Source organism: Parasphingorhabdus halotolerans, assembly GCF_012516475.1.
Taxonomy (GTDB): Bacteria; Pseudomonadota; Alphaproteobacteria; order Sphingomonadales; family Sphingomonadaceae; genus Parasphingorhabdus; species Parasphingorhabdus halotolerans.
This window is the reverse complement of record NZ_CP051217.1, coordinates 2,170,972-2,228,077: the sequence shown is the minus strand read 5'-3', so window position 1 is coordinate 2,228,077 and position 57,106 is coordinate 2,170,972. Positions and strand designations below refer to the sequence as shown.

Below are 57,106 nucleotides of genomic sequence, written 5' to 3'. Positions count from 1 at the left end.
CAAGGGTTCTGACGCAACGGGGGAATTTGGATCATGAGCCAGCGGGGATTTTTTGATTTGGAGCATCGCTATGAGGGGCTGGACGCGAAGTCTGATCCTTTGGTGGCGATATTGGCGGCGGTTCCCTTTGAGCTGTTCCGGGTCAAGCTGAAGTCAGCTCTGGTGAAGGGCGGGTTGCAGCGTGCAGACGCTGACCGTAAGAGTTTGGCGGGCCGCAAGCCTTGGGATGAGGTGCTGATCTTCAAGGCATTGGTGCTTCAGGCGCTCTACAATCTGTCGGACGACGCGATGGAATATCAGTTGCGCGACCGGCTGTCGTTCATGCGGTTCGTCGGGTTGGGACTGGAAGATGCGGTGCCAGATGCCAAAACGCTGTGGCTATATCGGGAAGCGCTCGGCAAAGCCGGGGCGGTTGAGGGGCTGTTCAATCAGTTTGACAGCTACCTCAAAGCAAAGGGCTATCTTGCGATGGGCGGTCAGATCATCGATGCGACCATCGTTCCGGCCCCGCGCCAGCGCAACACGCGCGATGATAATATGACGGTCAAAGCCGGGAGAACGCCAGCAGACTGGGAGGCACACCCCGCCAAGAACCGCCAGAAAGACAAGGATGCGCGCTGGACGAAGAAGCATGGGAAGTCGCACTTCGGCTACAAGAATCACATCAACATCGACCGTCGGCACAAGCTGGTGCGGCGTTACGCGGTCAGCACGGCCTCGGTGCATGACAGCCAGAAGCTAGAGGATGTGCTTGACCCTGATAACACCGCCAGCGGCGTGTCGGCCGATAGCGCCTATCGCAGCAAAGAGAGTGAGGAGATGCTCGCCGAGCGCGCGATGAAGAGCCATATCCACCGGCGCGGCAATCGGGGCAAGCCGCTCACGCCGCGCCAGGAAGCCGCCAACAAGACCCGCTCAAAAGTCCGTGCACGGGTCGAGCATGTGTTTGGCAACCAGCACAACAGCATGGGCGGAAAGTTTGTCCGCACCATCGGCATCATCCGGGCAGGCGTGAAGATCGGGATGCAGAACCTAGCCTATAACATGCGCCGTCTGGTGGTGCTGGAAAGGGCGGCAGCCGTCGCCACATGAGGCCAGAGGCCAGAGACCCCACAGAAGGCCTGAACCACACCAAAACGGGCCGGCGCGTCCCGTAAATAATCGGGCTTCTTGGCCAGTGCGGGAACCAAATCGCTACTTCAGCCCGAAATCGCCATTGTTCGAGGTGGCCTTAACAATGTCTGGCGTGACCCCTTAAAATTCCTCCGGAATTGGTGAAGATCCGTCTTATGAAAGGGCGGGCTGATGAAGCGGATACGGTTTACAGAAGACCAGATAGTCGGTGTTTTTAGGCGGCGCCGAAGCAGGCGTAGAGGATTATAGCGCCGACTTGACGACGATATGTTGTTGCTCGCGGCGTAGTGATGAATTCGCGCTGCGTGCCAAGCTGCACGAACTGGCACAGGAGCAGCGTCCGTTCGGCTATCGACGTTTGCACATCTTCCTAAGCCGTGATGGTAGAATCATCAATCGCAAAAGACGCAACGGCTAGATAGTGACGAAGGCTTGACGGTACATCGACGTCTGCCTGCTCCAATCGTATACCGATCAACCCTAAACTCTAATCGCAACTAGATGAACGTGGGAAGGGCACGTGACAGAACCGTTAATTTCAGGCGATTTTCTCAATCGTAACAGAAGCATATATCTCATCACCTGTGCTGTTACCTGTTGCGGCGCCCAAGCCGGTCGCAGCAACGCCAACCTCGGTGTAATGCTGCAATTCAATTGTTTTTGTGCCAGTCAGCACTAAAATGTCCGAAAGAACAGAGTTACTGCGTCCAATATCAGCATTGGCTGTGTAAGCCGCTTCGCCAACTGACAAAGCACTACTGTCAGTGACATTATACAACCGGGCCTTATGACGATTTGATCGGAAAGCTAGGCTGTAACCATCTATTTTATAAGTCCCAGCAGGTAATGTGAATTGACTGGACGCAACAGAAGCGCCGGTAATTCCGTTAAACCGTTCAACAGTTGGACGCGTGACCCACGATGCAGTGACCGTATCACCGCCATTTGTTCCGCTACTAACTCGGTGCTGGACGATCATAAATCCACTACCAGCGCCAACCTCTTTGATTTCTCCCGTTGCAGGGTCGATGCGAAGATTGGCCGTTGCAGTCGTTTCCGTCGCGAGGTTAGGCGCAAAGACACTACCAGCATTAAAATGATGCGCGGTGATGTTTGCATCACCATAACTTACGGTGTTGGAGCCACGCCCCTCGGCGCTGAATCCAAATACGTTTTCGTTATAAACGGTATTGCTAGAACTTTTTGTGCGTGCTCCGATGTAAACGCTACATCTGCCACCTGTCTTTTCAGTATTCTCGCCACCGTTGATAAACCGTCCTGCCATATCGCCAAAAGCTGAGAGTTGGTGACCATCGCCTGCGGCAAAATCACCGGGACCGCTCCCAAATTTGCCCGAGCCGACTACAGCACGGAGTGAAGCATGGCCAAATGCCGCATTTTCGCTTGCAGCCTGTAGAGACTGCATTGTGTTAATACCGAATAGGCAGTTATCCATGCCGGTCGTCAGGTTGAGGCCAGCTTGAGTTCCTACTAATGTATTGTCGAGGGCACCGTTGGCAGTCGCTCCACAAAAGAAACCGACAAAAGTATTGCCATGGTTACCGATTGGCGAGCTGGGAGGGTAAGTCGTTACAACATCAATGGCTGTGAGATTTTTACCCGCCGAATAACCCAATAAAGTGTTATATCGGCCTGTTGTCAGATTGAGCCCCGCGTCGAAGCCGATAGCCGTATTAAATTGTCCGAAATCAGCAGACGTGTTTGCCAAATTGCGAAGGCCATTGCCAACTGCAACCGATCCAACTGGAATTTCTTCTGAAGCGCTTATTAATATTTGCGTCAAGGTAATTTCCTTTGATTTCGAATAAATGATCTGATGAGCGGGATTGAATGGAAATCATTGAAGCACAAAACACCGAAAGTGCAAGTTATATTCGCTAATATATTTGTCCATACAGCGCGTGTTTCAGAGAGTGGAGCTGCAGTCGCATGAAACCAAAGGAGGGACGCCATAAAGTATCGGAGTATGGCTATTGTACGATACACGATGATTACCGCAAAACAACTCGAAGTGAGTGAGGACTCTACGATAGAGATTTAGGGTCCGTACTCATTTGAGCCACCAGATGACGGTAGCCGCTATGGCGATGGTGGCCATGAAGTTTTTGATATTTCGGTCGAAGCGTGTGGCAACCCTACGCCAGTCTTTGAAGCGGCAGAACATGCGTTCAATGACGTTGCGCTGTCTGTAGATGGCAGGATCACAGTCGAGCTTGACCTTGCGGTGACGCTTGGGCGGGATGACCGCCATAGTGCCTCTTGATGCCAGCCAGGCTCTGAGTTCATCGCTGTCATAGCCTTTATCGCCAACCAGTTCAGCAGATGGCGGCATGGCCGCAATGCACTGTTTGGCAACCCGCATATCGTGTGCGTTGCCGGGTGTCAGCAGCAGGACAAGGGGCCTGCCTTTCACATCGCAGATAGCGTGGAGTTTGGTGTTCCGACCCCCGCGCGTTTGGCCGATACCATTGGCCAAGGCCCCCCTTTTGCGCCTCCGGCTGTCCGGTGGACCTTGATGCAGCTACTGTCGATAAACAGCCGGTCAGGTGCATCTTCGGCCCCAGCCAATGCGCTGAAGATGTCTTCCCATATCCCGCGCTCGGCCCAGCGCACAAAGCGGTTGTAGAGCGTCTTCTTTGGACCATAGACCGGCGGGCAATCACCCCAGCGACCACCGCTTTGCAGCGCATGGACAATCCCTGAGAGCACCCGGCGATCATCCACCCGCCTTGCGCCCTTGCCGTTCACTGGCAACAATGGCGCAATCCGTGCCCACTGCTCATCCGAAAACCAAAAGAAATCCGCCATATCCAATGCCTCCTCGATGAAAGCATTGAATCACATTCACGCCGCCTTGGGAATCCCCTTATTGGGTCCGGACCCTAGAATGATGGGGAACCGACGTTTTCAACTACTGCGCCCATTTCTGCTTTGCTCAGGCCGCGTCTGCCAGCTGTAATATTTACTACACCATGAATGATGATTTTTGCGCCTGCGGTCGATGCATGGAGGGCGTAGTCCGCCGGCAGCCCCGAAATGACCGGATCATATATTTCCAAACGACTGCCATTCGCAGCGGAAATGATTGCCGATTGATGTGGCACGGAATAACCAGTATTTCGAAGCGTCGGTTTAATGCGTATATTTTTGGTATTTGGCGCTGTGCAAACAATGCCGTGCTGCCCCGATCCGTCCAGAATGATACTTAGGTCAAGATCGCGGATTGGTGAGGCGCCTTGGATCACTATACCATGGGCTGTTGCATTCTTAATTACCAGATCGGCCCGAACTGCGCTCACTTTGCCAACAATTGCTATTCCAACCCCGGTATCATTCACGGCTCCCTGCATTGTAACATCTGAAATTGATCCTTTGCCGGAAATCACGGCGATTTCGACAAAATTGGAGGCAATCGAACGTCCGTTAACTCCATTCACCACGATATTGGATATATCGATACTATTATTATCTATTGTCGATTGAATTTTAATTCCTGACAGATTTATGTTCTCTAGGCGGGGGTTGGAAATAACCAGATTTCCGCTTTGCAGATAAAATGCGTGCTGTCCTTCAATGTCATGAATATACGGCTCGCTGACGGTGATTCCACGATCTGGCTGATCATCGTTCGCACTTTCATTCAAAATGCCATGCGCCACGTTGCTGATTTCGGGGCGTTCGATTGTGACATTCTCGCAATTTCCGGCCGGGCTATGATGAAGATAGATACCGATTTGAAAATTGGCCCAATAATAGGGCGCATCATTTATAATCGGTGTTGAAATTCGATGTGTTCCAGAAATTTTTGAATTTTGAATTTTGACATCAGTGCAGTCAAACAACGCAATGCCCGAATGTCCGCAGTTTTCGATCACCGGATCGATGATTTTGATGTTTGAACACCGATGAAAGTCTATTGCCCGATCATTGCGCCCACTGTTTCCGGTCCAGAAAACAGGGGTGTCGTAAATGCGGGTTCCAACATGTTCCCAAAATACGGAGCCGTCTTTATTTGTAGCACCAAACCCTGTTGGTTTGCGCCTCCGTGAGCTGATACCAGTGGCAGTGCAGCGATAAACCTGATTGTTTCCATTGTGACAGAATTCGCCAACTGCATATCGTGTCGAAGCTGTCCAGCGTGGTGCATTATGTCGGTTGTAAATCAGATAATGGTCACCCCCGCCATAATAACTGCCCTCTCCCGCTAATCTGCCACCAGCAAAATCTAGCGTCAAATTTTGCACCGAATTGGCAAAAAAAATCTGACAGTTTTCGGTTTTCTGGACAATTTTGACGCCGGGGGCAAAATGAATCACCTGGTTAGTGCGAAGGACTAGTTTATCGGATATCGCATAAGTTCCATTTGGAAAAAATACTACGCGATTTACCTCAATAGCAGCCTGAATCGCCAATGTATCGTCAGCAATACCATCTCCAAATGCTCCAAATTGCTGCGGTGATATGCTGTTGGCCGATTTTTGTAATATCGCTGCGTCGGTTCGAATAAGCGTTGCTTGCAAAGCCACCATCGGCCCGATCATCGCCGTAGTTAATGTTTGACTAAGAAACCTTCTCCTGCTGGCCTGAATAAGTGGTGCCGTTTCAAATCTGGTAATACCTTCAGTTGAATGGACATTTCGAATTTTCATCATTTTAAGATTTTAGTACCCGATACCTGAAAACGGCAAATTTTCTGTTTATTGAAGACAGCTTTGTACGATAAGAAGGTTAAATGACTGGTTCATTAACCGCAAGATTTAAGGGATTAGCTTATCGGCGATGTTTTTGAGACAGATTAAAATGTCGGCGATTGCGCATTTTGGACATTCAACTTCTAGGCTCAGGACTCATTGATCACAACCATTAGCAGACGGTTGCTGCGATACAGATAGCAGAGAAGAAGGTGTGGGCGCATCTGTCGTATCTGGTGGCGACGCGTCTCCAGTCCTTGATCCGGCCAAAGATATTCTCGATCTTGTGGCGCTGTTTGTAGAGGCTTTTGTCATAATGGTGCTGTACCTTTCGGTTGGAGCGTGGTGGAATGCACGCCGTAATACCACGTTCGGCCAGAGCGGACCGGAACCAGTCACTGTCATATCCCTTGTCCCCCAGCAGTTTCCTTGCCTGTGGTAGCGATGAAAGCAGCAGGGCAGCACCCTTGTGATCGCTCATCTGCCCCTCGGTCAGCAGCAGGATGATGGGGCGACCTTCGCCGTCGCAGACGGCATGGAGTTTTGAGTTCAACCCACCTTTGGTGCGCCCGATACGTCTGGGTAAAGCCCCCCTTTTAGGAGGCTGGCGGCGGTCCGGTGCGCTTTGAGATGGGTCGCATCGATCATGATCCGGTCAGGCTCGCCCGCCTTGCCCGCCAGCTCGGCAAAAATGCGGTTGAACACGCCAAGCCTGCTCCAGCGGATAAAGCGGTTGTAGATGGTCTTATGCGGACCATAAGCCTTCGGTGCATCACGCCACATCAGTCCATGCTTGATCACATAAATGATACCCGACACGATCCGGCGGTCATCCACTCTCGGTATCGCGTGGGACAAAGGAAAATATGGCTCTATCCGGCGCATCTGCGCCTCACTCAGCAAAAACAGATCATCCATGACAACACCTCCTTCGATGTCGTCATTGAATCATAAAAACCTAACGTTGGGAATCCCTTTAATACGTCCTGAGCCTAGCTAATTGAAATGCACTGCATCAAAAAAAAGCTCGAGATCATATACAGGCCACCTCGAACAATGGCGATTTCGGGCTGAAGTAGCGATTTGGTTCCCGCACTGGCCAAGAAGCCCGATTATTTACGGGACGCGCCGGCCCGTTTTGGTGTGGTTCAGGCCTTCTGTGGGGTCTCTGGCCTCTGGCCTCATGTGGCGACGGCTGCCGCCCTTTCCAGCACCACCAGACGGCGCATGTTATAGGCTAGGTTCTGCATCCCGATCTTCACGCCTGCCCGGATGATGCCGATGGTGCGGACAAACTTTCCGCCCATGCTGTTGTGCTGGTTGCCAAACACATGCTCGACCCGTGCACGGACTTTTGAGCGGGTCTTGTTGGCGGCTTCCTGGCGCGGCGTGAGCGGCTTGCCCCGATTGCCGCGCCGGTGGATATGGCTCTTCATCGCGCGCTCGGCGAGCATCTCCTCACTCTCTTTGCTGCGATAGGCGCTATCGGCCGACACGCCGCTGGCGGTGTTATCAGGGTCAAGCACATCCTCTAGCTTCTGGCTGTCATGCACCGAGGCCGTGCTGACCGCGTAACGCCGCACCAGCTTGTGCCGACGGTCGATGTTGATGTGATTCTTGTAGCCGAAGTGCGACTTCCCATGCTTCTTCGTCCAGCGCGCATCCTTGTCTTTCTGGCGGTTCTTGGCGGGGTGTGCCTCCCAGTCTGCTGGCGTTCTCCCGGCTTTGACCGTCATATTATCATCGCGCGTGTTGCGCTGGCGCGGGGCCGGAACGATGGTCGCATCGATGATCTGACCGCCCATCGCAAGATAGCCCTTTGCTTTGAGGTAGCTGTCAAACTGATTGAACAGCCCCTCAACCGCCCCGGCTTTGCCGAGCGCTTCCCGATATAGCCACAGCGTTTTGGCATCTGGCACCGCATCTTCCAGTCCCAACCCGACGAACCGCATGAACGACAGCCGGTCGCGCAACTGATATTCCATCGCGTCGTCCGACAGATTGTAGAGCGCCTGAAGCACCAATGCCTTGAAGATCAACACCTCATCCCAAGGCTTGCGGCCCGCCAAACTCTTACGGTCAGCGTCTGCACGCTGCAACCCGCCCTTCACCAGAGCTGACTTCAGCTTGACCCGGAACAGCTCAAAGGGAACCGCCGCCAATATCGCCACCAAAGGATCAGACTTCGCGTCCAGCCCCTCATAGCGATGCTCCAAATCAAAAAATCCCCGCTGGCTCATGATCCAAATTCCCCCGTTGCGTCAGAACCCTTGAATCGGATTTTGATCGCTCTGGGAAGGACTATATTTCGAGGTGGCCTTCAGCTAGCGACAATTGCAAAGACTATCCGGAACCCGAGAAGGACGATGTTTCTGTTAGGAACTGAGGGGGGAACTCAATCGCTTAGTGACTGACCGAAAACTAAGTTGAGTGGTATCAGCGGTTTAGCTTGACGCCGTCCCAAGTCATTGATTCAACGCAAGTGACAAAACTTCGCAAAGGACCGATGGGGAATGGACGGTGTTGGAACCGTTCTTCCCCCGGCCCAGCCATGTCGGTCGTCCGCGCAATTGGCCGATGCGGCGGATCGTTGAGGCAATGCTGTATATGCTGCGCGGTGGCCTGCCTTGGCGGATGATGCCACCGGGCTTTCCCCCAGCAACCACGGTGCAGCACTATTTTTACCTCTGGCGCGACGATGGCACATGGGCGCGGATCAACCATTACCTGATCCAGGATGCGCGAATAGCGCAAGGCAGTGAAGCCTCGCCCAGCGCTGGTGTCATCGATAGCCAGTCGGTCAAAACGACAGAAAGCGGCGGGATACGCGGCTATGACGCGGGCAAGAAGACCAAAGGCAGAAAGCGCCATATCATTACCGATACCAATGGCTTTCTGGTTCATGCCGTCATCCACAGCGCCGACATACAAGACCGCGATGGCGCGCCGCTTGTGCTCGCCAACATCCGTTCCACCTTCCCGTGGCTGCGTCATGTCTTCGCCGATGGCGGCTATGCAGGCGACAAGCTCAGAAAGGCACTGACAAAAATCGGCGACTGGACGGTTCAGATCATCAAACGCTCTGATCGCCTCAAGGGCTTGGTTATCCTGCCCCGCTGATGGGTCGTCGAACGCACTTTCGCATGGTTGAACCGCAACCGCCGTCTTGCCAAGGACTTCGAGCAATCTATCGCTTCGGCAACCGCATGGACCTTCATGGCATCCGTCCAACTCCTGACGCGGCGCATCGCAAAACCATGATATTAAACAGCATAATTATCGGTCAGACTCTAAGGCTCCGGAGATGTGGAAAATATCAGTGCGCACTGTCCGCACGGATGATAAACAATTTTCTGCGGTGCGAGATAGTGATTCGCTATCGCTCGCGGCAAGGATTTTCAGATTGCTGAAATTTAGCCGGTCGATAAGAGTGCGGATCGCACGCATTCTTAATACGGCGTCTACTACGAGCTTGCAATATTCGCCCAGGACATTTTGTTTTTAGTGTCCATTATCGGCACAAGCCCCATTTCGGGAAAAATACCCAATAAAATCAATGGTAAATGGAGGACACGGAGGGATTCGAACCCTCGAAGCCCGTAAAGGCTTGTCTCCTTAGCAAGGAGGTGGTTTCAGCCGCTCACCCACGTGTCCTCACGTTTGGCGTACCAATTGTTGGCCAAGATCGAGGCGTATAACGTCTCGCATCGGTGGTTGCAACGGGTAAAGTTCGCAATCAATCAATTGAAATGTCACCGGGAAACTGCATCCTGGACGAAGTCAAATTCATGGAAAACCGCCAAAACCGCTCAATACATCGCAAAATCGACTCAACTCGTCGTCCGTTCATTGCGCAGTCATATGTGGGAGGCGAAGTCTGCAGGTGGCTGGTGATGGGAAGGAGTTTACCCATGACGAAGTCGTGCCCGAAGGAAATCTCTGTGATGAAAACGTCTCCAATGACGGCCGCGGGCAAGAAATTGCTCAGCTTTTTTGCTGTATTCGCGCTGGCTGCAACACCTGTATTTGCGCCCGCGATGGCTCAGGTCCAAACCATTGATCCCAATGATGCGATTGACGCGGATCTGGCGACGCCCGATTATGATGGCACGCTGGAAGCGCCTGTTTCCAGACCGGAAATGTCCAAAGAAGCGCCGATGAGCGGCGGACTTGATCTGGATCTGGGTCAACCCGAGCAATCAGGCGCGGTTGATGGGACCGCATCCGACGCCGGCAACAGCAACGCAATCGCAAATGTCGATGATGAGACCACCTATCAGGATGACGACTTGATCGGCGCTGCAGAAGGCGTGTTCGGCAAGGGTGCCAAGGGCCTAGCCGGTGTGATTGAAGATATCCTCAAGAAACAGGGCCGCCCCAATGCCTATATCACCGGGCGCGAGGCGAGCGGTGCATTTGTTGTCGGGCTGCGTTACGGTTCAGGCAAATTATTCCACAAAATCGAAGGCGAACGTCCGGTCTACTGGACCGGACCTTCCATCGGATTTGATGTCGGGGGAAATGCAGCAAACAGCTTTGTCCTCGTCTATAATCTGTATGACTCGGAAGATCTGTACCAGCGTTTTCCTGCTGGTGAGGGCGCGGCCTATTTCGTAGGCGGTTTCCATGTCAGCTACTTGCGCAGCGGCGACAAGGTACTCATTCCGGTTCGTCTGGGTGCCGGCCTCAGACTGGGCGCAAACATCGGTTATATGAAGTTTAGCAAGAAGCAGAAGTGGCTGCCTTTCTAGGGCTGGCCTTCTGACACGAATTTCCGGTCGGCGGGCCCTGTAAACGGGCCACGGGTCACGCCGCCGACCGGATCTTTTCCATCCGGAATAAATAGCGCGCCAATATATCTATCTCCAGATTAACCGCGCGGCCCGCTTCCAGTTCACCCAAAGTCGTGACTGCGGCGGTATGCGGAATGATGTTCAGATCAAACACCGTCCCGGCATCGCTATCTTCCACCGCATTTACGGTGAGCGATACCCCGTTCACGGTGATTGATCCCTTCGGCGCGACGTAGCCCGCCAGTTCGCTCGGTACTTTAATCCGGGCCGTATGCGAATCTCCGGTTTCTGTCCAGGAAACCACTTCTCCAACGCCGTCGATATGGCCGGTCACAATATGTCCGCCCAGTTCTTCACCCACCTTGAGCGCGCGTTCGAGATTGATTTTGCGCCCTTCGGAAAACTGGCCTTGCTCGGTGCAGGAAATCGTTTCCGCGGAAATATCAACCGCAAACCAGTTCGAGCCTTTCTCCACCACCGTCAGGCAGATGCCAGCACAGCAAATGGACGCACCGATATCGACGGCAGACATATCATAGCTGCAGGATATTTTCGCGCGCAGATCGCCGCGCTGCTGCAACTCCGCAATGGTGCCGATATCCGAAACTATGCCTGTGAACATGCTATTTCCTGTCTGTTACAGCGCAATGCCTAAGCTGCGCGCTCGTATATCTCAAGCACATCTTGCGCAAATTCCCGCCGGTCGGTGCGGCGCCAGTTGCCATGGGCGCTGGCCAGATCAGAGAGGCCGATATCGCGAATGGACGGCAATCCTCCACCAATGATAATCGGTGCACGGTAGAGGAGCAGCCGATCCACCAGATTTGCTTCGAGAAATGATGCTGCCGTGGTGGCACCGCCCTCCACCATCAACCAGTTAACACCTTCGAGATCGGCAATTGCAGTTGGCACCGGAATGCGGTGCCAATTTTCGGGCGCTTCCGATTCGCCAAGCATCACGGTAATAGGGGACCGATCTTCCAAACCGTCAATCCGAACGTCCAGAGCCGGATTATCGGCCAGCACGGTTCCCGAGCCGACCAAAATCGCATCGGACGTAGCGCGCTCCAGGTGGCCGTGCATCCGCGCCCGTTCTCCGGTGATCCATTTGCTCTTACCGTCAGCCATTGCGATACAGCCATCCAGCGACATCGCGAGTTTCAGGGTTACAAACGGCCTGCCTTTTTCCATACGCATGAAAAAACCGGCCATCGCCCGTCTCGCCTGCTCTTCCAGCACGCCCACTTCAACCGCAATTCCCGCCTTACCCAGCGCATCTATGCCGCGTCTATGGGTGCGTTTATCAGCGTCCAGGCTCGCAACAATCACACGCGCAGGCTTGGCCTTGATCACTGCATTGCAGCACGCCGGGCCGCGCGCGCTTTCATGCACACAGGGTTCAAGCGTTACATATATGTCCGCGCCATTTGCTTGCGCGCCCGCTGCAGCCAGCGCCATCTCTTCGGCATGGGGCCTGCCACCAGGCTGGGTCCATCCGCGCGAAATGATGATACCATTTTTGACGACCACGCATCCGACATTGGGATTGGCGCCGGTACGTCCGCGACCACGATGCGTCAGCGCGATCGCAGCTGCCATGAAGCGCGCATCTGCGGTATTAGGCAATATTCAAGCCCGCTAGCATTTCAAACCAGCTGGCCGTGGGTCTTCCACATCACCACGCGCCAGTTTCCTGGCTTTGGCTTCCCGTTCGATTTTTTCGACGTCCATGCCGGACATGCGTCCGAGTTCTTTCATGCTTTGACGCCGCCTTTCCATAGCCTCATCTTTGAGGCACTGGATAGCCCAGCGATCCTTGAGTATTTCCTCGTCCGTCCGGCTAAGCGGCCAGCTTTCAAAATAAATCACTTTCGGGCCGGGCGGCGGGGCGGTGTTTACTTTCGAATCGATAATGAAGATAAACACAATGATACCGGGAATCAGCAACGCCAATATGCCCGGGAGAATCCGCTCTCTGGGTGTCTGGTCCAGAAAAAACCGGAAATCCCGGCCCTCACCGGTCATTGCTGCCTTGTCGAAAAACTTCATTGGTCTCAAATAGTGGTTTGTAGCGCGCCTGACCAGCCCCGCATTTCAGATAAGTGACTTCGGGGCTGGCGTTGGCGGGTGGCCGCTAGCTTTTGATCTCGAATTTCACCTTTAGCGTGATCCAGCTTTCAAAGGGTTTTCCATCTTTCGTCGCCGGCTTGAAACGCCACTTCTTCAGTGCGTGACTCTCGGTAGCGGCCCAGAAACTCGGCCGTGGACTGCTGATGAGTTGCACCTTTTTGGCGCGGCCATCGGTGTCCACCAGCACCCGGACGCTGACAGTGCCTTCATTGCCCAATCGGAGTTCGCCGGACGGATAAGGTGGCAGAAAAGAGCTGGCAAACCGCTGGTTCAATTGCGCTTCTGCAATAACCGGGTCCGGCACCGGGGTGATAGTTTCCAGCGGCGTTAGCGGAATATCTATGGCCGATCCCGAACCACCCAGCGCAAGACCATCATTGACATCAGCAAAGGGTGTTGGCGAGCTGTCCGCCGCTTGAGGCAGATTATCGACGCGTGGCTTTGGTGCTTTTACAACCGATTCTCGCGGTATCTGCACCTCCGGCTTTAGCGGTTCGATCACCGGGTCCGGTTTTTTCTCGTCCGGAACATTAAAGGTCTCGAGTATTGTTGGAATTCTGTCTGGCAATTCAATCCCCGGGATCATCATAACCCCGGCAACGACAATCACATGCACCCCGATGGTCATGCCGATGCCCTTCGCGTTGGGCGGTTTATTCGCGTAAGTGGAAGTATAGCTCATAAGACGGTCCTTTCATCCTTCATCCCAGAATGACGGCGCAGCCTCCGCATATTTATGAGACGCTGTATAACTGCATCGTCAATATGTTATGTTATACTATTACATTCATGCAGTCAAGGTCGACGCCAGGCAGCTTGCAGTCGCAGGTTTTGAGATCAGGAAGCGGCGGTTTTCAGCCGTTGCAGCGCTTCTTCGCGGCCAATCAGCGGCAGCAAAGCCCCATATCCGGCCCGTGATCCAGTCCGGTCAGCGCTTGGCGCAACGGCATGAACAGCGGCTTGCCCTTGCGACCGCTGCTCTCCTTAAGCGCCTCGGTCAGCTTTTTCCAGATACCCTCGGAAGCCTCCATCTCCTCCATCGCATTGCGCGCCTGACCGATAAATTCCTGATCTTCTGCGCTGAACTCCAGCTTCGCGATGGGGCCGGTGACAACCTGCCACCATTGGCTGACTTCGCTCATGTCATGCAGATTGGGACGGATGACTTCCCATGCTTCAGCAGGCATGGCCTCGGGCAACCGGTCTTTCACGTCATCATAATCCAGCAGATGGACAATTTTCTGGTTGAGCTGCGCCAGTTCCGCATCATCGAACCGCGCTGGTGCTCTGCCGAAACGGCCAAAATCAAAGGTCTCAATGAGTTTTGCAACATCGGCAATCGGTTCAACCGGGTCGCTGGTGCCAATCCTCGCCAGCAGCGCGACAATCGCCTGCGGCTCGATGTGTCGCTCACGAAATCCGCTTACACCTAACGAGCCCAGCCTCTTGGAAAGCTTGCCTTCAGTACCAACGAGTAAAGCTTCATGGGCGAATTGCGGTATATCCGCACCAAAGGCCTGAAACATCTGGATTTGAACCGCCGTATTAGCGACATGATCTTCACCGCGCACGACGTGGGTGATTGCCATATCAATATCATCAATCGTCGAAGGCAGCATATAGAGCCAGCTGCCATCTTCGCGCCGGATTACCGGGTCCGACAGTAAAGCAGCGTCAAAATGCTGGTCGCCGCGCACCAGATCGGTCCATTCTATCGGTGTCTCATGGTCGAGCTTAAACCGCCAATGGGACGTGCGCCCCTCCGCCTCAAAAGCCGCGATCTGATCAGCCGTTAGATTCAGCGCGCCGCGATCATAAATCGGCGGTTTGCCGCGCCCGAGCTGTATTTTGCGCTTGAGATCAAGCTCCTGCGCCGTCTCATAGGCCGGATACACCCGGCCCGCTGCCTTCAACTCTTCAAACCGCGCCTGATAACGATCGAACCGCGCCGATTGCCGCTCTTCGCTATCCGGATTGATACCCAGCCAAGCCAGATCAGCGCGGATCGCATCGACATATTCTTCTTTCGAGCGCTCCGCGTCGGTATCATCCAGCCGCAGCAAAAACGCGCCGCCGTTTTTCTGCGCAAACATCCAGTTATGGAGCGCGGTGCGGATATTGCCGACATGAAGGTGGCCCGTTGGAGAGGGCGCAAAGCGGGTTTTAATTTTCATAATGTCGCGGCCTTAGACCGTTCTGAAGGCATTGGTAATAGGATAACGCCGGTCCCGGCCAAAATTTCTTGTGCCGAGCTTTACGCCAGGAGGAGCCTGCCGGCGTTTATATTCAGCAATATAGAGCAATCGCTCGATTCGGATCACGGTTTCGCGATCAAACCCGCGCGCAACCAGATCGGAAACAGAGAGTTCCTCCTCGATCAGGCCATGCAATAGCGGGTCGAGCACTTCATAATCCGGTAAGCTGTCACTGTCTTTCTGGTCTTCCCGCAATTCCGCGCTCGGCGGCTTGGTGATAACCGTTTGCGGCATCACCGGACCATCCGGACCCATCCCAAGCGAAGGCTTGTTGCGATTGCGCCATTCGCTGAGCTTGAATACAGTCAGCTTGTAGGCATCCTTAAGCACCGAATAGCCGCCTGCCATATCGCCGTAAATCGTCGCATAGCCAACGCTCATCTCGCTTTTGTTGCCGGTGGTGAGTAGCATATGGCCGAATTTGTTGGAGAGCGCCATCAACGTAACACCGCGAATCCGCGACTGGATATTCTCTTCGGTAATATCGACATTGCGGTCGGCAAAACTGTCCTCGAGCATCGCATCAAAGCCTTCGACCGCCGGCATGATAGGGATAGTATCGAGAACGGTTCCCAGCATTTCCGCGCAGCCTTTCGCATCATCAAGGCTCTCCTGCGATGTGAAGCGAGAAGGCATCATGATGCACCAAACTCGCTCCGCCCCCAGCGCATCCACCGCAACCGCTGCTGACAGCGCGCTATCTATGCCGCCCGAAAGACCAAGCAAAACGCCGGGAAAATGGTTGCGGTTCACATAATCACGCAGGCCAACAATCATTGCGTTATAAATATCTGCGGGGTGGTCATCAAGCCTGTGAAGCTCTCCCTGTTCGCAAGTCCAACCAGCTTCGCCCTTGGTCCAATGCGTGTCCACGATCGCTTCGTCCCAATCGGGCAGCTGATGCATCACGCTGGCATCGCCTTTAAGCACAAAACTTGCACCATCAAACACAATCTCGTCCTGCCCGCCAACGCGGTTCAGGAACAATAGCGGCAATCCGGTTTCACGCACCCGCTGCGTCGCGACTTGCCCCAGACGCTTGTCGTCTTTCTCGATTTCATAAGGGCTGCCATGCACCGCAATAAACATCTCAGCGCCTCGATCTTTTAAATGCTGGCAAACCTCAGGAAACCAGACATCCTCGCAAATGGGCAGGCCAATCTTACAACCGCGATAATCAATCGGCTCCGGCAAAGGCCCTGAAGAAAATAGACGCTTCTCATCAAACGTGCCGTAGTTGGGCAGCTCCACCTTATAACGCACATCTTTGATATGACCGCCGTCGAGCAGCGCCACGCCGTTATAGAGATTGCCATCTTCGCGGAAAATCGAGCCGACCAGCATCGCTGGCCCCGGCCCAGCCGTCGCTGCCGCGAGACGCTGCAATTCCGCCTCGGCACGTTCCCATACTGCCGGTTTCAAAACCAGATCTTCAGGCGGATAGCCGATCAGCTGCAACTCGGGAAAGACAATCAGGTCACTATCAGGTTTCGCGCCATGCGCCGCGATCATCGCATCGGCATTTCCCCGTAAATCGCCCACGGATTGAGTGAGTTGCGCCATCGTGATAGTAAGCTTTTCGGTCATGCCGCCCTGATAGAAAGCAGCGACGAATACGGCAAATCATTTATCCGAAAACGAGACTGCCCAGAACGCGTCCCGGAATAAATGCAAACAGGCCTGCGATCAGCAAGCCGATATAAGGCCCCTGCATCGCCCGATAATGCGCTTTCACGTTACCTTTGCGGATATGCCAGATGCCAAGCGGTACGGATATCAGCGTGATAACCGAGAAAATATGGATGAAGCTGAAGCCGGTCCCTGCCAGACCCGTCCCCGCGCGGCCAATCCAGAAACTGGAAACTGCAGTTGCAATCATCAGGAAACCCCAGGTTCTGCCCATCATCTTGTGAAACCCGTCACCCTTTTTCCGCCACAGGATATAGGCGCCAAGCGGAATGGCCGGGATGACGGTTGCCAAATGAATAATGATTGGCAACCTCATGCGCGGTTTTGTTGCCGGTATCTCGGCCCCGGAAGCGAACCCTCCTGATAGCGAAACCATCGCCACCAACACCAGCGTCGCCAAAATAGTCGCACCCGCGCCAAGGATAATATTTTGTGCCGACATTCCGCTTTGTTTCCGCAATTCATTATGTGTTGGCATCTTTCAACTCCTGTTAATCACCGTTCGCCGTCCAGATTGGCAGCGAAGAGAATTATTGCCAGCTTGCCTACGCAGGCCGTTGGCGCTTATGCGCAAGATGCGCTAAAGACGGACCATTGGCCCGTTCACGAAGCGCAAATGGGCGTTTGGGGAGCAGACATGGGTCGTAAATCGGACGATCAAATTTGGTCAGGCAAGCGGATAGCCATTGAGTTGCTGGTCATGGCGATGATCGGATTGGTTTTTGGTTTCCTGGGACCCTTTGGCACTTTTGCGATACCGGTCGGCATCCGCCTAGCCTATTGGGTACTTCTTATCTTGGTAGGATATATTGTTTTTCGGCCGATCTCGGTCTGTGCCGGCTGGCTGGCAGAAGTTATAGATATCTCCGAATGGTTTGCGGGAATAATAGCGAGTGCTGTTGCGGCACTGCCGCTCACCTTTTTCGTCGGTTTCACAATTTGGGGAATGCCGCTCGATCCGAATTTTTTCGGCCAGCGCTTCGTTATCCTTTACCTGCAATGCGCTATGGTCGGATTTGGGATATTCGCGCTGATGCGACTGGTATTTGGGGACCGCGATACCGCAGGCCCTGCACCAGAGAAACCGGAACTGGTTTTTGCGCCGGAAACAGGGAATGAAAAACCCCTTCCCTTGATCGAAGTAGCCTTGCACAAACGCCTGCCCGTCGGGTTCCCCTGCAACATATTCGCGCTTAGCGTCGAAGACCACTATGTTCGGGTCCATGCGCCTGACCAGTCGGAAATGATATTGCTCCGGCTGAGCGACGCGATTGCCGAAATTAGCGAACTGGAAGGAATGCAAGTTCACCGCGGCTGGTGGGTTGCGCGTGATGCGATCAAGACTGCAAAGAGGGATGGCCGAAACCTCAAACTGATCCTGTCCAACGGCCTCGAAATTCCGGTTTCCCGCTCTTATGTCGGCAAGCTGAAACAAACCGGCTGGATTTAGGCAAAAGGCGCTTTTGATTTTCGCTACATCCGTTTAACAAGGCATCAAATTGGGACAATGCCCGGCAACGAATGCAGCGGGCAAAAAACGGGGAAGCACATCACATGAAACTTATGTCCGGCAACAGCAACTTGCCACTCTCTCAGGCGATTGCCGATTATCTCAAAATTCCCCTGACCGATGCTAGCGTAAAGCGTTTTGCCGATGACGAAATATTCATCGAAATCCACGAAAACGTGCGCGGCGAGGATGTTTTTGTGGTCCAGTCCACCAGCCACCCGGCCAATGACAATCTCATGGAATTGCTGATCAGTATCGACGCTTTGCGCCGCGCTTCAGCCAAACGAATTACCGCTGTTATCCCGTATTTCGGATATGCGCGGCAGGATCGAAAGTCTGGCTCGCGTACTCCAATTTCTGCAAAGCTGGTCGCTAACCTGATTACCGAAGCCGGTGCGGATCGCGTGCTAACCGTTGATTTGCACGCCGGACAGATTCAGGGCTTTTTCGATATTCCGACCGATAATCTTTACGGTGCTCCGGTAATTAGCGAAGATATTAAGTCTCGCCATGGCGACAAAGATATCGTTGTCGTTTCACCCGATGTTGGCGGCGTGGTGCGCGCCCGTGCACTGGCAAAGCGCCTTAACAACGCGCCGCTGGCGATTGTTGACAAACGCCGCGAAAAAGCAGGTGTGTCCGAAGTTATGAATATTATCGGCGATGTCAAAGGCAGGTTTTGCATTATGATCGACGATATCGCCGACAGCGCCGGCACGCTTTGTAATGCAGCAGATGCACTTATCGCCTCAGGCGCTACCGATGTCGCGGCCTATATCACCCACGGCGTACTCTCGGGCAAAGCTGTGGAACGGGTCGACGGGTCGTCTTTGCGCAAACTGATCATTACGGACACCATCCGTCCATCACAAGCCGCGCTGGATTCGTCCAAGATCCGTATCTTGCCAATTGCTCCGTTATTTGGTGAAGCCATCAGCCGCATTGCAGATGAAAGCAGTGTTTCAAGCCTGTTTGACTAACTGATCGCGAACGAAATGAAGAAAATATCATGATTCCCAGTCTCGAAACACTCATGAAATATCGGGTTCAGATCGCGATTCTCGCAATCATCATTTCGGTATTCGCATGGATTACCGAATTCGCAGGCTGGGTTTATGTCTGTCCCTATTGCCGGGTACAAAGGACAATGATTGGCATGCTGGGCCTGCTTTTGCTCGCCAATCCCCAGCATTGGTTAAACCGCTGGATAGCCTCGGGTCTCGCCGTGCTTGGTCTGATCGTTGCCGGCATGCAGCATTTCAATGGCTGGAAAAAAATTATGTCCGGGGAATTTACCTGGGGAGAATTTTGGTACGCTAATGCCTGGGTTTTATCAGGATGCGCGATGTTTATCATCACTGGCCTGATCCTGTATATTTGGGCTTGGCGACCCATTCCAGTGTCGGAATAGTTTGATATGACCCCGAAAGACGTTGAGTTTGCGCAGAAACTGGCGGACGCCGCAGGTGAGGCGATACGTCCTTTCTTCCGCGCCAAGTTCGAGTCCGAAACCAAGGGCGATTCCACGCCCGTTACCGAAGCAGATCGTGCGGCGGAAGCGGCGATGCGCAAAATCATTGAAAGCGAACGCCCCGATGATGGCATTATTGGGGAAGAATATGGTGCACGCAACGAAGGCGCATCCCGCCAATGGGTGCTGGATCCCATTGATGGCACGACCAGCTTTATCGCCGGACGGCCGATATTTGGAACGCTGATTGCATTGATGCAGGATGGCTTTCCTCTGCTGGGGATCATCGATCAGCCGATTTCAAAGGAGCGATGGGTCGGGGTTATTGGCCGGGAGACTTTATTCAATGGGAAGTCCGCCAAAACGTCGCGCTGCCGGGAATTGAAAGACGCGGTTCTCGCCACCACTACGCCGCATCAATTTGACGAACATGATGCCGATCACTTCATGGGGCTGGCCGGCAAGGTTGCACCGCGCAAGATTATCTATGGCGGCGATTGCTATAATTACGGTCTGGTCGCCAGCGGCCACGTCGATGTGGTTTGCGAAGCAGGGCTGATGCTCCACGATTTCGCTGCGCTCGCTCCAATAGTCGATGGCGCAGGCGGAATGATGTGTGACTGGAACGGCGAACCGCTCCACGCCGAATCAGATGGTCATGTGCTGGCTATCGGCGATCCGGCGCGGGTTGATGATGTGCTGGAGGCGATTGCGTGTCATCATTGAACAGCGCGCCGGTGACGGTCCGTTTCTTTCTTCCCGATGAGGCGCTCAAACCTTATATTTCCACGCTATATCTCACCGAAGTCAATATTGCCGATAGCGAACGCGTCTCGGACTATTTGCATCCCGAATGGGCGAACCTTCGCTTCTTCAATCCTGCCACGATGATAGCGGCGGTTGGCGATCAGGAACCTGCCGTCGCACCGGCCTTCGGTGTCCTCGGGCCGACCAGTAAGGCGACATATTTTTCGGCATCTACGATCCGGATGTGGGGCATCGGCTTGCTGCCCTTGGGCTGGGCCAAATTCATAGGAAAATCTGCCGAAGACTATGTTGATCGGACCTGCGACGGTGACGCTGATCCAGCCTTTGGCGACTTCGCTCCGCTCCGCAAGAAGCTTTTCGGCAGCAAACAACCAGATCCAAAGAATGAAGCAGCCGCGTTAAACCGCCATCTCGCCGGATTGCTTGAAAGCGCGCCCGAGGACGATATTCTGGTCAGGCGCGCGCATGAAATTCTGGTAGATCCTGATCTTGTCACCGTCCAGGCGATGGCAGACCGGCTGAATATTACGGGCCGCACGCTGGACCGGCTGAGCAGGCGGGCATTTGGTTTCGCACCGAAATTGCTGCTGCAGCGCCAGCGGTTTCTGCGAAGCCTCGCGGAAAATATGCTCAACCCGTCCCAAAACTGGATATCATCGCTCGATCCGCAATATTATGATCAGGCCCATTTCGGCCGCGACTTCAAACGCTTCATGGGCATGAGCGCGACAGAATATAAAGCGCAACCTCACCCGTTTATGAACGCCGCCGTGCACAGCCGCATGGCAGCAGCGGGAGCCGGAATGCAGGTGCTGCATGATCCGGCGAAGGATTAACACCATCTCCACATCAGTCAGTGTGACTGTTCTTGCATTCTCCCTTGCATTCCCTCCGAATCCCGCTATGTGCACCCTTCCGATGTGACGCTCTGGCCAGTGTGGGCTGCCATAAGTGTCCGTAACGGTAACTTCTAAAGGAGACCAAAATGCCCAAGTTGAAGACCAAAAGTGGTGTGAAGAAACGCTTCAAAATCACCGCGAACGGCAAGGTAAAGCACGGCGTAGCCGGCAAACGCCACCGTTTGATGAGCCATAACAGCAAATATATCCGTCAGCAGCGCGGCACCAAGAAATTATGTGATGCGGATGCGAAAACGGTGAAAAAATGGGCGCCTTACGGGCTCTAATTTAATTTAGCGGCTCCAGCCCATCTCCCCCTCCCAACCACCCATAGGGTAGTTTGACTGGGTGGTTGGGAGGGGGAGATGGGCCGGCACAGAAGCGACGATAGTCGCAGAATAACGCAGGAATATTTGAAAAATGGCACGTGTAAAACGGGGTACGACCACTCGTACAAAACATAAAAGATTACTGGATCAGGCTAAAGGCTATTATGGCCGCCGCAAAAATACCATCCGCATCGCGCGGCAGGCTGTCGAAAAAGCCGGTCAATATGCGTATCGTGATCGCAAAGTTAAGAAGCGGGCTTTCCGCGCTATCTGGATCCAGCGGATTAACGCTGCGGTTCGTGCAGAAGGCATGACCTACGGCACATTCATCCACGGCACCAAATTGGCCGGGATTGAACTCGACCGTAAAGTGATGGCCGATCTGGCAATGAATGAACCGGCAGTGTTTAGCGGCGTCATCAAACAGGCGCAGGATGCTTTGGCTAAGGCTTAAGTGTTTACATAATTTCAAAGAAGCGCCGGAGAGCAATCTCGCGGCGCTTTTTTATTGGGTTTTGCGGTCAGGTTGCTAGACGGACTAGCGATAAGAAACGGGACAAAACGATGAGCGACATCGAAACGATCAAGGACAAATATCTGGAGCAGGTTGCTGCTGCGCCCGATGGCGACGCATTGGAAGCTATTCGGGTTGCGGCGCTTGGCAAAAAGGGTGAGATATCACTTCTGCTCAAAACGCTCGGTAAGATGACGCCCGAAGAACGGCAGAGCGAAGGCCCCAAGATCAACGGCGCGCGCCAGGCCGTCGCTGATGCTATTGCATCCCGCAAAGAAACGATGGAGGCGGATGTTTTAAACGCCAAACTCGCCACCGAGAAACTTGATCTTACCCTACCGCCGCCAAGCGCCCCAAAGGGAAGCATCCACCCGGTCTCACAAGTTATGGACGAACTGGCAGAGATATTTGCGGACTTGGGTTTCTCCGTCGCTACTGGCCCGGAAATTGAAGACGACTGGCATAATTTCACTGCGCTCAACATTCCCGAAACCCACCCTGCGCGGGCGATGCATGATACATTTTATTTTCCGCAGACGGATGATGAGGGCATGCCAAAGTTGCTCCGCACCCACACATCGCCGGTGCAAATCCGCACGATGATGGATGTCGCAAAGCGGACTGACGGTGCTGGCGAGCCAATCCACATTATCGCACCGGGCCGCACCTATCGCTCCGACAGCGATGCAACCCACACGCCGATGTTCCACCAGGTCGAAGGGCTGGTGATCGATAAAGGCATTCATATGGGTCACCTGAAATGGACGCTTGAAACGTTCGTGCGTGGCTTCTTTGAGCGCGACGATATTACCCTGCGCCTGCGCCCCAGCTATTTTCCGTTTACCGAACCCTCTGCCGAAGTCGATCTGGGTTTCACGGTCGAGAATGACCGCCGCATCATAGGCGGAGACCCGCGCGGCGAAAATGGCGGCTGGATGGAAATTCTGGGCTCCGGCATGGTGCACCCCAATGTCATCAGCAATTGCGGTTTAGACCCCGAAGTCTGGCAGGGATTTGCCTTCGGTTGCGGAATCGACCGGTTGGCCATGCTTAAATACGGCATGGACGACCTGCGTGCGTTTTTTGATGGCGATCTGCGCTGGGCTGATCATTATGGCTTTGATGCGCTGGACGTACCGACATTGAGCGGAGGAGTTGGCGCATGAAATTTTCCCTCTCATGGCTGAAAGCGCATCTGGAAACCAATGCCAGCGTCACCGAAATCGCAGAGAAACTCACCAGCATTGGCTTGGAAGTTGAAGACATGGAAAATCCGGCCGATGCTCTTCGCCCCTTTCGCGTGGCAAAAGTGCTCGAAGCAGGACCACATCCCAATGCCGACAAGCTGCAACTACTGAAAGTCGATGATGGCAGCGATAAGCCGTGGCAAGTTGTCTGCGGCGCGCCCAATGCGAAGGCCGGCATGATTGGCGTATTCGGCCCACCCGGCACCTATATCCCGGGTAGTGATTTCACTTTGAAACCCGCCAAGATTCGTGATGTCGAAAGTTTCGGCATGATGTGCTCCGCACGCGAACTGGAACTTGGCGACGATCACGATGGTATCATCGAGCTCGATGCTTCGGCAGAGGCAGCGGTTGGCCACAGCTATGCCGATTTTGCGCAGCTCGACGACCCGGTTTTCGACGTAGCCGTTACACCAAACCGTCAGGATTGCATGGGCGTTCGGGGTATTGCACGTGATTTGGCGGCGACCGGTATCGGCACACTGAAATCGCTTTCAGCAGCCTATCGCGATGCAAATTTCGACATTGCCGGTCAAGGCGCAGGCCCCGATGTCCGCACCGACGACCTGGACGGTTGCCCGGCTTTTTACGCACGCACCGTTAGCGGCGTGACCAATGGATATTCACCCGCTTGGATGCAAAACCATCTGAAGTCTGCCGGGCAGAAACCGATCAGCCTGCTGGTTGATATCACCAATTTCGTGATGCTCGATCTGGGGCGTCCTCTGCATGTTTATGATGTCGCGAAACTCAAAGGCGGCCTAGTTGCGCGCAAAGCCACGCTGGGTGAGACCGTCTTCGCATTGAACGACAATGAGTACACACTCGATGAGACCATGACGGTAATCGCCGATGACAATGGCGCGCATGATATTGGCGGCATAATGGGCGGCGCGGCGACTGGCGCAGAAATGGGAACGACTGAAGTCCTGATCGAATGCGCTTATTTCACCCCCGAAAATATCGCCAAAACCGGCCAGAAGCTGATGCTGACCAGCGATGCCCGCCAGCGTTTCGAGCGCGGCCTCGATCCCGCGTTTCTGGATGAAGGCCTGGCGGTCGCCACCTGGCTGATCTCCGAACATTGCGGTGGAACGCCTAGCGAAGTGACCCGTGCCGGCACACCGCCAATTGAAAAACGGACGATCGACTATGATCCCGCGAAATGTTTGGCGCTCGGAGGTATCGATGTTTCTCCTGACCGTCAGAAGACGATACTGGAAGCGCTCGGGTTTGTGGTCGCAGATGACTGGACCATCACCGTCCCCACCTGGCGGCGCGATGTGCAGGGGTGGCAGGATATTGTCGAGGAAGTCATTCGCATCGAAGGTCTCGACAATGTGCCTTCGACGCCGCTTCCCCGCAAACCCGGCGTAGCGAAACCGACGGCCTCCGCCGAGCAATTGGCGGAACGAAACGCCCGCCGGGCAGCGGCGGCGCGCGGCCTGAACGAAGTCGTCAACTGGAGCTTCATTTCCGAAAAGGAAGCTGCTCCCTTTGGCGGTAGCCACTGGTCGCTGACCAGCCCGATCAGCGAAGATCTGAAATATATGCGCCCATCCATGCTGCCCGGCCTGATCGCTGCGGCCCAGCGCAACCGTGCGCGCGGCGCATCCTCGATCCGCCTGTTCGAAGTGGGCCGGCGCTATCTGGAAGCAACCGAACATCCGACCATCGGATTAATGCTGGCCGGCGAAAAAACTGCGCGCAACTGGCAAAGCGGCGGGGCAACCAAATATGATGCCTTTGATGCCAAGGCCGAAGTTTTGGCGATCCTCGAAGCGGCTGGTGCACCCGTCGACAAGCTGATGGATTTTGGCGCAGCAGGTCCGCACTATCATCCCGGACAATCCGGCACCTTGCGGCTAGGCCCGAAGAAAATCCTCGCCGCTTATGGCGCGCTTCATCCCAACGCCACCAAAGCGCTGGGCCTGAAAGGCAGCGCAATGGGGGCAGAGATTTTTCTCGACGCGATTCCGCTGAAAAAGAAGTCCGGCCATATGCGGGAGGCCTTTGCGCCGCCTGCATTGCAAAGCGTCACCCGCGATTTTGCCTTTATCGTGGATAGCGATCTGCCCGCCGGTGATCTGGTGCGTGCCGTCAAAGGCGCAGACAAGAAGCTGATCACCGATGCGCGGATTTTCGATCTGTTCGAAGGGGATAGTCTTGGCGAAGGTAAGAAGTCGCTGGCCGTGGAGGTGACGCTTCAACCGCAGGAAGCAACGCTAACAGATGAGGATTTGAAAGCGGTTACGGATAAGGTTGTCTCCAATGCTGAGAAATTGGGCGCGGAATTGAGGGGATAGTCCATTTGTCATCCCCGCGCAGGCGGGGAATCAGAATTCACAGACAAACCAGCAAGAAACTGGGTTCCCGCCTTCGCGGGAATGACAAGCTAGAGAAACTGAAAAATGGCTCATCCAACGCCTTACAAATCATGGATCAATATCGGGTCGGAGACGCTATCGGCCCGGATCAACCCTTTGGGTGCAGAGCTCTCCTCGCTTTGTGACAGCGCTGGCCGTGAGCTGATGACCGATGCCGACCCCGCCTATTGGACGGGCCGCGCGCCATTGCTGTTTCCTGTTGTCGGCCAGTTGCGCCGCGATCAATATCGTCTGGGTGAGAAAACTTGCGACATGGAGAAGCACGGTTTTGCTCGGCGACAGCAATTTGACATCATTGAGCAAGACAGCAATCGCGTCACTTTCAATCTGTCAGCCAGCGAAGAGACCCGCAGACAATATCCGTTTGAATTTGCGCTCACCATGGCGTTTGAAATCGCCGGTGACCAATTGCAGATGACCGCCACAGTGGCCAATGACGACGAGAAACCGATGCCCTTCAGCTTTGGTTTTCATCCCGCTTTCGCCTGGCCGATGCCTTATGGCCGCAATATCGAGGATCATCAGATCATCTTCGCCAAACCGGAGCCTGCGCCTATCCGCCGGATTGGTGGCGAGCCCGGCTTGATCGAACCGACCCGCCACCCATCCCCGTCACCGACAATATCTTCAAACCGCGCTTCGTCCATTTCGAAGAAGACGCGATCATCTGGGATGACTTGCAAAGCCGCTCCCTCCTCTGGGGCGTCCCCGGCGATCCGATGCTCGAAATGGAATTTCCGGACACGCCGATGCTGGGCATCTGGCAGAAGCCGGGCGCTCGCTATCTCTGCGTTGAGCCTTGGGCTGGCATGGCGGATCCGGTTGGTTTTGATGGCGATTTTACGGAAAAACCGGGCATCATGATGCTCGACAGCGGCGCAGAGCGATCCTTTCGAATGCACATACGCCTCAAGGAAAGCTGACCAGACAGTTGATTTGCTTCGCTATCTGTCTATCTGCGTCCCTATTCCATTTGAAAGCTCATCATGACCAACCCACGCCGCACATTTGCAATCATCTCGCACCCCGACGCGGGTAAGACGACGCTGACCGAGAAGCTGCTTTTAAAAGGCGGCGCTATTCACCTGGCCGGCGAGGTCAAGGCGCGCGGCGACAACCGGCGGGCGCGGTCGGACTGGATGAAGATCGAGCAGCAGCGCGGGATTTCGGTTACCAGCTCGGTGATGACATTTGAACGCAATGGGATTGTCTTCAACCTGCTCGATACACCGGGCCATGAAGATTTTTCCGAAGATACCTACCGCACGCTGACCGCCGTCGACAGCGCGATCATGGTGATCGATGCCGCCAGCGGGATTGAGGCGCAGACGCTGAAACTGTTCGAAGTCTGCCGAATGCGGTCGGTACCGATCATCACCTTCGTCAACAAGGTCGACCGCGAAGGGCGCGATCCATTTGAACTGCTTGACGAGGTTGCCGATAAACTGGCACTGGATGTGTGTCCGATGAGCTGGCCAACCGGGATGGGTGGTCAGTTTGAGGGCGTCTATGATCTGGTCCGCAACCAGCTGCATCAACCGACGGGTGACAGCAAACAATATGACGGTGTGTCGCAGCAGTTTACAGGACTGGATGATCCCAAGCTAGCCGATGTCCTGAGCGAAGGCGCGCTCGAACGGCTGACCAGCGAAGGCGAGTTGGCACAAGGCGGATATAGCAGCTTTGATCTGGAGGCTTATCAGAACGGCGACCTCACTCCGGTCTATTTTGGCTCTGCACTGAAACAATTTGGCGTGGAGGAACTGATCGAGGCGATTGCCGACTATGCGCCGTCGCCGCGGCCGCAACCGGCGGAACCCGCGCCGATTGATCCAGCGAGCGAAGATGTCACCGGTTTCATTTTCAAGATTCAGGCGAATATGGACCCGCAGCACCGCGACCGGATTGCCTTTATGCGGCTGTGTTCGGGCGAGTTCAAACGCGGCATGAAACTGACGCCTTCGGGCCTTGGCAAACCCATTGCGATCCATTCGCCGATCCTGTTTTTTGCACAGGACCGGGAGATTGCTGATACGGCCGAACCGGGTGATATTATCGGCATACCCAATCACGGTACGTTGCGGGTGGGCGATACTTTGTCCGAGAAAAATCAGGTGCGGATCACCGGTCTGCCGAATTTCGCGCCGGAAATATTACGCCGCGTAATTCTGCGCGATCCGACCAAGACCAAGCAATTGCGCAAGGCGCTGGATGATCTATCCGAAGAAGGCGTGGTGCAGGTCTTTTATCCTGAACTGGGCGCAAACTGGATCATTGGCGTGGTCGGGCAATTGCAGTTGGAAGTTCTCGTATCACGGCTGGAGGCGGAATATAAGGTCGATGCCTATCTCGAAATGGCCCCTTCGAAACCGCCCGCTGGATCAGCGGCGAAGATGCGACATTGCAAGCTTTTGCGAATATCAACCAGACATCTCTGGCGAAAGACCGCGATGATAATCTGGTATTTCTGGCAAAAAGCGCATGGGATGTCGGCTATCAGGAAGAACGCAATCCCGAGATTAAGTTTAGTGCTACTCGGGAGCGGTGATAACTATAACTTTTGTGCGAACCTATCTAAACGCATTTCGTCAAATGCATCAAAAAGCAATACGAATAACTTTAAGCTAATATCAGAGTAGCCTAAGAGCTGTGCTTCTCGCTCAAGCATTTTTGCTCCGTGACGAAAAACTATTTGCTCATTTTCTTTATCGACTAACAGCGAAGATGACATGGAGAGAAAGTTCGGATGACAAAACTCTGAAAGCCAACCGTGATTGTCTGCTACAATATTTGATGTTTTAAAACCAAGTTCACCTGATAAATATTTATCAGTACGATCTATGCATTTCAGGATGTTCTGAGGCAGTGGCGCCTCTTTAAAATGGTCATGCTTCGAACTTATCATTACTCGCGCCAGATCATGCTGGAAATCATCAAACGAGATGTATCCACACTTCAGAGAGTTAAGCCGGTAACAAAAGTAACCTAGTAAGGCAGCAGATTCATAATGGGCTCTAATGAGCAGTGCCAGTCCGTAAACATTTGAGTGAAGTAACATATCTCCCAAAGAAAGTGTCAGTTTTTCCATACGATGTAGTAATGACTGTTGCATTACAATGCAGTTTGAATTTGCACGATTGAAATTGCTTAATTTTGTTGGGTTTGGATATGGCGCTGACTCAGTACGTCGAGATTTAAGCTCTATGCAGCTATCAGTGATTGATTGAATTAGAGATTTTTCTACGTGTTTTTCTAGAATAGCTTCTGTACCTAATGAAAGCCAAGTCATAAAACAAACCAATCCCTCAACAAAAGAACCGAGTGTTCGAGCTGTAAATTCGCTTCCGCGTAATAATTCTGCTTATCAAACCTCAATAATGATACCGGCACTGCGCCACTTCCAGTACCTGCGCATCGCCCTCACCGCGCACGCGATAGACCAGCCGGTGTTCACGATTAATGCGGCGCGACCACCAGCCTTTTAACTGGCCGCGCAACGGCTCCGGTTTTCCAGTACCCTTAAAAGGGTGACATCGACATTCCTCAATTAAAGCATCCAGACGGTCACTAAGTTTGGGGTCACTTTTACGCAGCTGTTTATATTCCGGCCAACTTTCGCCTGAGAACAATAACTTCACTTTTTGAATTCTTCAGGCTCGAAACCCTCTCCGGCGTCCAGTTGACGGATTGATTCCATCAATGCTTTTGCATTGGCTGGCGAAGACAGCAGATAAATCGTTTCCTCCATCCCGGCCCATTCGCTTTCGGAGATCATAATAACTGCCTCGCCGTTTTGGCGCTGAATCTTTAGCGGTATCTTGTCTTCTACCACACGGTCCATCAGTGCTTTTAAATTTGCACGGGCTTTCGAGAAGTTTTCCAGTAGCATAGAAGAAGTATTGTACCAGCTTTTGTACAATGTCAATTATATCTTTGCGCGGATTACCCCCGCAACAAAAACACTGCATGTTCGGCCAGTAAGTTCGCCGCTGCTTTACTCGTCTGCTTATCCCCGCTTAAAAACCACTGCCCTTCTTGCTGCAACTTCCCGTCGCGAACCAGCGCGCGGAAATCGTCTATGGTGACGTGGTGGATATTGGGGGTGTCATACCAGGTTTGCGGCAATAGCCGCGTAACCGGCATCCGGCCGCCAAAGAGCAACGACATCCGCACGCGCCAGTGAGCGAAATTGGGGAAGCTGACAAAGGCCTGCTTGCCGATGCGTAATAGCTCTTCGAGCATTACATCGGGGCGGTGGGTGGTTTGCAAGGTCTGGCTGAGCACCGCATAATCAAAGCTGCCGTCGGGATAGGCGCTGAGGTCGATATCAGCATCGCCCTGCACCACGCTAAGTCCTTTTGCTACGGCACTGGACACATTGGCCGGATCAATCTCCAATCCCCGCGCATCAACATCCTTATCATCCCGTAGCGCGGCCATCAGCGCGCCGTCCCCGCAGCCGATGTCGAGGACGCGGCTATACGGTACAATATTGTCGGCAATGATTTGCAGGTCAGGGCGGAGTTTGCTCATCACACTTCACCCGCCTTCAGGAAGCCATCGACGATCCGGTTCATTTCCGGATTTTTCAGCAAGAAACTATCATGGCCGAACGGACTGGATAGCTCGACAAAACTAGCCGCCGCGCCCGCTGCGTTCAGGGCGTGGACAATCGTGCGCGATTCAGCGGTTGGGTAGAGCCAGTCAGTATCAAAGCTAATCAGGCAGAAGCGCGTTTTCGATCCTTTAAACGCATTGGCGAGCACGCCGCCATGAGCTTCGGCCAGATCAAAATAATCCATCGCGCGAGTGATATAGAGATAGCTGTTCGCATCAAATCGGTCGACGAAGCTAATCCCCTGATGCCGCAAATAGCTTTCCACTTGGAAATCAGCATCAAACCCAAATGTCTTGGCGTCACGGTCTTGCAGACGCCGCCCGAATTTTTCGGTCAAGCCTTCTTCGGATAAATAGGTGATATGCGCCGCCATCCGCGCCACTGCCAACCCAGACGCAGGCGGATCATCGTCGGCATAATAAGCCCCGCCGCGCCAACGCGGGTCGGCCATGATTGCTTGGCGGCCGACTTCGTGAAAGGCTATATTCTGGGCGCTGTGGCGAGCGGCAGAGGCGATGATTACTGCTGACTTGACACGATCCGGATAAAGCGCTGCCCAGCTCACCGCCTGCATGCCCCCATTGATCCGCCGATGACGGCATGCAGTCGTTCTATCCCCATATAATCCAACAGTAATGCCTGCGCCCGCACCATATCGGCGATGGTCAGCACCGGAAAATCCATGCCCCAAGGTTGCTCGGTCGCCGGATTGACGGTCGCAGGACCAGAGCTGCCCAGACAGCTACCAATCACATTAGCGCAAATGACAAAATAACGATCCAGATCCACTGGCTTGCCAGGACCAACCATGTCCGTCCACCAGCCACCTTTTCCGGTTATCGGATGTTTGGAAGCGACATATTGATCCATCGTCAGCGCGTGACAGATCAGGATCGCGTTGCTCGCGTCTGCGTTCAGCGTGCCATAAGTCTCATAAGCGATTTCGACGGGCGTCAAAGCGCCGCCACTATCCAGCGGCAGCGGGCCCAACAGACGGACGGAATTATCCAGACCAAAACGCGTATCTTCACTCATAAAAACAGGGGCTAAGGGCGGATGGGCCGACGGTCAAACAATATTGCGGTTGACTGTAAGGGACGAGCGTATAGTCCGGCGTCATAACTTCATACGAGAATGATTGAGCAGTTTCATGGCACAGGAAAAAACAGCACCGCAGCCCAAAGATTGGATCATGGGCATTGCGCCCTATGTCCCCGGCAAATCGAGCGGTGACGGCGGCCAGAAACTAATCAAGCTCTCCGCTAATGAAAACCCGTTGGGATGCAGCCCTGCAGCAGGCGCGGCGCTGAACGCAGCCTCTGGTTCGGTAGATCGCTATCCTGATCCCGGTTCGACCAAATTGCGCGAAGCCATTGCGGCAAAATTTAATCTTGATCCGGAGCGGATTATCTGCGGCACAGGCTCAGATGACGTGCTGCACCTCGCTGCCAATGCCTTTAGCGGCCCCGGAGACGAGATTATCTATGTCCGATATGGCTTCGCGGTCTATGATATTGCCGCGCGGCGCTATGGCGGCACGCCGGTGATTTCGGAAGATAATGACTACGGCACTGATGTCGATGCAATACTCGCCAAGGTCAACGACAAGACGCGGGTGATTTTTATCGCAAATCCCAATAATCCCACCGGTACTTTGACGCCCCGCGAAGAGATCGCGCGACTGCATGACGCTCTGCCGGGCTATATTCTGCTGGTGCTTGATGGTGCCTATGCCGAATATCTCGAGGCAGATGAAGATGATGGTGCGCTCGAATTTGCAAAATCGGCGAATAATGTTCTGGTGACACGGACATTTTCCAAGATTCACGGCCTTGCCGCAGAACGAATCGGCTGGGGCTATGGCCATGCTGATATTATCGGCGCGATGAACCGCATCCGTTTGCCGTTTAACGTGACCACAGCAGGGCAAGAGGCAGCTCTGGCGGCGCTCGCCGCTGACGATTTTGTCGCCTCCAGCCGCGAACATAACCAAAAATGGCGGCAGTGGCTGAGCGACGAAATGACCGCACTGGGCAATCACGGCCTGCGTGTCATTCCCAGCCACACCAATTTCCTGCTGGTGCTGTTTGACGGCAAGGTGACTGCCGAACATGCCAATGCCGCGCTGATGGACAAGGGCTATGCTGTGCGCTGGCTGCCCGGCCAAGGGCTGGTCAACGGCCTGCGCATCACCATTGGCACAGAGGATGAAACCCGCGGCGTTGCCAAGGCTCTACGTGAAATTCTGGAAGAAGCGGGCTGATGCTGCCGTTTTCCAATATTGCGATCATCGGTCTCGGGCTGATCGGGTCGTCGATTGCGCATAGCGTCCGCGCATCCATGGCCGGAGCGCGGATTACCGGCTTTGATGCCGACCCCACCGTTCGGGCGCGGGTGATTGAGCTTGGTTTCTGTGATGATGTCAGCGATAGCGCGGGCGCCGCGGTAACAGATGCAGATCTTGTCATGCTGTGCGTTCCGGTTGGTGCCATGGCGGCCATAGCAGCTGAAATTGCCGACGATCTGCCCGCAGATGCCATTGTTAGCGACGTCGGCTCGTCCAAGGGTAGCGTGATGGAAGTGTTGTCAAAAACACTGCCCTCGGCCCGCATCATTCCCGCGCATCCAGTGGCAGGCACTGAACATAGCGGGCCAGATGCCGGCTTCGCGACCCTGTTTCATGACCGCTGGTGTATCCTCACTCCGCCCGATGATGCGCTGGAAGGTGATGTCGAGCAGGTTAAAGCCTTCTGGGAAAAAATGGGCGCGAATATCGAGATTATGGATGCCAAGCACCATGATCTGGTTTTGGCAGTCACCAGCCACCTCCCGCATCTTATCGCTTATACCATCGTCGGCACGGCTTCCGATCTGGAAGACGTGACGCGCAGCGAAGTGATCAAGTACTCCGCCGGCGGTTTTCGCGATTTTACCCGAATCGCGGCTTCCGACCCGACCATGTGGCGAGATGTGTTTATGTCCAACAAGGATGCGGTACTGGAGATGCTTCAGCGATTTTCCGAAGATTTGACTGCGCTGCAACGAGCGATCCGCTGGGATAAGGGCGATGAGTTATTTGATCTCTTCACCAAGACGCGGGCGATCCGGCGCCGGATTATCGAAGAAGGCCAGGACGACGCCGCGCCGGATTTTGGGCGGAGTCACGAATAGCTTTTCCACATCGAAAGGCAGTTGCGCTGTTCTGCGCCAATATGCTGTGAAGTTTGTGAACTTTGAAAGAAAATTACACGTTAATCGTTCAATATATTAATCGCAGCATGCACCCGATCCCGGATATCATCGCGGTCCAGCCCCGGTTCAATCTCCGGCTGTACCGAGTAGGTAATCACGCCACTTTTTTGCACAAATGTATCCCGCGGGGACACAATTCCACTGTTGATCGCGACTGGCACCAATGGCAATCCTAGCAGCTTGTAAATGCCTGCAAAACCAGTTTGTAACTCTGGCTTTTCGCCATGCCTGGCGCGACTACCTTCTGCGAAAATTACAATCGGGCGGCCTTCGGCAATCGCCTTTTTTCCCTGTTTTATAATCTGCCGCATCGCTGCGCCGCCGCCGTCGCGATCGATACCCAGCAGGCCGTGCTTGGTCGCAATCCAACCCCATAGCGGGATGACCAGCAATTCCTTCTTGGCAATCACCACCGGTTTGTCAAAAATCCGCAACAGGTCAATCGTTTCGAACATGCTTTCGTGTTTGAACACATAGAGCAAAGGTTCGTTACGGATTTCACCTTTGATTTCGGCGCTGATGCCCAGAATATAGCGCGCGCAAAAATAATGATAGCGGCTCCACAATTTCGCCATGTACAGGATATTATCCTGTTTTATCACCGTCGCGATGAACGATGCGATGATGATCGGCGTAGAACCGCCATAGAAAATCGGCATGAAGATGAGGGAACGGATGAATGCCAGCATCTAGACGCCCGCCAATGCCGCAAGGCGGCGCATCAGAAATTTATTATATTCCTTGAACAAAGTGCCCAAAGACGGCGCGGTTTGCACGGCATCGGATACGATTGTTATCTCTGGAGGCATGGCGCGTTCGAGTTCCAGTTGCGCGCGGCGCATATGCCAGTCAGAAGTGACCAAACGGACGGACTTGTCTTCCCGGCGCGCAGCCCACCGCGCCGTTTCCAAAGCATTCGAGCGTGTATCGACCGCCTGAAAGCCCAAATCTATGCAGCAGTCGAACAATTTTACGGGTCTGTCATATTCAGCGGCCAATTCTCCCGGTTTGACATTGCGATCAACGCCCGAAACCAGCAGTCGCTTGGCCTTGTCACTTTCCAATATCGTAAGGGCGCGATCAATGCGCTTCGAGCCACCGGTTAACACGACAACGGAATCGGTACGTACATCTTCGTCGGCCTGGCGCGGCAGATCGACCGCGAACCAGGCAAAGCCGATGATCCATAGAAGCAGAATAAGGCTGAGCGATCGTAATATCATCAGAAGGGACTACAGTATTTTCCTTAGCGCGCCCATGATTGTCATTCGGGCGGAGAACATGGCGATGAGCATCCCCATTATCGGAATGGCGGCGATAATCAACCAACTGATCCACGACAGCCCCAAGGACTGGATCAACCCGGAACCCAGGGCCGAGACTTGCATGCTCACGAGCCAGACAATTAATCCACCGCCAAGCAACCCCAATAGGCCGCCAAGCAACGCATCAAGCGCGATCCGCCGCTGAAAAAGCCGGCTAATCTGACGGTCGGTAGCGCCGAGCAGGTGAATGACCGAAATAGTTTCGCGGTGGGTGTTGAGCGCGGCACGGGCGGCGATAATAGTTGCAGCGCCAGTGGCCAGCGCAAGCAATGCAACCAATCCGGCCGCTATCCACTGTAGCGATCGGACTAACGAAATAACCGGCGAAATAAATCCGCTGCTGGGCTCCACCCTTGCACTGCGAGCTAGCGGCTTGACGGCATTGCGCAACGCTTGCAGCTCTTTTTCATTCACTGGCCGGTCCAGCTTCAGGTCAATCAGTGCAGGGATAGGAATTTCACCGGCCAGTCCCTCTGTTCCAAGCCAGGGCTCGATCAGCGCTTCAATTTCTGACTGTGGCAGCACCCGTACTTCGCTGACAAAATCCAGCCCTCTTAACCCGGCTGCCGCGTCGTTGGTCTGTTGTGTTCTGCTATCCGGATTCGCCTCGACGATCTGGACTGTCGCCCTGCTCGAGAGCTCATCTGTCACGCTGCGCGCAGCTTCTGAAAAGGCCAGTCCGGCCGCCGCCGCCAGCACCGTCAGAAAAATCATGATCGCCACAACCCAAGGCATCGGGCCAGATAGTCGCCCTTCGGGTATCAAGCGCCGATCATGGGCGGGAATAACGAAGAAATCTAGCATCAGCGCCGATCTCTAAAACTGATCTTTGGGTAGCGGTGGATGCCGCAGCGAACCGGTCGGGTCAGACAAACAGCCTTGCTCCAGCTTCATCATCTGTGCGCCAGGCACTTTACTGAGCAAATGGATATCGTGTGTCGCCACAACAATAGTCGTACCGAGCGTGTTTAGCGCCTCAAAGAGCTGCAATAATCTTATCGCCATATCCGGATCGACATTACCAGTCGGCTCGTCGGCTACCAATATTTCCGGCCGCCCGATCACCGCGCGCGCAATCGCGACGCGCTGCTGCTCTCCGCCAGAAAGCGTAGCAGGCCGCGCCGAAGCCCTGTCGCCCAGGCCGACCCACTCCAGCATTTCCGCGACCGGCGTTTCCAGATCCTTTTCTTTTACTCCGGCGACCCGGAGGGGCAGCGCGATGTTATCAAAAGCAGACAGGTGGGACACGAGCCGAAAATCCTGGAACACGACACCAATCCGCCGCCGGAAACCGGGCAATCGTTCGCGCGGCATGGTCACAGCATCCTCGCCAAACAGCCGGATTAGACCGCGGCTCGGGCGCTGCGCCAGATAGAGCAGTTTCAATAGCGATGTTTTCCCGGCACCGGACGCGCCAGTCAAAAAATAGAAGCTGCCGGGATAGAGCGTAAAACTCAGGTCCGCGAGAGTTTCGGTTCCGGCACCATAGCGCAGACCCACATTCTCGAACTGAACAATTTCATTCATGGGTCTGTCATCCAAAAAAGCGGCCAGTGGCGCAACCCCGGAAAGGGTATAGCGTCACTCGGCGTTCCGGTTTCTCCAATAGGGCCTGTAAGGCAGAAAAATCAACCGCTTGATGCTCGTCAGCAATTATCCAAATCTGGAAAACGTGGAAAAAAAAGCACTTGTCTCAAAAGCATTAACCACAGGCTTGCAGTTTTGTGCTTTGGCGTGTTTAGACTGGCACCATGATATTGAATTGCCCGGCCTGCAAGACCCGTTATCTGGTTCCCGACAGCGCGATTGGCCCGACCGGCCGGTCCGTACGCTGCGCGTCATGCCGTCATAGCTGGTTTCAGGAGGGCAGCGTTAACGCGCCAGAACCTGCGATACCGGTGCCCGAAGATAGCGCGAGCAGTCCGCCTGCCGTCCCGACCTCACCAGTCAGCAGAACGCCTGAAAAACCCACCGCGCCGCCGCTGGCATCTTCGCCGCCATTTGTCTCGGAAACAAGCAGCTTTGCCCATGAGCCGCCGTTTAAGCCCCGTCGCAATCCGGCCAAACTCTGGACAATGGCTGCGATCGCATTTGCGGCACTGATCGTGCTTGCAGGCGGAGGGCTCTATGCTTTCGGTGCGCCGAACTGGTTCGCCAATTATCAGTTTGCTTCGATTGACGAAACCAAATTGCTGATAGAGCTTAGTCCCAAACAGGACCGGCGGACGCTTGAGGATGGCACGGAATATTTTGCTGCGAGCGGGACGATCATAAATCCCACATCCGAAGAGCAACCGGTACCGGCAATGCTGGTCATATTGCGCGATTCTACCGGGCGGGTAGTCTATAATTGGCAGATGAAGCCGCCCGCCAAAACATTGGCGCCCGGCGCAAAAGTTAAATTTAACGAAGCCAAACTGGATGTGCCTCGCGCGGCGAGCCAGCTTGAAGTGGGCTGGGCAGACGCTGAACGCACCGACCAGTAACAAATAGTGCGCATATTCAGTAGAATTCAACCAGCATTTCATCGGCAGCATCGCTACTCCCGCTAGCAACCTTCGTTCTGGATTGCGCGATCGGTAGCTCCATATATGGTCGATCGGACGATGTCATGTTGGGACGTCGAAGTTCACCATCAGCCCGAGCCCTTACAGCTTCACCGCTTATAATCCTGGCACTCACCTCAACATGCGCGCGCGCCGAACCGCGCGGCACCGGGTTGGCGGCATCCGGCGTGCCGGATAGAGACATCAAAAAGAGAAGCATCGTACTCATGGATCAGGATAAAGGCCCTGATCGACCGCTTCGACAAGGTAAATAGAAGGTTAATGCTGGGAATTTCCGGTCCATATCCTCCTAAAACGGATGGTCGATTGGAATTTGTAACAGATAGGGACATTGTGCGGCCGGAAGTAAATATCGGTGCCGCCTGGAGGGACACACAATTGAGTTGCGGCGATACTATCGCTTTGCTAATGGCACGCCCCTACCATGGGCCTTGTGGCCTCATCGGATATGACAGTGCGGTCGTGGCGGAATTGGTAGACGCGCAGCGTTGAGGTCGCTGTGGGGTTAATACCCCGTGGAAGTTCGAGTCTTCTCGACCGCACCAAATTCGTCGAAACCATGATCGATTGCAACACGATCATCGTCACAACTCCTGCGATGCAAGCGGGCCGGGGTCCGTTCTCTCAATACGCCAATAAATTGACAGTCGGGGCCATTTGGCTCGGTCTTATTGTATTGTCCTACCCTGTAACTAGGCTCTTTGGATCGGAGCTACCGCTTATCAAAACAGCGATTCTCCTCAACTTGACATTTTGAGGATCCAAATGAAGACGATATTTGTAGTAGGCGTGCGCGGTATTCCAGATGTCGAAGGCGGTGTTGAAAAATGCGCAGAACAGATATTCCCGCGCGCTGTCTCGGACGGTTGGCGTGTTGTGCTCGTGGGAACAGGAAATCATGTCAAATCCTGCGATTTTAAGGGCGTGGAATTGTTGCAAACACCGGCCCTCCGGTTTCTGAAAACCGACAAGCTGCTGTCCTATGTTTGCGCATTGTTTTTAGCAGCGCGGCTCCGACCTGATATTGTCCACCTGATGGGGCTGGGTTCCGCCCTGTTCCTTGGCATCTACAAAATTTTGGGGTTTAAAATTGTCGTTCGCTATGGGTCCGCTGACTATCTGATTCCCAAATGGGGGCGCATCGGACGCTTCGGATTTCTGCTTGCTGAGTGGCAATTACGCTGGGCCGATGCGATTATTGTTGTGACGCCAGCCCTTGTCCAACGCCTGAAAGCCAAAGGCATTACCAAGAACATTCATCTTATCCCTAACGCGATTGACCAGATCAAGGCGCTACCGCCACAGTCCGATCACAAACTCTACGGCCCCTATATTCTGACAGTCGGACGCATCACTCCGCAAAAAAACTATCTCTCTCTTGTTCGTGCCTTTTCCAATCTTGCAAACGCGCAATCCAATATTAGACTGGTTATCGCTGGCGGTGTCGACGACAGGAATTATATGCGGCAAATATCGCCCTTCCTCTGCGATCAAATCACTATGACAGGCCAAATTCCGCGCGCAAAACTCGCTGCACTCTATGAAGGCGCGAAGCTTTTTATCAATTGTTCGGTTCATGAAGGCCATTCCAACGCGGTGTTGGAAGCGATAAGCTGGAACTGCCCCATTTTGCTCAGCGATATTCCGGAAAATCGTGACCTGGAACTCGGCGCTACCCATTATTTTGATCCCCATAATAGCAAGAGTGTCGAAAGCGCCATAGCAAGGGTCCTGGCAAGTCCGGCGCGTTACCGCGTTGCCAAGACAAAGTTCCTGAACTGGGATCAAGTGGCTGCAAAGACCGGGCAAATTTATGATGATCTTCTCACAAACCGCGCCTCCCAATATCACGCAGAATATCGCGCATGAATGGTAAAATTCTTACTCTGTTTCTATCCTTTGGCGGATCTCTGCAAAAATGGAAGCACCAGAATATTCTGAGCCGCGAAATACAGCTTTATCTATATTATCTGGACACCAGCGCCTTCATCGGCATCCAGATTTTCTCTTACGATCATAGAGACAGAGAGCTACTCAAAAATATCAAACTGGCCGATATTGGCTACGCAAAAATCGATGTTATCGCGCCACAATACTCCGGTGGCCGTAGCATCTTTCCAAATATTCTATGGAGCCTCTTTGGACCTTTATTAGCGCGGCAGCTTATCGCGAAAAGTTTCGTTATAAAGACCAATCAAGTCAGCGGATGCTGGGCCGCTTTTATTGCAAAGGTCGCCACCAGAAAGCCATTGGTTTTCCGATTTGGGTATCTGCTTTCAAAACGCTTTCGTCAAAACGGCCAGCCGCTAAGGTCTGCGCTTGCGGCAATGGTCGAAAGGGCCGTATTCATCGCGGCAGAAAAAATTGTTGTCAGCGCCCGAAATGTGGCGGACCAATTGGCTGGCCAAGGACATCAACAAAAAACCGCTTTGATTCCCAGCTTCGTCGACACCTCTCTCTTCACCGAAAAGACGGATTTGAGTTTTGATGATCCGCTGGTCACTGTAAGCCGGCTCACGCCTCAAAAGAATCTCGAGAACCTTATCCGGGCTTGCGCGCTACTCGACAGATCTCTGACGATCTACGGCACTGGCCCTCTCGAAACGCACTTGCGAAAAACGGCCGCATCTATCGGTGCCAACATCCGGTTTGCGGGGACTATCCCAAACGATCAGCTGGCCGCCGCGTTACAAGGTCACAGTATTTTCATTTTGCCCAGTTTGCATGAAGGCCTTCCCAAAGCCCTGATTGAGGCCATGGCTTGCGGTCTAATCTGTGTAGGGTCCGATATTGACGGAATCACCGACCTTATTGATGATGGCGTGAACGGTCATCTCATCAACGGATTTGAATCACAGAATATTGCGCAAAAAATGCAGGATATCTTGCGGGACAAAAATATGGCCGTCAGCAAAAGAGCGCGGGAAACCATATTGTCGCGCCACAGCATCTCAAAATATGCAGCGGCAGAAATGGCTCTTTACGAGCAGTTCAATTGAAGCTTTCAGCCGGTCCGGGATTTGGTAAATTCATACCTGAGCGTATTTCCATCCGATATTTTATCCGAAACGCCCCGCTCGCCATTTTTGCATCATCGCTTCCTGGCGCTGTCAATTTTGCCATCATCCTTTTTCTCACTTTTACTTCGGGATTTGAGGCAACCGGCGAATATCGAATGTATTTTTCCATATTCGCCCTGATCGGCCTGATTACCATCCCGGAGACCGGCAAAATATTCATTCGGGCTTTGGCGAAGGACGACAAGCCGAGCGCTACTGCATTGCTGTGGAGCAGATTTGTCGTTTCGGTTTTGATTTTCATCACAACATCGGGATTTTTTTTGGTCAGTCAGGCTTTCGCCGCTCCCTTCATACCACCGGCAGTCCTCGGGATCACCGCGCTTTGTGTGCTAATTTATCCATTCGATCTATATCTCGCGAAATGGCAATCCCAGAAGAATTTCGGGGCGTATTGTACCGCAGAATCCATAAAATATGTTGGTGTTCTGGGCATTTTCATCGCCCTGACAGCCATGGGGCATTCGATCACAATATCCCTGGTTGCGCAATTGGGCCTGATCGCGGTTTTTCATATTATATCCTTCAGCCTCTTTGCCCGACATGCGTTTGATTTTGGGTCCATCGGTACAAACACCGCCGCATTGTTCAAAGTCGAAGAAGCGATTGAGGCACGACGTTTTAGCTATGCCGGAATCTTGCCCGCATCATTGGAGCATATCGACAAACTGCTTGTGGGTTGGGTTTTCGGGCTTGAGTTTCTGGGCATTTATACGTTGGCTTATTCCACCGGACGAACCATCTATAATATGCTCAAACCGGGTTTCTATATCTATTATCGCCAGTTTGTGGATACCATGCCGGGGCTATCAATGCTGCGCGTCATCGGCGGTGTTTTCACCCTTGTAGGGGTGATTTGCAGCATATTGTTCTGGTTCTTAAGTGTCAGTGGCGGGGCAATGCAAAAATTCCAGCCAGGCGCGGCGGCTACCATCATATTATTTGCGAGCTACGGCATAGCCATGGTGCGCGCTGTCTACGGCCAAGCCTATATATTGAACGTACGATCAGACGCATTGCACCTGTTGAAGGCAACAACATTAGCCAGCTTTGCATCGCTCTTGTTGCTGGCCCTGGCACTTGTTTCCTCACCAGCATGGGCGCTAATTTTACTGGCGCTGCAATATCCGCTGCGGGACGGGCTTACGTTGAAGCTGCTTGCCAACCACCATGGAACAGCGGCATGACTGTCAAACGCGATGTTACGGTTCCGGCTAGAAAGTATGATTTTATCCAGATCTGGCGCGGTATCGCAGTGCTGCTGGTTGTCTATTATCATTTCTCCAACCGCGTCCCGCAGGAATATCTCGGCATGGACAGTGACCCGTTCTTGGTCTTCTATTCCGGCAAGCTGGGCGTGCTGGTCTTCTTTATCATCTCCGGTTATCTTATTGCCAAGTCATTATCGCATAGCCAGAATTTAGCCCGTTTTTATGCAAAGCGCATATCCCGGATATGGCCGTTATTTATCTTGGCTTCGCTTTCGATATTCCTGTTCCTGCAATTTTTTGAACCGCCCGTCGTGCCATCCGGTCCAAAGAAATTCTTCGTTGAGGAACGGGACGGGCTTGATCTGTTCGGGAGTCTGTTTTTCCTCGAGGATCTCGGCTTTCGCTGGATGGACGGTGTTTTCTGGTCGATCCTGGTGGAGCTAAAATTCTATTTCTGGATAGGATTGCTGGCCTGGTTTCGACCCCGCAGTTTTGCGCGGGATTTTGCGATCCTGTCGATCGCGATGTCAGCCATTGAAATGATCATTGGCCTGTCCGAAATGCGTTTCCTCGGACCTATTGGGAGTGGGCTAAACGGCTTTTTCATTGCCCAGTATCTCCCCTATTTCGCCATCGGGGTTTTGCTGCTGACCAATAAACACCGGCCGCTACTGAGCATCGTGATCATATTGGCATTGGCGCAGGCGCTTTTAAAATCCGCCGCCAACCCTGATTTTGAGGCGGCGGGGACAGCGATATTCACTCTGTTTCTCGCCGCGTGTTTGGCGCTTGATGCTGCGTTGCTGCAGTCCAGGCTATTCCTCCATATCGGCGATAACAGCTATGGCTTCTATCTGTTCCATCAGATCATTGGCCTGACCATAATCAAGGCGTTGTCGGGGTATCTGAGTTATCAAGTCGCGATATTCGTTGCTCTTGTCGCCACATATGTCCTCGCTGTCTCCGCATCCTGGATTGCGGAGTGGCGCTTTCGTCAATTTTTCTTCGACCGGCTGATGACCATTTTTACGCTGCTAAAAATGGAAAAATTGCAACTCGCGCGTTCTGAAAAATGAACGATCGCAGACCAATTCCGATCATGCGCCACATTGGTTTGACCAGCGCTCTGGCACTCTTTGCTGTTGGACTTTTCCTGTCGGTAGCAGCGGTTAATCTCCATATCGGCGCTTTACCGCTCCGGGCGCTTTGTATTGTCTTCTCATTGGCCTTGGCAGGAATCTCAGCATATGATCTTCTCGTTGAAGCGATAGCGGGCGCGCGCAAAGCATTGTTTGTAATCGGATTTTGCATGCTGGTTGGGCTAATTGTAAGCCTGCTGAACAGGGCTGATACCAATGAATTAATAAGGCAAATAGCCGAGGTTCATTTGCAGGCTGCCGCTGGGCTTATTTTAGCGATGATGCTGGCTGCCCATTTCCGGATTAATCCACTCTGCCGATTATTTCTATGCGTTTGGGGTTTGTCGGCTGCGGTCGCCATTGCCCAGCTGGCAGGCATTGATCTGGCTTGGCAGGCGCGCGCCTTTTCAGGCGACCTGATGGCCGATCCTGCAATCACTGCGGCATTTTACGAAGAGAAAAAGCGCGCGCTGGGACTGTCATTCACGCCTGTCCATCTGGGTTCTCAAACGTGCCTCGCGTTCGCTGCTCTCTTTGCATATCGAGTTCACAACACGGATGGCACCGCCTTAAAGCAGGCAGATTTGCCGCTGATATTGGGATTGATGCTGATGATGCTTGTGTGCGTCGCATCAGGCAACCGTTCGCCCCTTCTCGGTTTTGCCGCTTTCACTGCGGCCTACTTTATCATCGTCGCACCGCGCATAGTTGTGATCCTCTTGCCTGTCATCAGCATCGTCATGGTTGCCGGCCTTCCCCTATTCGAAATGCTCGGTGAAACGGGACTGCGCGTTGCCAGCACCAAAGACGGGTCAGCCTTGGGTCGAGAGGCTTTGGCACTCTTTGGTCTACGGCTTTTTGTCGAACAGCCGTTTGGCTACGGCTTGCTGTTTGACAGCACCCAGTATGCCAATGCCCACCTCCATTTTACTGCAAACCTGCAAAACCCGAATGTCATCCGGCATTTTTCATTGCACAACTATTATCTGCAGATGCTCACCAAATACGGCATATTGTTGATTATCATCATCCCCCAGATCATTCCGCGAGACAGAGCGGCATTGTTTGGCTGGCTCGGATTTCTTCCTTATATTGTCCACATCGCCTTTCATAATGAGGGCCCGCTGACCTCGGACTTTATGTTCTGGTTTGTTATCCCGTTATTTTATCCTCTGGTCTCACAATTGCGCCAGAATGGCCGGAAGGAAACCGGGCGCTATAGTGGAATTGGTGTCGGCAATAACGCCATTGCGACGTCCGCTAAAACTGTTGCAGGAGCGGTGCTCCCATGACGGTTTCTATTCTAATGCCGACGCTGGGGAGACCGGGATGGGACAAATATCTCCCCGGTCTGCTCGCACAAAGACGCCCCGCCGAAGAGCTTATCATCATATTTGACCGGTCTACTGACAAGAAAGAACGTCACGGGCTGAGAGCGAAGTGGCCGGGTGTCGCTTTTTTGTTTAACAGTAAGCACATTGGTATCACAGCATCACTCAACAAAGGATTGGAAATCGCGACGGGCGAGTATATTTTCCGGTGCGATGATGACGATGAATGTCGCCATGACCGCATCGCTCGTCAACTGGATCATTTTGCCGCGACCGGGGCCGATTTCATTGGCAGTTGGGCAATGGGAGAAGTTTCAGAAGCAATGGAACAACAGTTCATAATCAAATGTCCCCTCAATGATCCCGACATTAAGGCAGCCCTACGGAAGCGTAATGTCCTGATCCATTCTTCGCTTGCATTCCGAAAAGAGGCTGTAATGAGTCTCGGTGGCTATGACGAAACCTTCACCAATGCGCAGGATTATGCACTCTATCTCGCCGCTATCCGCGCTGGTTTCCGTTTTGCTGCGGTTCCCGAGCCGTTGGTCACGCGACATTATGGACCGGAATCAATAACAGTAAGTCGGCGCAAGCAACAAGCCATGTTCTCATGCGCCGCGCGTGTGATCCATCACGCCCATTCCGGCAACCGTGCTGCTTTTCTCAAGACGTTGGCGGCCTATGCAATGCTGTCGCTGGTTCCGTCTTTTGCCAGAAGATGGCGGCGGAATTTATTCCGCGTCGTCGGTCGCGGCGCATAGAGGCTGACACTAAGCAGCACTCTCATCGCCGGACTGAAAGTAACTGCCATATTGGGATGAATAAAATGCCGGATCGCCATATCCTTCGCGCGCCTGTTTGCGCCAATCTACCATCGACAGAGCTACCCCGGCCACCGGGATGTTAGTTCGCGAGAGGATTGACAGGCTTTCTTCCACAGCATTCAACGCAGTTGAGCGCCAACGGCACATCAAGAGAGCAGTATCGCAATGGTTTGAGAGAGCGAGTACATCCGAGGAGGCCAGAACCGGCGGGCCATCGAGAATGATGAGGTCATGACTTTCTCTCAAAATGGCGATCAACGCGGTCATTTCCTGACCACCCAACTGACCCGCATGGCTGCCGCCAGAACCCGGTAATATCAGCAGCTCGAGATCAGTAAGCGGGTCTTTCCCCACATATTCAGCTAGCGCATGATAATCAGGCTGGCCTTCCGAGGCGATCTCAGAATCACCACTCGCGCAGTATCGATGCAGCGATGGCATGCGCAAATCGCAATCAACAACGATAGCTTTTAGTCCGGTCAACGCCGCCACCCGGCCAAGGCAGACTGCGCTCGTCGTCTTGCCTTCATCGGGCAAGGACGATGTGATCAGAACAATTTTGGCCTGATCTGCTTGTTGATCGTGATAAATTTCGCCGAGCAGTTTCCGATATTGTTCAGCAAAAGCCGATCCGGGACCAGCGGCGATAAGATCAGGTGGCAGGGTCGGTGGTACTTGAGTCTTCTTATCAAGCGTAGAAGCCATTTCAGGCAAGGATGGCAATGCTCTGACACCAAGCTTGCGGGCTATTTCGGCAGGTGTCGACAACCGGCTATCCATGCTCGCCAACGCCACGACGGATGATAACGCCATTCCGACCGCCAGAAAACTTCCCAATATCAGATTCATGACTTTATTCGGCTTTGATGGCGTCAGCGGCGCGACCGCTCGTGATACGATGCTGACATTGGTTTGCTCTGCTCCTGCCTCAATCGTGCTCTCCTGATAGCGTGTCAAATATACCTCATAAGTTGCGCGAACGGCTTGCGCTTTGCGTTCCAAAGCATCCAGCTGCACCTTAGCGCTATTGGTTCTCGCCAGAGCCAATTTGGTAGTACCCACGGTGCCGGATAACGAGATTCGCCGACCCGACGCCGCGCGCGCTTCCGCCCGGAGGCGATCCAGTTCTTCGTCCCGGCGCGCTGAAAAAGCGGTTTTTGCGCGAAGTTCTTCTTCTGCCAACGAGGATGCGACTTGATCGACCTGTGCTCTTGCCGCCTGATAGCCTGGATGGTCAGGGCGATAGATTCTGCGCGCCTGCTTCCAGTCCAACTCCGCTGCTGCGTGCCGGGAAAGTAATGCTTCAAGCGCCGGAGTTCTGGCCGCAGCCAGTCTGGCACTCGCGCCTTGGGCGCTTCCAAGCCGACCGATCGCCGCTTGTTCTTCCGCCAGCGCTTTCGCGAGCGCGTCATCTATCGAGGCAATCGATTGCTCAGCTAGCGTCGCGCCTTCAACGCTCATTAGGTCTTCTGAATTTTTGAAATTCTGAACTTGTCGCTCGGCATCTTCGACCGCGACTGCCATTTCGTCTATTCGCTCCGCAAGCAGCGCATTTTTTTGCGAGGCCGCTTTTCGTTTTGCCACAATTTGCTGCCCTAGATAGATTTCCGCATAAGCGTTGGCCACTGCGGCAGCGGTTTGCGGATTGTCCGACCAGAAATTAATATTGATAAGCGACGTCTCGCCCGAGCGGTTGATGGTGATATTTTCTACGACAGTATCTGCGCTAATTTTCGGAGTTTTTTTGCCCGAAAATTGCTTTGCAACACCATAGGCCAACGCTCGGTTATGAAGGAGTTCGACTTCCGTATCGATGACCTGATCAATCTTGGCGGCGGGCTCCGAAGGAAGCTCGGTAGAAGGCAAGACCGGTCGCACCTGAGTATCTATCCTGATTTGAGCCGTGGCTTCATATTTCGGTGTTTGAAGAAAGGTGAAGAGAAAAACGACGGCCAAGAGACCAACCGAAATCACGCAAAATTGCCCTGCATATCTTCTGCACGAGGAAAGAATTGCTTCTATGTCGAGTCTTTCGATCAAGGAGCCAGAATCCGGCAGGGATTTATTTCTCATGGCAAATACTCATGCTGTAATTTTCAGTGAGAAAGTGAATCGGGATTGATGGAATGATTGATCTTTGAATCGTTTGCCGGCTGATTGATCCAGAAATTGATAACGCCCATGGATGGCTATCAAGGGGCTTAAACGCCACACCGCTCCGGTTTCCAGAAATAGCCGGCTTATGTGCCGATCCGCTTGCGCCAATTTGTAATTTTCTTGCCGCCCGAGAAAATTCAGGATGAGATGCCGGCGCAACTCATGGTCAATTGAAACTTCTGTTTCGTTTACAAAACGGCTGCCAAAGGCAAGGGAACCTCCATCTTCAATTTTCCTCGAGAAACTGGCCTCAACGCTAGTCAGTAGGGTCGGTAGCCACTTTATCTCGGCCTCAGTGGATATGCCTTTGGCAGCGAGTAGTGGGGCCGCATAATATTGTTCAAGATATCCGGTCGCTGCTGTAAATTCGATCACGGGCGTAAGTTTGAAACGGACACCCGCGCCCAGTTCAAAACCCGAGGTGTCGCGCTGAATAGAGAGATTCCCAGCAGGAGCTTTATAAACCTGACGATTATAACGGAAGCTGGTGAAAATCGCGGTGTCAGGACTGAACGCATATTCCGTTTCCACCGAAGGTCGATATTCTTGCCTGCTGCGCTGGCTTTCGGGCAATATGACCGATCGATCACTTCTCAATCGACCATCGCGGTAGTCATAGTCCAGCGCCTCCATGCTTACTATGGCGAGCAACCGGCCAGCCGTCTTGCGGATATTGGCGCGAGCCTGAAATCGGGTAAAAATAACCGGCTGCGCGTTGGTAACCGTAGCAAAACGATCAGCGCGGTCTTCGGCGTATCGACCATAAGCAGAGATGAATTCGACTGAATAGCCACGGGAAGTTACGGTACGCGTTTCTAGATTTCCGGAAAATGCATCTGTATTTTCCTGAGTAAAGCGCAAGTGGCGGTTGAATGTGAACTGACCAGTTAGCCGAAATTGATTCGAGGGATTATTTCCGACGATCGCAATGCGGGGTTGAAAGGCAAGGCGCATGTCTTGCGCGTTACCCTCGGAACTACCAAACAGATTATCATCATATTCCTGCAACAGCGTAAGTTCCGGGTAGATCGTCGTCGCACCAATACGCAGTCCGCTCGGTACAAACCTGTTTTGCTGCCGCACCTGCATGTCAATCATGCGGTCATCACGGAACGGATCATCTGCTGCGCGTATATTATCAGCATCAAAGATGAGTTGCGCGCGAACAGGCTGTGTCGTTGTCAATATTACCAATGGCGCCAGCCGCAAAATAGTTGCGCGTCTATTTCCAATATTGCTTGCTGGGATATTTCTTGCCGCCAAATCAGAAATATCTTTCCAAAATCAATATCGTATCACCGGGGCCAATGATAAGTTTTCCGTCGCTGCGTATCCGGATATTGTAGGCTGCGCCTTCTCTTTGCAGAGTGAGCTTTCCGGTGTTGGCACGATACGTATAGCCACCTGCGATGGCTACCGCTTGATGGAGCGTGAGCCCGGCTGTGTAGGGGTAGTTTCCGGGTCGATTCACTTCTCCGAGAATATAGAACGGCCTGAATGCGACAATCTCGGCTGATAATCGCGGATCTGTATAATATCCGGCGGCCAGTCGCTGGACTATGTCATCTTGCAGTTGCTCGATTGTCTTTCCCGACGCTTTGATATTTCCAATCAGGGGAAGGGAAAGATTGCCCAGTGTCGAGACTGCATATTCGCCTGAGAAACTATCATCGCCATAAAGGCCCAGCTTCAAACGATCACCAGCGCCGAGAAAATAGCCTGAAGCGCTTTGCATCAGAGGTGGCACATCTGCAGAGACTCGGGTCGCCGGTGCGCAGGATACTAAAAACCCACAAACAATGGCTAAAACGGCTGCATGAACTATGGTCCTAATATGCATTTTTGTGGATCAGCACAAAGGGAGTAGCGGCGAGAATATATATGTCGCGCCAGATCGACCAATCCCGTAAATAGTCCATGTCGGATTTGAGCCGGTTGACAAGATCAACCCGCTCGTCGGTCGCGCCTCGAAAGCCACGTATTTGCGCGAGTCCCGTCATTCCCGGTTTGATGGCATGACGGCGCCAATAGTCTTGATCGATTTCCCAGAATAATTGGTTTTCTGCCTGAGATGCCAAAGCGTGGGGGCGGGGACCGACAAGACTCATCTCACCCCGCAGCACATTCAGCAGCTGGGGCAGCTCATCAATGCTTGTAGCTCTTATGAACTTGCCAATTGACGTCATGCGATCATCCGATTGGGTTACGGATTTTTGGCCCGAAAAATCAGTGCTTTTGGTTTTGAGACTGCGGAATTTATACAGTGGGAAAAGCCGGTTCCCACGACCAATGCGAACTTGTTCGAAAATCATGGGGCCGGGGTGATCCAATTTCACAAGCAGCCCCGTTAACAGCATTAATGGTATGAACAGAAACAACAAAATTATTGCGCCGCAGATATCAAAAATGCGTTTGAGACATCGCTGATCCGGGTTCAGGGCAATTTTCGGTTTCAAGAATATATCATGTTGAATGGTGCCGGTGGAAAATATGCCAAGGCCACTCGCATTCGGAACGTAGAACCGAATCTCACTCTGGCTGCCACTTAAAAACTGTGCCCAACGTTCACATCGCTCGGCGTTACACGCGATTACGACGCGATCAGCATGTTGAAGGGAATCGGCCGCCCAGTGGCGCATAAGCGGATTATCTGGGTCTGGTTCCAGACCGCGCGCGTGAGCATCAATAGTTCGAAATCCGGCGGGCACCTGAACTTGAACCGAGTCAACAACGAGAACATTGTCAAACAAGTTTGATTGGGAGTTTTTGCCGATCAAACTCCTAACTGCCATTCGAAGAGATAGAGCGGCGATGGTTAAAAGAGCGCCGGTTGCGAAAACCATTGAAAACACGTTCACAATCTCACGGTGCAGGACAAACTTTATAGCGAATATTGTTAGAAGGGCGTAAAATATGGGAAGCACGACCGACGATGCTGATTTGCGAAAATGCAGCAGTTTATCGAAATGAAAGGCTCGCGCGGTAATGGCAAATACCAGGTAGAAAACAGCAAAGAGAAATTGTGCTTCAATGTTCGGAATCAAGGCTTGGCCGATAGGGAACCGGAATAGGAAAAATGCCGATGCGATGCATATTACCACCATATCGAAAATCACCACGCCGCAACCGATCGAAAGACGCAATTGATATGCCGGAATGGAAAACCACCGATTGGTGGATTGCGCCAAAGCTATATCACACTGCATCGATGGAGTGATTTGCACCGCCGGCCCCTTCCAACAATAGATTCGATTTGTTGGTTCCGATGACCGACAAAATCGTGACTCCCGTTCCACAACCAACCTTGTGGACGCGCCTGTTCTCGTTAGCTTATTGATCCTGGTGAAATTTTGTAACCAAAATCGCGGCTTGCGGTCGGGATGGGACGGATATTAACTTATTGATAAATATACCTAATTTCGCGTTGGCTTAAACTGTCAAATCCGCTCTCGTCAAATTGGCCGGGGATCCGTACCGGATTTCCACCGAATCGGAGACGTTTAAATTTTAATCTAATCCAAGCTGGGTGAGATTAAAGCCCATCGGACGCGCGATCTCGATCCGGCAGTCTGCGAGGCCGGGAACAAGAGAGAATGGCATATCGAAATTCAAGCCATTGCCACTGCTGACAACATCCGCCGTGGAAGGATTGCGGGAACGGACAATATAGTCAATGTCGGCCGCCGGAGAGAGTGAGCCCTGTGCACCGCTGGCATAATATTGGCTGCCCCACCGCACCTTGTTATAGTAAAAACTCGGACCACCAATCGAGCGCAAGCCAACAGGCGGTCCATCACCGGCCAGATTGCTTATTTTTAGTGCCATGACACCTTGAATGATATCTCCGGCAACGAAGTTATGAGCAAAACCGTTGTTGCGGATTGAGCAGATCGAAGTCGAGGCAGCGGTACCGCTTATTTCCAAAACCTGGCTGTTCCAGTCGCGCAAAACACCTTTGCTTGGTGATATCGCGGCGCCAGATGGATTGACCAGCGAATATCCGCTTGCCAGCCCACCGCTATCCCCGGTTAGATAGCTTTCGGCCGCCATGAAGTTGTCGGCAATCTCAAACTGGTCGTAAGCAGAGCCGGTTTTCCAATCGGGCGCCATTTGAGCCCACATATTGGCAGCCTGCAGCTTTGCCCCAAGCGGGGTTTGGTGAACGCCCGGCGTATCATAGCTATGGACTCCGGTTGTTGTTGCGCTGGTGGCCAGTTCGATTCCGGCCCAGCAGTTGGACAGAAACGTTACGCGGCCGTCGGCTGCTGCCATAGCGTCAAACTCGGCTTTCCGGATGCCGCCATCAAGATAAGTGCTTTTGGTCGGCGCTACTGGCGTGATATATATTTTCCGGGCAGCGGAACAGGCTGATATCACCGCATCGAAATGCGCCCATTCATCGGCTGCACTGCCGGGTCCGTTTTCGATGCCCCCGAGTATCAGGATACCATCATCAACAACATTCGCGATGGCAACGGCGCGCGCTGCATAGCCTGAGGGGGCCTGGCCCTTGATGGCCATATTGCCGCCAGTGGTGCCTGATCCATCGCCAACACCGGGATTGGTTGTCGAGGGAAAGATAAACCGGCCATCAGCCTCGCCAATCAACCATGTTATATATCCGGAAGGGAAACTATCCTGCTCGGCATAGCTCAGACTGTCTCCAACAACATATAATTTGGTTCCTGCCGGGATAAGGTCTGCACCGGGATGATTGCCGGCCTGAACCGCTGTTGGCGACTGGCGGCTACCAAAACCGAATCCGAAGCCAGCCATTATGCCAACCCGATGATATCGGCGGCCGTTGTCCCCGACGCCCGCACATGGCTGGCGCGAACATCGAGTATTGCGCCGCTTGCAATATTTTTGAAAACGCGATCGCTATCATCATGGACGAGCTGGACCACCAGATCACCGCCAGTACCGACATATAATGCCTTGCTGATCATCGGGAGAGAAGCCGAGTCATCGGGCGCGATGTTAAAACTGCTACCGGCTGGTGCCATCACGCTTTGTGTAGTGCGGGCATATTTGTCATTCATGCTGATATCCTTTTTTGGTGAATGTCGAATCATGTACTAACCAAATAGGATTTATGTAGGAAAGGACTTTCTTGCGGGCATCGTTTGCGCGGTCGCGAGAACTGACATTCGAATTATTTACCAATAGCTGCTAAGCGATCCGCTTTAAGAGATGGCAAACGAAAGATCTGAAATGAACCTTGGCATGGAGAAGGCGCGGCAAGACCGGGTTTTGGTAACTGGCGCGGCGGGTTTTATCGGCCATGCGGTGTCCCACGCTCTGGTTGCCCGAGGTGAGAGAGTTGTCGGAATCGATAATCTCAACGACTATTATGACCCGGAACTCAAAGCAGCGCGGCTCACAAATTTGCAGGCGCTCCAGGGCGTCGAATTTATTGAAATGGATATTTCCGATAATGAAGCGGTAGACCAGTTGGTTCGGGGTCATGGCATAAAGCGCATCATTCATCTCGCGGCGCAAGCGGGCGTGCGCTACAGTATTGAAAACCCGTTCGCTTATCAAAAATCCAATCTACTGGGTCATTTGTCGCTGCTTGAAGCCAGCCGCCATACCGAGAATTTCGAACATCTGGTCTACGCATCATCCAGCTCGGTCTATGGCGACAAACCAATGGGCGGAGAGGGTTTTAAGGAAGAAGAACCCGCTACCGATCCGGTATCACTATATGCCGCCACCAAACGCTCGTGCGAATTGATGAGTCAGTCCTATGCCAAGCTATACGGATTCCCACAAACGGGATTGCGCTTCTTCACGGTGTATGGCCCGTGGGGTCGCCCCGATATGGCCTATTTCGGGTTTACCAAGAAGATTCTCGCTGGAGAACCAATCGAAGTGTATGGCGAGGGCAAAATGGCGCGCGATTTCACCTATATTGATGACATTGTCGATGGAATTTTGGGTGCACTCGACAATCCGCCCGAAGTCGGTGCGCACCGGGTCCTGAATATTGGCGACAGCCGTCCCGTGGGTTTAATGGAAATGATCAAGGCGCTGGAAGACGCATTAGGCATTGAGGCAGAGAAGATTATGCGGCCGATGCAGCCGGGCGATGTAACGGCCACTTATGCCGATGTGTCGAAGCTTCATGCTCTTACCGGCTATCAGCCGAAGGTTATGCTCGAGCATGGACTGAAACAGTTTGTTAGCTGGTACCGTGAATTTTACGGGAACTCCGCACCCGAATAACTAGGCAATAACTAGCGCGTCTCGGCCCGCAACATGACTTGTTGTGCCACCAGATTGAGCTGTTCGTTCACACCATCGTCCGAACAAACTCCATCACAAAACATTCCGCCCAGAGCATTAATCCCTACACCCAGGGGGGTCGGCCAGCCCCGCAATGAATGAACAATGGAACGCAGCGCAGCCAAAGTACTGCCGACCGCTTGCCAGCCATGCGCTGTAACAATCAATCCAATAGGTATGCCGTCGAGATAGACGCGCTCATCTCCTGACGTTTCTTCGATATAATCAATCGCATTTTTTACCAACCCGGATACCGTGCCGTGATACCCCGGACTCGACAGCAAGACGCCATCAGCGCGGCGTACCAGTTCGACAAGGTCCTTACCGGTATCATTGAGACCTGCAGGATCAGAGCGATAATGTGGCAGCAACATGAGCCGATGCGAACCAAAAAGTTCCGTGTCAGCACCAGCTTCATTCGCGCTCTGCAGCGCTATTGCCAGCGCCTGTTCGGTTGATGATTCCGGATTGGTTGTGCCGCCAAGGCCTAGAATAAAAGGTTTTTTTGCCATCAACCTCTTATCGGTGGTTTATTCTGTTTTGCAACAGTCGCGATCGTTGCAGCGACCCCATGCTACTTAATTGACCAGTTAAACAGCTGCCGCTAGAGGATTACCGAGCTTAGAATTTTCCGAAATACAGCATCCATCAGCTTTGCAATAAAGGACTCCCCATGCGTAAATTTACCGAAGAGCAACATATGTTCCGCGATGCCTATCGCCGTTTTCTGGCAGAACAAGTGGCTCCCAGAATGGACGAATTTCGTGAAGCGGGCATAGTTGATCGCGAAATTTTCAAAAAAGCAGGCGACCAGGGCTTTTTAATGATTTGGCCAGATGAAAAATATGGCGGGATGGGCGATGATGATTTCCGCTACGAGCAGATCATCATTGAAGAAACGACCCGGGCCGGCTGCGCCGAATGGTACAACACCCTGCATAGCCGCCTTGTCGGACCTTATTTCAAGAATATCGGTAACGAGGAACAACGCGAGCGATTTCTCCCCAAATGCGTGACCGGCGAAACTATACTCGCTGTAGCGATGACAGAGCCAGGTGCAGGCAGCGATCTCTCCGGCATGAAATCTACGGCCAAGGATATGGGCGATCATTGGATATTAAACGGTTCCAAAACCTATATTTCCAACGGGATTAACGCAGACGTGGTGATTGCTGCTGCAAAAATCGACGGGATTGATGACAAGCATGCGATGGTCTTGCTGATTGTTGAACGCGGGATGGAAGGCTTTGAACGCGGTCAGAATCTGGAAAAAATTGGCTTGCATGCCCAGGATACCGCTGAGTTGTTTTTCAACGATGTAAAAATTCCGAAAGAAAATACGCTGGGTACTCCCGGCAAAGGCTTTGTCCATTTGATGGAAGGGCTGGCCGAAGAACGGCTGATCGCAATGGTCGGCTATGCGGCTTCTGCGCGTCGCGCGTTTGATGTGACCCGCGAGTTCGTGATGGAGCGCGATGTGTTTGGAAAAAAACTGTCTGATATGCAGAATACGCAGTTTAAAATGGCCGAAATGGATGCCAAGATTGATATGCTGCAAGTCTATATCGACCATTGCGTCGAAGTACATAATCAGGGCGGACTAAATGCCAACATCGCCGCCAAAGGCAAGATGCTCGGCAGTGAAATCGAGTGGGAAATGGCCGACCTTGGTCTGCAGCTCCATGGCGGCGCTGGCTATATGAGGGAATATGAAATTAGCCGGATTTTCACCGATGCACGAATGAGCCGGATTTATGCCGGTAGCTCAGAAATCATGCGTTATATTGTTGGTCGCGATGTGTTCAGCCAGAAATATCAATCAATCCTCGAATAGGTTATGATGACGTCACCCCGACGCGGATAGTGATTCGCATGTTGTCTAATTGACGTTTACGTAAACTGCTTGACTGTGTTGCGGCGCAGCATTAGCTTTGCACAATCAGCTTTCCCCTTCTTCTACTTAAGAGGACTATTTTATGACCGAAGCCTTTATCTATGACGCTGTTCGCAGCCCGCGCGGCAAAGGCCGCAGCGACGGTAGCCTGCACGAAATTACCGCTCTTGATCTCGCCTCGCAGGTTCTTGCCTCGGTCAACGATCGCAACGGCTTGGAAGGGCATGAAGTAGAAGATGTGGCTTTTGGCTGCGTCTCACCGGTCGGCGAACAAGGAGCAGTTATTAGCCGCTCGGCAGTGCTCAAAGCAGGCTATGCAGAAACGACGTCGGCCATTCAGGTAAACCGCTTTTGCGGTTCAGGCCTCGAAGCGGTCAATCTGGCGGCAGCAAAGGTTAAAGCGGGTGAAACCGACCTCGCCATTGGCGGCGGCATCGAATCCATGTCCCGCGTACCCATGGGTAGCGACGGCATGGGCGGTATGGCCGACCCCACTTTGGTGTTTCAGGAATATTTCATCCCGCAGGGCATTTCCGCTGATCTGATTGCTACCAAATATGGCTACAGCCGTGATGATGTGGACGCTTATGCCGTAGAAAGCCAAAAGCGCGCAGCCAAAGCATGGGATGAAAAGCGCTTTGCAAAATCCATCCTGCCAATCAAGGATGTGATCGGCGAGACCGTGCTTGATCATGATGAGTTGATGCGGCCTGAAACCAATATGCAATCACTTGGCGCATTGAGCCCAGCTTTCCAGATGATGGGCGAGCAGATGCCCGGCTTTAATGATGTTGCAATCTTGAAGCATCCCGATGTCGAAAAGATCAACCACGTCCATCACGCTGGCAATAGCTCCGGCATCGTTGATGGTTCTGCCGCCGTATTGCTTGGCAACGAAATGGCAGGCGACAAATATAATCTCAAATCACGCGCGCGAATCGTCTCAATGGCAGCGATTGGCAGCGAACCGACGATCATGCTCACAGGACCGGAGTTTGCCGCCAAGAAGGCATTGGATCGTGCTGGAATGTCAGCCAATGATATTGATATCTGGGAACTCAACGAGGCTTTTGCAGCTGTCGTTCTGCGCTTCATGGATGCAATGAATGTCGATCACAGCGTTATGAACGTAAACGGCGGCGCGATTGCGATGGGCCATCCGTTGGGTGCAACCGGTGCAATGATCCTTGGAACTGTGCTTGATGAGCTGGAGCGTTCCAACAAGCAAACCGCTCTCACAACTTTATGCATCGGCGGCGGCATGGGCATCGCCACAATCATTGAGCGGGTGAACTAGGCGGAACGTTTGGCCCCACCCAACCTATAGAAATTTAGCAGGACAAAAATATGACCTACGAAACAATGACAGTGGATATCGACAGCGACGGCGTCGCGCTCGTCACCATCGACGTTCCCGGCAAACCAATGAACGTATGGGACGACGCGTTGATGGAAGAATTTCCAAGATTTGTTGATGAGCTTATCAATAATGACGACATCAGAGGCGCCGTTTTGGTCTCGGGCAAAGCATCCGGTTTTCTTGCAGGTGCTGACCTCAACATGCTTGGATCTTCCAAGGCACAAA

53 protein-coding genes, 2 tRNA genes and 4 pseudogenes (1 of these 59 cut by a window edge) are annotated in these 57,106 nt (G+C 53.2%); 28 read left to right on the top strand and 31 right to left on the bottom strand.

All coding sequences use genetic code 11. From position 1 onward, the window contains the following. Positions 1 to 33: 33 nt before the first annotated feature. Positions 34 to 1,092 carry an IS5 family transposase gene (locus HF685_RS10975; RefSeq protein WP_168819961.1) on the top strand — a complete coding sequence of 353 codons (1,059 nt, stop codon included), beginning with the start codon at positions 34 to 36 and terminating at the stop codon, positions 1,090 to 1,092. Positions 1,093 to 1,672: 580 nt separating this feature from the next. On the opposite strand, the gene HF685_RS10970 is transcribed toward HF685_RS10975, so the two are convergent. From HF685_RS10970 to HF685_RS10950, 5 genes are all read right to left on the bottom strand, one after another. Then, positions 1,673 to 2,770 carry a hypothetical protein gene (locus tag HF685_RS10970; protein ID WP_168819966.1) on the bottom strand — a complete coding sequence of 366 codons (1,098 nt, stop codon included), beginning with the start codon at positions 2,768 to 2,770 and terminating at the stop codon, positions 1,673 to 1,675. A gap of 435 nt (positions 2,771 to 3,205) precedes the next feature. After that, positions 3,206 to 3,963 (bottom strand): IS5 family transposase gene (locus HF685_RS10965; RefSeq protein ID WP_168819964.1). Its coding sequence is split into 2 segments (ribosomal slippage): positions 3,206 to 3,630 and positions 3,630 to 3,963, totalling 759 coding nucleotides; the frame shifts between segments, so codons are not numbered across the junction. Positions 3,964 to 4,037: 74 nt separating this feature from the next. Then, positions 4,038 to 5,807 carry a glycosyl hydrolase family 28-related protein gene (locus HF685_RS10960; protein ID WP_168819963.1) on the bottom strand — a complete coding sequence of 590 codons (1,770 nt, stop codon included), beginning with the start codon at positions 5,805 to 5,807 and terminating at the stop codon, positions 4,038 to 4,040. Between the two features lie 211 nt (positions 5,808 to 6,018). After that, a protein-coding gene (locus tag HF685_RS10955) for an IS5 family transposase (RefSeq protein ID WP_168819962.1) occupies positions 6,019 to 6,764 on the bottom strand; the annotation gives its coding sequence in 2 pieces (ribosomal slippage) (positions 6,019 to 6,446 and positions 6,446 to 6,764; 747 coding nt in all). 263 nt (positions 6,765 to 7,027) lie between these two features. Then, complete coding sequence (locus tag HF685_RS10950) at positions 7,028 to 8,086, bottom strand: IS5 family transposase (protein ID WP_168819961.1); 1,059 nt, start codon at positions 8,084 to 8,086, stop codon at positions 7,028 to 7,030. A 253-nt stretch (positions 8,087 to 8,339) separates the two neighbouring features. Here HF685_RS10950 and HF685_RS10945 point away from each other — a divergent pair. Continuing rightward, positions 8,340 to 9,107 (top strand): annotated as a pseudogene (locus HF685_RS10945) (IS5 family transposase); the annotation flags it as partial. A 303-nt stretch (positions 9,108 to 9,410) separates the two neighbouring features. Here the strand turns inward: HF685_RS10945 and HF685_RS10940 are convergent. Beyond that, a tRNA-Ser gene (locus HF685_RS10940) sits at positions 9,411 to 9,500 on the bottom strand. A gap of 290 nt (positions 9,501 to 9,790) precedes the next feature. Here HF685_RS10940 and HF685_RS10935 point away from each other — a divergent pair. After that, positions 9,791 to 10,597, top strand: a complete 807-nt coding sequence (locus HF685_RS10935; RefSeq protein ID WP_425500159.1) for a DUF1134 domain-containing protein — start codon at positions 9,791 to 9,793, stop codon at positions 10,595 to 10,597. Positions 10,598 to 10,652: 55 nt separating this feature from the next. Here the strand turns inward: HF685_RS10935 and HF685_RS10930 are convergent, their stop codons facing one another. From HF685_RS10930 to HF685_RS10900, 7 genes are all read right to left on the bottom strand, one after another. Further along, positions 10,653 to 11,261 (bottom strand): riboflavin synthase, encoded by a 609-nt coding sequence (locus tag HF685_RS10930; protein ID WP_168819960.1) that lies wholly within the window; start codon positions 11,259 to 11,261, stop codon positions 10,653 to 10,655. Positions 11,262 to 11,290: 29 nt separating this feature from the next. Next, positions 11,291 to 12,238 carry a bifunctional diaminohydroxyphosphoribosylaminopyrimidine deaminase/5-amino-6-(5-phosphoribosylamino)uracil reductase RibD gene (ribD, locus tag HF685_RS10925; RefSeq protein WP_168819959.1) on the bottom strand — a complete coding sequence of 316 codons (948 nt, stop codon included), beginning with the start codon at positions 12,236 to 12,238 and terminating at the stop codon, positions 11,291 to 11,293. A 39-nt stretch (positions 12,239 to 12,277) separates the two neighbouring features. Next, the gene (locus tag HF685_RS10920) at positions 12,278 to 12,688 is read right to left on the bottom strand and encodes a hypothetical protein (protein WP_168819958.1); all 411 of its coding nucleotides are present in this window, start codon (positions 12,686 to 12,688) and stop codon (positions 12,278 to 12,280) included. 85 nt (positions 12,689 to 12,773) lie between these two features. After that, entirely contained in the window at positions 12,774 to 13,451 is a 678-nt protein-coding gene (locus HF685_RS10915; RefSeq protein WP_168819956.1) for an energy transducer TonB, read from the bottom strand. A gap of 202 nt (positions 13,452 to 13,653) precedes the next feature. After that, complete coding sequence (gene gltX / locus HF685_RS10910) at positions 13,654 to 14,943, bottom strand: glutamate--tRNA ligase (RefSeq protein WP_425500158.1); 1,290 nt, start codon at positions 14,941 to 14,943, stop codon at positions 13,654 to 13,656. 12 nt (positions 14,944 to 14,955) lie between these two features. Then, positions 14,956 to 16,611 carry an NAD+ synthase gene (locus HF685_RS10905; protein WP_168819955.1) on the bottom strand — a complete coding sequence of 552 codons (1,656 nt, stop codon included), beginning with the start codon at positions 16,609 to 16,611 and terminating at the stop codon, positions 14,956 to 14,958. Positions 16,612 to 16,651: 40 nt separating this feature from the next. Next, a complete protein-coding gene (locus HF685_RS10900; protein ID WP_168819954.1) occupies positions 16,652 to 17,191 on the bottom strand; it encodes a DUF2306 domain-containing protein in 540 nt (179 codons plus the stop codon). 36 nt (positions 17,192 to 17,227) lie between these two features. Here HF685_RS10900 and HF685_RS10895 point away from each other — a divergent pair, with 36 nt between their 5' ends. From HF685_RS10895 to HF685_RS10845, 11 genes and pseudogenes are all read left to right on the top strand, one after another. Beyond that, positions 17,228 to 18,163 carry a LytTR family DNA-binding domain-containing protein gene (locus HF685_RS10895; protein ID WP_211051133.1) on the top strand — a complete coding sequence of 312 codons (936 nt, stop codon included), beginning with the start codon at positions 17,228 to 17,230 and terminating at the stop codon, positions 18,161 to 18,163. A 104-nt stretch (positions 18,164 to 18,267) separates the two neighbouring features. Further along, positions 18,268 to 19,203, top strand: coding sequence for a ribose-phosphate pyrophosphokinase (locus tag HF685_RS10890; protein WP_168819952.1), 936 nt, complete (start codon positions 18,268 to 18,270; stop codon positions 19,201 to 19,203). Between the two features lie 29 nt (positions 19,204 to 19,232). Further along, on the top strand, positions 19,233 to 19,634 hold the full coding sequence (locus tag HF685_RS10885; protein ID WP_168819951.1) for a hypothetical protein: 402 nt from the start codon (positions 19,233 to 19,235) through the stop codon (positions 19,632 to 19,634). A 6-nt stretch (positions 19,635 to 19,640) separates the two neighbouring features. Next, entirely contained in the window at positions 19,641 to 20,420 is a 780-nt protein-coding gene (gene hisN, locus HF685_RS10880; RefSeq protein ID WP_168819950.1) for a histidinol-phosphatase, read from the top strand. Continuing rightward, positions 20,408 to 21,298: a helix-turn-helix domain-containing protein gene (locus HF685_RS10875; protein WP_168819949.1), complete on the top strand. Its 891-nt coding sequence runs from the start codon at positions 20,408 to 20,410 to the stop codon at positions 21,296 to 21,298. Before hisN ends, HF685_RS10875 begins: the two co-directional genes overlap by 13 nt. Positions 21,299 to 21,447: 149 nt before the next feature. After that, a complete protein-coding gene (gene rpmI, locus HF685_RS10870) occupies positions 21,448 to 21,648 on the top strand; it encodes a 50S ribosomal protein L35 (protein ID WP_168819947.1) in 201 nt (66 codons plus the stop codon). A gap of 133 nt (positions 21,649 to 21,781) precedes the next feature. Further along, on the top strand, positions 21,782 to 22,144 hold the full coding sequence (gene rplT, locus HF685_RS10865) for a 50S ribosomal protein L20 (RefSeq protein WP_168819945.1): 363 nt from the start codon (positions 21,782 to 21,784) through the stop codon (positions 22,142 to 22,144). A gap of 110 nt (positions 22,145 to 22,254) precedes the next feature. Beyond that, positions 22,255 to 23,370, top strand: coding sequence for a phenylalanine--tRNA ligase subunit alpha (pheS, locus tag HF685_RS10860; protein ID WP_168819943.1), 1,116 nt, complete (start codon positions 22,255 to 22,257; stop codon positions 23,368 to 23,370). Further along, positions 23,367 to 25,757, top strand: a complete 2,391-nt coding sequence (gene pheT, locus HF685_RS10855) for a phenylalanine--tRNA ligase subunit beta (protein WP_168819941.1) — start codon at positions 23,367 to 23,369, stop codon at positions 25,755 to 25,757. The genes pheS and pheT overlap by 4 nt, the downstream gene beginning before the upstream one ends. A 105-nt stretch (positions 25,758 to 25,862) precedes the next feature. Beyond that, a pseudogene (locus HF685_RS10850) lies at positions 25,863 to 26,761 on the top strand (aldose 1-epimerase family protein). 63 nt (positions 26,762 to 26,824) lie between these two features. Beyond that, positions 26,825 to 28,386: pseudogene (locus tag HF685_RS10845) on the top strand (peptide chain release factor 3). Positions 28,387 to 28,389: 3 nt separating this feature from the next. Here the strand turns inward: HF685_RS10845 and HF685_RS10840 are convergent. The 5 genes and pseudogenes from HF685_RS10840 to metX form a co-directional block, all read right to left on the bottom strand. Then, positions 28,390 to 29,127 carry a hypothetical protein gene (locus HF685_RS10840; RefSeq protein ID WP_168819939.1) on the bottom strand — a complete coding sequence of 246 codons (738 nt, stop codon included), beginning with the start codon at positions 29,125 to 29,127 and terminating at the stop codon, positions 28,390 to 28,392. An 82-nt stretch (positions 29,128 to 29,209) separates the two neighbouring features. After that, entirely contained in the window at positions 29,210 to 29,476 is a 267-nt protein-coding gene (locus tag HF685_RS10835; protein ID WP_168819937.1) for a Txe/YoeB family addiction module toxin, read from the bottom strand. After that, positions 29,473 to 29,727, bottom strand: a complete 255-nt coding sequence (locus tag HF685_RS10830; RefSeq protein WP_168819935.1) for a type II toxin-antitoxin system Phd/YefM family antitoxin — start codon at positions 29,725 to 29,727, stop codon at positions 29,473 to 29,475. The genes HF685_RS10835 and HF685_RS10830 overlap by 4 nt, the downstream gene beginning before the upstream one ends. A 53-nt stretch (positions 29,728 to 29,780) precedes the next feature. Beyond that, complete coding sequence (gene metW / locus HF685_RS10825) at positions 29,781 to 30,371, bottom strand: methionine biosynthesis protein MetW (protein ID WP_168819933.1); 591 nt, start codon at positions 30,369 to 30,371, stop codon at positions 29,781 to 29,783. Further along, positions 30,371 to 31,491 (bottom strand): annotated as a pseudogene (metX, locus tag HF685_RS10820) (homoserine O-acetyltransferase MetX). The gene metW and the pseudogene metX overlap by 1 nt, the downstream one beginning before the upstream one ends. A 115-nt stretch (positions 31,492 to 31,606) precedes the next feature. Here metX and hisC point away from each other — a divergent pair. Further along, entirely contained in the window at positions 31,607 to 32,719 is a 1,113-nt protein-coding gene (hisC, locus tag HF685_RS10815; RefSeq protein ID WP_168819931.1) for a histidinol-phosphate transaminase, read from the top strand. Next, positions 32,719 to 33,627 (top strand): prephenate/arogenate dehydrogenase family protein, encoded by a 909-nt coding sequence (locus tag HF685_RS10810; RefSeq protein WP_168819929.1) that lies wholly within the window; start codon positions 32,719 to 32,721, stop codon positions 33,625 to 33,627. The genes hisC and HF685_RS10810 overlap by 1 nt, the downstream gene beginning before the upstream one ends. An 80-nt stretch (positions 33,628 to 33,707) precedes the next feature. On the opposite strand, the gene HF685_RS10805 is transcribed toward HF685_RS10810, so the two are convergent. The 4 genes from HF685_RS10805 to ftsE are packed head-to-tail and all read right to left on the bottom strand — an operon-like array spanning position 33,708 to position 36,560. Next, positions 33,708 to 34,397: a lysophospholipid acyltransferase family protein gene (locus HF685_RS10805; protein ID WP_168819927.1), complete on the bottom strand. Its 690-nt coding sequence runs from the start codon at positions 34,395 to 34,397 to the stop codon at positions 33,708 to 33,710. Next, a complete protein-coding gene (locus tag HF685_RS10800) occupies positions 34,398 to 34,931 on the bottom strand; it encodes a YdcF family protein (RefSeq protein ID WP_168819925.1) in 534 nt (177 codons plus the stop codon). A 9-nt stretch (positions 34,932 to 34,940) separates the two neighbouring features. Continuing rightward, on the bottom strand, positions 34,941 to 35,837 hold the full coding sequence (locus HF685_RS10795; RefSeq protein WP_168819923.1) for a cell division protein FtsX: 897 nt from the start codon (positions 35,835 to 35,837) through the stop codon (positions 34,941 to 34,943). 12 nt (positions 35,838 to 35,849) lie between these two features. Next, positions 35,850 to 36,560: a cell division ATP-binding protein FtsE gene (ftsE, locus tag HF685_RS10790; RefSeq protein ID WP_168819921.1), complete on the bottom strand. Its 711-nt coding sequence runs from the start codon at positions 36,558 to 36,560 to the stop codon at positions 35,850 to 35,852. A gap of 224 nt (positions 36,561 to 36,784) precedes the next feature. On the opposite strand from ftsE, the gene HF685_RS10785 reads away from it, so the two are divergent. Continuing rightward, positions 36,785 to 37,519, top strand: a complete 735-nt coding sequence (locus tag HF685_RS10785) for a zinc-ribbon domain-containing protein (RefSeq protein ID WP_168819919.1) — start codon at positions 36,785 to 36,787, stop codon at positions 37,517 to 37,519. 16 nt (positions 37,520 to 37,535) lie between these two features. On the opposite strand, the gene HF685_RS10780 is transcribed toward HF685_RS10785, so the two are convergent. Next, positions 37,536 to 37,808 (bottom strand): hypothetical protein, encoded by a 273-nt coding sequence (locus HF685_RS10780; protein ID WP_168819917.1) that lies wholly within the window; start codon positions 37,806 to 37,808, stop codon positions 37,536 to 37,538. 248 nt (positions 37,809 to 38,056) lie between these two features. Between HF685_RS10780 and HF685_RS10775 the strand changes: the two genes are divergently transcribed. From HF685_RS10775 to HF685_RS10765, 3 genes are all read left to right on the top strand, one after another. Then, positions 38,057 to 38,145: transfer RNA gene (locus tag HF685_RS10775), tRNA-Leu, on the top strand. A 220-nt stretch (positions 38,146 to 38,365) separates the two neighbouring features. After that, on the top strand, positions 38,366 to 39,469 hold the full coding sequence (locus HF685_RS10770; protein WP_168819915.1) for a glycosyltransferase family 4 protein: 1,104 nt from the start codon (positions 38,366 to 38,368) through the stop codon (positions 39,467 to 39,469). Then, positions 39,466 to 40,599, top strand: coding sequence for a glycosyltransferase family 4 protein (locus HF685_RS10765; protein WP_168819913.1), 1,134 nt, complete (start codon positions 39,466 to 39,468; stop codon positions 40,597 to 40,599). Before HF685_RS10770 ends, HF685_RS10765 begins: the two co-directional genes overlap by 4 nt. On the opposite strand, the gene HF685_RS10760 is transcribed toward HF685_RS10765, so the two are convergent. Further along, on the bottom strand, positions 40,592 to 40,789 hold the full coding sequence (locus HF685_RS10760; RefSeq protein ID WP_168819911.1) for a hypothetical protein: 198 nt from the start codon (positions 40,787 to 40,789) through the stop codon (positions 40,592 to 40,594). The two genes, HF685_RS10765 and HF685_RS10760, sit on opposite strands and share 8 nt — an antisense overlap. On the opposite strand from HF685_RS10760, the gene HF685_RS10755 reads away from it, so the two are divergent. The 4 genes from HF685_RS10755 to HF685_RS10740 are packed head-to-tail and all read left to right on the top strand — an operon-like array spanning position 40,776 to position 45,119. After that, positions 40,776 to 41,864, top strand: a complete 1,089-nt coding sequence (locus HF685_RS10755) for an MATE family efflux transporter (RefSeq protein WP_168819909.1) — start codon at positions 40,776 to 40,778, stop codon at positions 41,862 to 41,864. The genes HF685_RS10760 and HF685_RS10755 overlap by 14 nt on opposite strands. Then, positions 41,861 to 42,964, top strand: a complete 1,104-nt coding sequence (locus HF685_RS10750; RefSeq protein ID WP_168819907.1) for an acyltransferase family protein — start codon at positions 41,861 to 41,863, stop codon at positions 42,962 to 42,964. Before HF685_RS10755 ends, HF685_RS10750 begins: the two co-directional genes overlap by 4 nt. Next, positions 42,961 to 44,319: an O-antigen ligase family protein gene (locus HF685_RS10745; protein WP_168819905.1), complete on the top strand. Its 1,359-nt coding sequence runs from the start codon at positions 42,961 to 42,963 to the stop codon at positions 44,317 to 44,319. The genes HF685_RS10750 and HF685_RS10745 overlap by 4 nt, the downstream gene beginning before the upstream one ends. Next, positions 44,316 to 45,119: a glycosyltransferase gene (locus tag HF685_RS10740; RefSeq protein WP_168819903.1), complete on the top strand. Its 804-nt coding sequence runs from the start codon at positions 44,316 to 44,318 to the stop codon at positions 45,117 to 45,119. The genes HF685_RS10745 and HF685_RS10740 overlap by 4 nt, the downstream gene beginning before the upstream one ends. A gap of 9 nt (positions 45,120 to 45,128) precedes the next feature. On the opposite strand, the gene HF685_RS10735 is transcribed toward HF685_RS10740, so the two are convergent. The 6 genes from HF685_RS10735 to HF685_RS10710 all read right to left on the bottom strand — a co-directional run bounded on the left by HF685_RS10735 (position 45,129) and on the right by HF685_RS10710 (position 52,381). Continuing rightward, on the bottom strand, positions 45,129 to 47,255 hold the full coding sequence (locus HF685_RS10735; protein WP_168819901.1) for a GumC family protein: 2,127 nt from the start codon (positions 47,253 to 47,255) through the stop codon (positions 45,129 to 45,131). 9 nt (positions 47,256 to 47,264) lie between these two features. Next, the gene (locus HF685_RS10730) at positions 47,265 to 48,524 is read right to left on the bottom strand and encodes an outer membrane beta-barrel protein (RefSeq protein WP_168819899.1); all 1,260 of its coding nucleotides are present in this window, start codon (positions 48,522 to 48,524) and stop codon (positions 47,265 to 47,267) included. Between the two features lie 79 nt (positions 48,525 to 48,603). Continuing rightward, complete coding sequence (locus tag HF685_RS10725) at positions 48,604 to 49,074, bottom strand: polysaccharide biosynthesis/export family protein (RefSeq protein WP_168819897.1); 471 nt, start codon at positions 49,072 to 49,074, stop codon at positions 48,604 to 48,606. Between the two features lie 94 nt (positions 49,075 to 49,168). Further along, positions 49,169 to 50,563, bottom strand: a complete 1,395-nt coding sequence (locus HF685_RS10720) for a sugar transferase (protein WP_246218586.1) — start codon at positions 50,561 to 50,563, stop codon at positions 49,169 to 49,171. Between the two features lie 283 nt (positions 50,564 to 50,846). Then, on the bottom strand, positions 50,847 to 52,115 hold the full coding sequence (locus tag HF685_RS10715) for a hypothetical protein (RefSeq protein WP_168819895.1): 1,269 nt from the start codon (positions 52,113 to 52,115) through the stop codon (positions 50,847 to 50,849). Further along, complete coding sequence (locus HF685_RS10710) at positions 52,115 to 52,381, bottom strand: spike base protein, RCAP_Rcc01079 family (RefSeq protein ID WP_168819893.1); 267 nt, start codon at positions 52,379 to 52,381, stop codon at positions 52,115 to 52,117. Before HF685_RS10710 ends, HF685_RS10715 begins: the two co-directional genes overlap by 1 nt. A gap of 151 nt (positions 52,382 to 52,532) precedes the next feature. On the opposite strand from HF685_RS10710, the gene HF685_RS10705 reads away from it, so the two are divergent. Further along, positions 52,533 to 53,567 (top strand): SDR family NAD(P)-dependent oxidoreductase, encoded by a 1,035-nt coding sequence (locus tag HF685_RS10705; protein WP_246218585.1) that lies wholly within the window; start codon positions 52,533 to 52,535, stop codon positions 53,565 to 53,567. Positions 53,568 to 53,578: 11 nt separating this feature from the next. On the opposite strand, the gene HF685_RS10700 is transcribed toward HF685_RS10705, so the two are convergent. After that, entirely contained in the window at positions 53,579 to 54,139 is a 561-nt protein-coding gene (locus tag HF685_RS10700; protein ID WP_168819891.1) for an NADPH-dependent FMN reductase, read from the bottom strand. Positions 54,140 to 54,300: 161 nt separating this feature from the next. Between HF685_RS10700 and HF685_RS10695 the strand changes: the two genes are divergently transcribed. From HF685_RS10695 to HF685_RS10685, 3 genes are all read left to right on the top strand, one after another. After that, complete coding sequence (locus HF685_RS10695; RefSeq protein WP_168819889.1) at positions 54,301 to 55,461, top strand: acyl-CoA dehydrogenase family protein; 1,161 nt, start codon at positions 54,301 to 54,303, stop codon at positions 55,459 to 55,461. 142 nt (positions 55,462 to 55,603) lie between these two features. Next, a complete protein-coding gene (locus tag HF685_RS10690) occupies positions 55,604 to 56,818 on the top strand; it encodes an acetyl-CoA C-acetyltransferase (protein WP_168819887.1) in 1,215 nt (404 codons plus the stop codon). 50 nt (positions 56,819 to 56,868) lie between these two features. Continuing rightward, on the top strand, positions 56,869 to 57,106 hold the start of the coding sequence (locus HF685_RS10685; RefSeq protein WP_168819885.1) for a 3-hydroxyacyl-CoA dehydrogenase NAD-binding domain-containing protein. The gene runs 1,952 nt beyond the window's last position; the window shows 238 of its 2,190 coding nt (coding positions 1–238); the start codon lies at positions 56,869 to 56,871; its stop codon lies beyond the right edge, outside the window.

What these genes read in the sequence shown, in the direction of transcription:
- HF685_RS10975 (WP_168819961.1), top strand. Translation starts at nt 34, where the DNA reads ATGAGCCAGCGGGGATTTTTTGATTTGGAGCATCGCTATGAGGGGCTG.
- HF685_RS10960 (WP_168819963.1), bottom strand. Translation starts at nt 5,807, where the DNA reads ATGATGAAAATTCGAAATGTCCATTCAACTGAAGGTATTACCAGATTT.
- HF685_RS10950 (WP_168819961.1), bottom strand. Translation starts at nt 8,086, where the DNA reads ATGAGCCAGCGGGGATTTTTTGATTTGGAGCATCGCTATGAGGGGCTG.
- HF685_RS10935 (WP_425500159.1), top strand. Translation starts at nt 9,791, where the DNA reads ATGAAAACGTCTCCAATGACGGCCGCGGGCAAGAAATTGCTCAGCTTT.
- HF685_RS10930 (WP_168819960.1), bottom strand. Translation starts at nt 11,261, where the DNA reads ATGTTCACAGGCATAGTTTCGGATATCGGCACCATTGCGGAGTTGCAG.
- ribD (WP_168819959.1), bottom strand. Translation starts at nt 12,238, where the DNA reads ATGGCAGCTGCGATCGCGCTGACGCATCGTGGTCGCGGACGTACCGGC.
- HF685_RS10920 (WP_168819958.1), bottom strand. Translation starts at nt 12,688, where the DNA reads ATGAAGTTTTTCGACAAGGCAGCAATGACCGGTGAGGGCCGGGATTTC.
- HF685_RS10915 (WP_168819956.1), bottom strand. Translation starts at nt 13,451, where the DNA reads ATGAGCTATACTTCCACTTACGCGAATAAACCGCCCAACGCGAAGGGC.
- gltX (WP_425500158.1), bottom strand. Translation starts at nt 14,943, where the DNA reads ATGAAAATTAAAACCCGCTTTGCGCCCTCTCCAACGGGCCACCTTCAT.
- HF685_RS10905 (WP_168819955.1), bottom strand. Translation starts at nt 16,611, where the DNA reads ATGACCGAAAAGCTTACTATCACGATGGCGCAACTCACTCAATCCGTG.
- HF685_RS10900 (WP_168819954.1), bottom strand. Translation starts at nt 17,191, where the DNA reads ATGCCAACACATAATGAATTGCGGAAACAAAGCGGAATGTCGGCACAA.
- HF685_RS10890 (WP_168819952.1), top strand. Translation starts at nt 18,268, where the DNA reads ATGAAACTTATGTCCGGCAACAGCAACTTGCCACTCTCTCAGGCGATT.
- HF685_RS10885 (WP_168819951.1), top strand. Translation starts at nt 19,233, where the DNA reads ATGATTCCCAGTCTCGAAACACTCATGAAATATCGGGTTCAGATCGCG.
- hisN (WP_168819950.1), top strand. Translation starts at nt 19,641, where the DNA reads ATGACCCCGAAAGACGTTGAGTTTGCGCAGAAACTGGCGGACGCCGCA.
- rpmI (WP_168819947.1), top strand. Translation starts at nt 21,448, where the DNA reads ATGCCCAAGTTGAAGACCAAAAGTGGTGTGAAGAAACGCTTCAAAATC.
- rplT (WP_168819945.1), top strand. Translation starts at nt 21,782, where the DNA reads ATGGCACGTGTAAAACGGGGTACGACCACTCGTACAAAACATAAAAGA.
- pheS (WP_168819943.1), top strand. Translation starts at nt 22,255, where the DNA reads ATGAGCGACATCGAAACGATCAAGGACAAATATCTGGAGCAGGTTGCT.
- pheT (WP_168819941.1), top strand. Translation starts at nt 23,367, where the DNA reads ATGAAATTTTCCCTCTCATGGCTGAAAGCGCATCTGGAAACCAATGCC.
- HF685_RS10840 (WP_168819939.1), bottom strand. Translation starts at nt 29,127, where the DNA reads ATGACTTGGCTTTCATTAGGTACAGAAGCTATTCTAGAAAAACACGTA.
- HF685_RS10830 (WP_168819935.1), bottom strand. Translation starts at nt 29,727, where the DNA reads ATGCTACTGGAAAACTTCTCGAAAGCCCGTGCAAATTTAAAAGCACTG.
- metW (WP_168819933.1), bottom strand. Translation starts at nt 30,371, where the DNA reads ATGAGCAAACTCCGCCCTGACCTGCAAATCATTGCCGACAATATTGTA.
- hisC (WP_168819931.1), top strand. Translation starts at nt 31,607, where the DNA reads ATGGCACAGGAAAAAACAGCACCGCAGCCCAAAGATTGGATCATGGGC.
- HF685_RS10810 (WP_168819929.1), top strand. Translation starts at nt 32,719, where the DNA reads ATGCTGCCGTTTTCCAATATTGCGATCATCGGTCTCGGGCTGATCGGG.
- HF685_RS10805 (WP_168819927.1), bottom strand. Translation starts at nt 34,397, where the DNA reads ATGCTGGCATTCATCCGTTCCCTCATCTTCATGCCGATTTTCTATGGC.
- HF685_RS10800 (WP_168819925.1), bottom strand. Translation starts at nt 34,931, where the DNA reads ATGATATTACGATCGCTCAGCCTTATTCTGCTTCTATGGATCATCGGC.
- HF685_RS10795 (WP_168819923.1), bottom strand. Translation starts at nt 35,837, where the DNA reads ATGCTAGATTTCTTCGTTATTCCCGCCCATGATCGGCGCTTGATACCC.
- ftsE (WP_168819921.1), bottom strand. Translation starts at nt 36,560, where the DNA reads ATGAATGAAATTGTTCAGTTCGAGAATGTGGGTCTGCGCTATGGTGCC.
- HF685_RS10785 (WP_168819919.1), top strand. Translation starts at nt 36,785, where the DNA reads ATGATATTGAATTGCCCGGCCTGCAAGACCCGTTATCTGGTTCCCGAC.
- HF685_RS10780 (WP_168819917.1), bottom strand. Translation starts at nt 37,808, where the DNA reads ATGAGTACGATGCTTCTCTTTTTGATGTCTCTATCCGGCACGCCGGAT.
- HF685_RS10770 (WP_168819915.1), top strand. Translation starts at nt 38,366, where the DNA reads ATGAAGACGATATTTGTAGTAGGCGTGCGCGGTATTCCAGATGTCGAA.
- HF685_RS10765 (WP_168819913.1), top strand. Translation starts at nt 39,466, where the DNA reads ATGAATGGTAAAATTCTTACTCTGTTTCTATCCTTTGGCGGATCTCTG.
- HF685_RS10755 (WP_168819909.1), top strand. Translation starts at nt 40,776, where the DNA reads ATGTATTTTTCCATATTCGCCCTGATCGGCCTGATTACCATCCCGGAG.
- HF685_RS10760 (WP_168819911.1), bottom strand. Translation starts at nt 40,789, where the DNA reads ATGGAAAAATACATTCGATATTCGCCGGTTGCCTCAAATCCCGAAGTA.
- HF685_RS10750 (WP_168819907.1), top strand. Translation starts at nt 41,861, where the DNA reads ATGACTGTCAAACGCGATGTTACGGTTCCGGCTAGAAAGTATGATTTT.
- HF685_RS10745 (WP_168819905.1), top strand. Translation starts at nt 42,961, where the DNA reads ATGAACGATCGCAGACCAATTCCGATCATGCGCCACATTGGTTTGACC.
- HF685_RS10740 (WP_168819903.1), top strand. Translation starts at nt 44,316, where the DNA reads ATGACGGTTTCTATTCTAATGCCGACGCTGGGGAGACCGGGATGGGAC.
- HF685_RS10735 (WP_168819901.1), bottom strand. Translation starts at nt 47,255, where the DNA reads ATGAGAAATAAATCCCTGCCGGATTCTGGCTCCTTGATCGAAAGACTC.
- HF685_RS10725 (WP_168819897.1), bottom strand. Translation starts at nt 49,074, where the DNA reads ATGCAAAGCGCTTCAGGCTATTTTCTCGGCGCTGGTGATCGTTTGAAG.
- HF685_RS10715 (WP_168819895.1), bottom strand. Translation starts at nt 52,115, where the DNA reads ATGGCTGGCTTCGGATTCGGTTTTGGTAGCCGCCAGTCGCCAACAGCG.
- HF685_RS10710 (WP_168819893.1), bottom strand. Translation starts at nt 52,381, where the DNA reads ATGAATGACAAATATGCCCGCACTACACAAAGCGTGATGGCACCAGCC.
- HF685_RS10705 (WP_246218585.1), top strand. Translation starts at nt 52,533, where the DNA reads ATGGCAAACGAAAGATCTGAAATGAACCTTGGCATGGAGAAGGCGCGG.
- HF685_RS10700 (WP_168819891.1), bottom strand. Translation starts at nt 54,139, where the DNA reads ATGGCAAAAAAACCTTTTATTCTAGGCCTTGGCGGCACAACCAATCCG.
- HF685_RS10695 (WP_168819889.1), top strand. Translation starts at nt 54,301, where the DNA reads ATGCGTAAATTTACCGAAGAGCAACATATGTTCCGCGATGCCTATCGC.
- HF685_RS10690 (WP_168819887.1), top strand. Translation starts at nt 55,604, where the DNA reads ATGACCGAAGCCTTTATCTATGACGCTGTTCGCAGCCCGCGCGGCAAA.